Origin of the sequence: Mycobacterium barrassiae, assembly GCF_025822765.1 — a bacterium.
GTDB lineage: Bacteria > Actinomycetota > Actinomycetes > Mycobacteriales > Mycobacteriaceae > Mycobacterium > Mycobacterium barrassiae.
Genome location: NZ_JACKUK010000044.1, coordinates 112185 through 168010, shown reverse-complemented (window position 1 = coordinate 168010; position 55826 = coordinate 112185). Strand labels below are relative to the sequence as shown.

At 66.5% G+C, this 55826-nt stretch carries 60 protein-coding genes (2 of these 60 cut by a window edge); 33 read left to right on the top strand and 27 right to left on the bottom strand.

The window, feature by feature from the left end:
- A protein-coding gene (locus H7J93_RS28300) for an AAA family ATPase (RefSeq protein ID WP_267309591.1) crosses the window boundary here: on the bottom strand, positions 1–1802 show its 5' portion. The gene continues 160 nt to the left of window position 1, outside the view; 1802 of the gene's 1962 nt are visible here — the first part of the coding sequence; its start codon is at positions 1800–1802; its stop codon lies beyond the left edge, outside the window.
- A 6-nt stretch (positions 1803–1808) separates the two neighbouring features.
- Here H7J93_RS28300 and H7J93_RS28295 point away from each other — a divergent pair, with 6 nt between their 5' ends.
- A complete protein-coding gene (locus tag H7J93_RS28295; RefSeq protein ID WP_308204976.1) occupies positions 1809–2711 on the top strand; it encodes a lecithin retinol acyltransferase family protein in 903 nt (300 codons plus the stop codon).
- 83 nt (positions 2712–2794) lie between these two features.
- Positions 2795–3523, top strand: coding sequence for a hypothetical protein (locus tag H7J93_RS28290; protein WP_267309589.1), 729 nt, complete (start codon positions 2795–2797; stop codon positions 3521–3523).
- 221 nt (positions 3524–3744) lie between these two features.
- Here the strand turns inward: H7J93_RS28290 and H7J93_RS28285 are convergent, their stop codons facing one another.
- Positions 3745–3891: a hypothetical protein gene (locus tag H7J93_RS28285; protein WP_267309588.1), complete on the bottom strand. Its 147-nt coding sequence runs from the start codon at positions 3889–3891 to the stop codon at positions 3745–3747.
- 58 nt (positions 3892–3949) lie between these two features.
- The gene (locus H7J93_RS28280; protein WP_267309587.1) at positions 3950–4822 is read right to left on the bottom strand and encodes a hypothetical protein; all 873 of its coding nucleotides are present in this window, start codon (positions 4820–4822) and stop codon (positions 3950–3952) included.
- Between the two features lie 423 nt (positions 4823–5245).
- On the opposite strand from H7J93_RS28280, the gene H7J93_RS28275 reads away from it, so the two are divergent.
- Positions 5246–6148, top strand: a complete 903-nt coding sequence (locus H7J93_RS28275) for an SDR family NAD(P)-dependent oxidoreductase (protein WP_267309586.1) — start codon at positions 5246–5248, stop codon at positions 6146–6148.
- 58 nt (positions 6149–6206) lie between these two features.
- Positions 6207–7226 carry an iron-containing redox enzyme family protein gene (locus H7J93_RS28270; protein ID WP_267309585.1) on the top strand — a complete coding sequence of 340 codons (1020 nt, stop codon included), beginning with the start codon at positions 6207–6209 and terminating at the stop codon, positions 7224–7226.
- Here H7J93_RS28270 and H7J93_RS28265 read toward each other — a convergent pair.
- Both H7J93_RS28265 and H7J93_RS28260 read right to left on the bottom strand, forming a co-directional pair.
- Positions 7206–7424, bottom strand: a complete 219-nt coding sequence (locus tag H7J93_RS28265) for a CDGSH iron-sulfur domain-containing protein (protein ID WP_267309584.1) — start codon at positions 7422–7424, stop codon at positions 7206–7208. The genes H7J93_RS28270 and H7J93_RS28265 overlap by 21 nt on opposite strands.
- On the bottom strand, positions 7421–8113 hold the full coding sequence (locus H7J93_RS28260; RefSeq protein WP_267309583.1) for a HemK2/MTQ2 family protein methyltransferase: 693 nt from the start codon (positions 8111–8113) through the stop codon (positions 7421–7423). The genes H7J93_RS28265 and H7J93_RS28260 overlap by 4 nt, the downstream gene beginning before the upstream one ends.
- A 53-nt stretch (positions 8114–8166) precedes the next feature.
- On the opposite strand from H7J93_RS28260, the gene H7J93_RS28255 reads away from it, so the two are divergent.
- On the top strand, positions 8167–8910 hold the full coding sequence (locus tag H7J93_RS28255; RefSeq protein WP_276022528.1) for a phosphodiesterase: 744 nt from the start codon (positions 8167–8169) through the stop codon (positions 8908–8910).
- A gap of 3 nt (positions 8911–8913) precedes the next feature.
- Here H7J93_RS28255 and H7J93_RS28250 read toward each other — a convergent pair whose 3' ends face one another.
- Genes H7J93_RS28250 through H7J93_RS28235 form a run of 4 tightly spaced genes read right to left on the bottom strand, consistent with a single transcriptional unit; the run spans position 8914 to position 11266 of the window.
- Positions 8914–9072 carry a hypothetical protein gene (locus tag H7J93_RS28250; RefSeq protein ID WP_267309581.1) on the bottom strand — a complete coding sequence of 53 codons (159 nt, stop codon included), beginning with the start codon at positions 9070–9072 and terminating at the stop codon, positions 8914–8916.
- A gap of 10 nt (positions 9073–9082) precedes the next feature.
- Positions 9083–10069 (bottom strand): LLM class F420-dependent oxidoreductase, encoded by a 987-nt coding sequence (locus H7J93_RS28245; RefSeq protein ID WP_267309580.1) that lies wholly within the window; start codon positions 10067–10069, stop codon positions 9083–9085.
- 36 nt (positions 10070–10105) lie between these two features.
- Positions 10106–10579 carry a GatB/YqeY domain-containing protein gene (locus H7J93_RS28240; RefSeq protein ID WP_267309579.1) on the bottom strand — a complete coding sequence of 158 codons (474 nt, stop codon included), beginning with the start codon at positions 10577–10579 and terminating at the stop codon, positions 10106–10108.
- Positions 10580–10588: 9 nt separating this feature from the next.
- Complete coding sequence (locus H7J93_RS28235; protein ID WP_267309578.1) at positions 10589–11266, bottom strand: SIMPL domain-containing protein; 678 nt, start codon at positions 11264–11266, stop codon at positions 10589–10591.
- Between the two features lie 85 nt (positions 11267–11351).
- Between H7J93_RS28235 and H7J93_RS28230 the strand changes: the two genes are divergently transcribed.
- Genes H7J93_RS28230 through H7J93_RS28210 form a run of 5 tightly spaced genes read left to right on the top strand, consistent with a single transcriptional unit; the run spans position 11352 to position 16668 of the window.
- Positions 11352–12575, top strand: coding sequence for a glycerophosphoryl diester phosphodiesterase membrane domain-containing protein (locus H7J93_RS28230; protein ID WP_267309577.1), 1224 nt, complete (start codon positions 11352–11354; stop codon positions 12573–12575).
- A 1-nt stretch (position 12576) separates the two neighbouring features.
- Positions 12577–13230 (top strand): DUF4129 domain-containing protein, encoded by a 654-nt coding sequence (locus H7J93_RS28225; RefSeq protein ID WP_267309576.1) that lies wholly within the window; start codon positions 12577–12579, stop codon positions 13228–13230.
- Entirely contained in the window at positions 13227–14366 is a 1140-nt protein-coding gene (locus tag H7J93_RS28220; protein WP_267309575.1) for a DUF4350 domain-containing protein, read from the top strand. The genes H7J93_RS28225 and H7J93_RS28220 overlap by 4 nt, the downstream gene beginning before the upstream one ends.
- Positions 14363–15346 carry an AAA family ATPase gene (locus H7J93_RS28215; RefSeq protein ID WP_267309574.1) on the top strand — a complete coding sequence of 328 codons (984 nt, stop codon included), beginning with the start codon at positions 14363–14365 and terminating at the stop codon, positions 15344–15346. The genes H7J93_RS28220 and H7J93_RS28215 overlap by 4 nt, the downstream gene beginning before the upstream one ends.
- A complete protein-coding gene (locus H7J93_RS28210) occupies positions 15346–16668 on the top strand; it encodes a DUF58 domain-containing protein (RefSeq protein ID WP_267309573.1) in 1323 nt (440 codons plus the stop codon). Before H7J93_RS28215 ends, H7J93_RS28210 begins: the two co-directional genes overlap by 1 nt.
- Here the strand turns inward: H7J93_RS28210 and H7J93_RS28205 are convergent.
- Positions 16665–17657: a stage II sporulation protein M gene (locus H7J93_RS28205; protein ID WP_267309572.1), complete on the bottom strand. Its 993-nt coding sequence runs from the start codon at positions 17655–17657 to the stop codon at positions 16665–16667. The genes H7J93_RS28210 and H7J93_RS28205 overlap by 4 nt on opposite strands.
- Before the next feature lie 27 nt (positions 17658–17684).
- Between H7J93_RS28205 and H7J93_RS28200 the strand changes: the two genes are divergently transcribed.
- Both H7J93_RS28200 and H7J93_RS28195 read left to right on the top strand, forming a co-directional pair.
- Positions 17685–18569: an RDD family protein gene (locus tag H7J93_RS28200; protein ID WP_267309571.1), complete on the top strand. Its 885-nt coding sequence runs from the start codon at positions 17685–17687 to the stop codon at positions 18567–18569.
- A gap of 25 nt (positions 18570–18594) precedes the next feature.
- Positions 18595–19551 (top strand): YncE family protein, encoded by a 957-nt coding sequence (locus H7J93_RS28195; RefSeq protein ID WP_267309608.1) that lies wholly within the window; start codon positions 18595–18597, stop codon positions 19549–19551.
- Between the two features lie 6 nt (positions 19552–19557).
- On the opposite strand, the gene H7J93_RS28190 is transcribed toward H7J93_RS28195, so the two are convergent.
- On the bottom strand, positions 19558–20052 hold the full coding sequence (locus H7J93_RS28190; protein WP_267309570.1) for an anthrone oxygenase family protein: 495 nt from the start codon (positions 20050–20052) through the stop codon (positions 19558–19560).
- A gap of 75 nt (positions 20053–20127) precedes the next feature.
- On the bottom strand, positions 20128–20787 hold the full coding sequence (locus H7J93_RS28185; protein WP_267309569.1) for a DUF998 domain-containing protein: 660 nt from the start codon (positions 20785–20787) through the stop codon (positions 20128–20130).
- An 87-nt stretch (positions 20788–20874) separates the two neighbouring features.
- Here H7J93_RS28185 and H7J93_RS28180 point away from each other — a divergent pair, with 87 nt between their 5' ends.
- The 5 genes from H7J93_RS28180 to H7J93_RS28160 all read left to right on the top strand — a co-directional run bounded on the left by H7J93_RS28180 (position 20875) and on the right by H7J93_RS28160 (position 24506).
- Positions 20875–21498, top strand: a complete 624-nt coding sequence (locus H7J93_RS28180) for a TetR/AcrR family transcriptional regulator (RefSeq protein WP_267309568.1) — start codon at positions 20875–20877, stop codon at positions 21496–21498.
- A gap of 30 nt (positions 21499–21528) precedes the next feature.
- A complete protein-coding gene (locus H7J93_RS28175; RefSeq protein WP_267309567.1) occupies positions 21529–22494 on the top strand; it encodes an AraC family transcriptional regulator in 966 nt (321 codons plus the stop codon).
- Positions 22495–22535: 41 nt separating this feature from the next.
- The gene (locus H7J93_RS28170) at positions 22536–22760 is read left to right on the top strand and encodes an Rv2628 protein family (protein ID WP_267309566.1); all 225 of its coding nucleotides are present in this window, start codon (positions 22536–22538) and stop codon (positions 22758–22760) included.
- A 90-nt stretch (positions 22761–22850) separates the two neighbouring features.
- Positions 22851–23570 carry a PadR family transcriptional regulator gene (locus H7J93_RS28165; protein WP_267309565.1) on the top strand — a complete coding sequence of 240 codons (720 nt, stop codon included), beginning with the start codon at positions 22851–22853 and terminating at the stop codon, positions 23568–23570.
- Between the two features lie 57 nt (positions 23571–23627).
- Positions 23628–24506 (top strand): oxidoreductase, encoded by an 879-nt coding sequence (locus tag H7J93_RS28160; RefSeq protein WP_267309564.1) that lies wholly within the window; start codon positions 23628–23630, stop codon positions 24504–24506.
- A 54-nt stretch (positions 24507–24560) separates the two neighbouring features.
- Here the strand turns inward: H7J93_RS28160 and glpK are convergent, their stop codons facing one another.
- Positions 24561–26087, bottom strand: coding sequence for a glycerol kinase GlpK (glpK, locus tag H7J93_RS28155; protein WP_372508060.1), 1527 nt, complete (start codon positions 26085–26087; stop codon positions 24561–24563).
- A gap of 78 nt (positions 26088–26165) precedes the next feature.
- Between glpK and H7J93_RS28150 the strand changes: the two genes are divergently transcribed.
- Genes H7J93_RS28150 through H7J93_RS28135 form a run of 4 tightly spaced genes read left to right on the top strand, consistent with a single transcriptional unit; the run spans position 26166 to position 29546 of the window.
- A complete protein-coding gene (locus H7J93_RS28150) occupies positions 26166–26888 on the top strand; it encodes a class I SAM-dependent methyltransferase (RefSeq protein ID WP_443677678.1) in 723 nt (240 codons plus the stop codon).
- Between the two features lie 9 nt (positions 26889–26897).
- Positions 26898–28385, top strand: coding sequence for a glutamate-cysteine ligase family protein (locus H7J93_RS28145; protein WP_267309562.1), 1488 nt, complete (start codon positions 26898–26900; stop codon positions 28383–28385).
- Complete coding sequence (locus H7J93_RS28140; protein WP_267309561.1) at positions 28382–28819, top strand: YajG family lipoprotein; 438 nt, start codon at positions 28382–28384, stop codon at positions 28817–28819. Before H7J93_RS28145 ends, H7J93_RS28140 begins: the two co-directional genes overlap by 4 nt.
- 46 nt (positions 28820–28865) lie before the next feature.
- Positions 28866–29546 (top strand): class I SAM-dependent methyltransferase, encoded by a 681-nt coding sequence (locus H7J93_RS28135; RefSeq protein WP_276022526.1) that lies wholly within the window; start codon positions 28866–28868, stop codon positions 29544–29546.
- Here H7J93_RS28135 and egtE read toward each other — a convergent pair.
- From egtE to H7J93_RS28085, 10 genes are all read right to left on the bottom strand, one after another.
- Positions 29543–30673 carry an ergothioneine biosynthesis PLP-dependent enzyme EgtE gene (egtE, locus tag H7J93_RS28130; protein ID WP_267309560.1) on the bottom strand — a complete coding sequence of 377 codons (1131 nt, stop codon included), beginning with the start codon at positions 30671–30673 and terminating at the stop codon, positions 29543–29545. The two genes, H7J93_RS28135 and egtE, sit on opposite strands and share 4 nt — an antisense overlap.
- Positions 30670–31635 carry an L-histidine N(alpha)-methyltransferase gene (gene egtD, locus H7J93_RS28125; RefSeq protein ID WP_267309559.1) on the bottom strand — a complete coding sequence of 322 codons (966 nt, stop codon included), beginning with the start codon at positions 31633–31635 and terminating at the stop codon, positions 30670–30672. The genes egtE and egtD overlap by 4 nt, the downstream gene beginning before the upstream one ends.
- Entirely contained in the window at positions 31635–32324 is a 690-nt protein-coding gene (gene egtC, locus H7J93_RS28120; protein WP_267309558.1) for an ergothioneine biosynthesis protein EgtC, read from the bottom strand. The genes egtD and egtC overlap by 1 nt, the downstream gene beginning before the upstream one ends.
- On the bottom strand, positions 32324–33625 hold the full coding sequence (gene egtB / locus H7J93_RS28115) for an ergothioneine biosynthesis protein EgtB (protein ID WP_267309557.1): 1302 nt from the start codon (positions 33623–33625) through the stop codon (positions 32324–32326). The genes egtC and egtB overlap by 1 nt, the downstream gene beginning before the upstream one ends.
- Positions 33622–34911, bottom strand: a complete 1290-nt coding sequence (gene egtA / locus H7J93_RS28110) for an ergothioneine biosynthesis glutamate--cysteine ligase EgtA (RefSeq protein ID WP_267309556.1) — start codon at positions 34909–34911, stop codon at positions 33622–33624. The genes egtB and egtA overlap by 4 nt, the downstream gene beginning before the upstream one ends.
- A 126-nt stretch (positions 34912–35037) precedes the next feature.
- The gene (locus H7J93_RS28105) at positions 35038–35673 is read right to left on the bottom strand and encodes a sensor domain-containing protein (protein WP_267309605.1); all 636 of its coding nucleotides are present in this window, start codon (positions 35671–35673) and stop codon (positions 35038–35040) included.
- Between the two features lie 50 nt (positions 35674–35723).
- Entirely contained in the window at positions 35724–36152 is a 429-nt protein-coding gene (locus H7J93_RS28100; RefSeq protein ID WP_197745402.1) for an organic hydroperoxide resistance protein, read from the bottom strand.
- 127 nt (positions 36153–36279) lie between these two features.
- A complete protein-coding gene (locus H7J93_RS28095) occupies positions 36280–37731 on the bottom strand; it encodes a catalase (protein ID WP_267309555.1) in 1452 nt (483 codons plus the stop codon).
- Positions 37732–37815: 84 nt separating this feature from the next.
- Entirely contained in the window at positions 37816–38199 is a 384-nt protein-coding gene (locus H7J93_RS28090; RefSeq protein ID WP_267309554.1) for a hypothetical protein, read from the bottom strand.
- Between the two features lie 124 nt (positions 38200–38323).
- Positions 38324–38704 (bottom strand): hypothetical protein, encoded by a 381-nt coding sequence (locus tag H7J93_RS28085; protein ID WP_267309553.1) that lies wholly within the window; start codon positions 38702–38704, stop codon positions 38324–38326.
- A 254-nt stretch (positions 38705–38958) separates the two neighbouring features.
- On the opposite strand from H7J93_RS28085, the gene H7J93_RS28080 reads away from it, so the two are divergent.
- Genes H7J93_RS28080 through H7J93_RS28065 form a run of 4 tightly spaced genes read left to right on the top strand, consistent with a single transcriptional unit; the run spans position 38959 to position 42585 of the window.
- On the top strand, positions 38959–40476 hold the full coding sequence (locus H7J93_RS28080; RefSeq protein ID WP_267309552.1) for an FAD-dependent oxidoreductase: 1518 nt from the start codon (positions 38959–38961) through the stop codon (positions 40474–40476).
- Positions 40473–40754, top strand: coding sequence for a DUF7218 family protein (locus H7J93_RS28075; RefSeq protein WP_267309551.1), 282 nt, complete (start codon positions 40473–40475; stop codon positions 40752–40754). Before H7J93_RS28080 ends, H7J93_RS28075 begins: the two co-directional genes overlap by 4 nt.
- Positions 40754–41845, top strand: coding sequence for a M42 family metallopeptidase (locus tag H7J93_RS28070; protein ID WP_267309550.1), 1092 nt, complete (start codon positions 40754–40756; stop codon positions 41843–41845). Before H7J93_RS28075 ends, H7J93_RS28070 begins: the two co-directional genes overlap by 1 nt.
- Positions 41846–41886: 41 nt before the next feature.
- Complete coding sequence (locus tag H7J93_RS28065; RefSeq protein ID WP_267309549.1) at positions 41887–42585, top strand: GAF and ANTAR domain-containing protein; 699 nt, start codon at positions 41887–41889, stop codon at positions 42583–42585.
- Here the strand turns inward: H7J93_RS28065 and H7J93_RS28060 are convergent.
- The 4 genes from H7J93_RS28060 to H7J93_RS28045 form a co-directional block, all read right to left on the bottom strand.
- On the bottom strand, positions 42582–43700 hold the full coding sequence (locus H7J93_RS28060) for a glycoside hydrolase family 183 protein (protein ID WP_372508058.1): 1119 nt from the start codon (positions 43698–43700) through the stop codon (positions 42582–42584). The two genes, H7J93_RS28065 and H7J93_RS28060, sit on opposite strands and share 4 nt — an antisense overlap.
- Positions 43701–43705: 5 nt before the next feature.
- The gene (locus H7J93_RS28055) at positions 43706–44740 is read right to left on the bottom strand and encodes an aspartate-semialdehyde dehydrogenase (RefSeq protein ID WP_267309548.1); all 1035 of its coding nucleotides are present in this window, start codon (positions 44738–44740) and stop codon (positions 43706–43708) included.
- Complete coding sequence (locus H7J93_RS28050; protein WP_267309547.1) at positions 44740–46005, bottom strand: aspartate kinase; 1266 nt, start codon at positions 46003–46005, stop codon at positions 44740–44742. The genes H7J93_RS28055 and H7J93_RS28050 overlap by 1 nt, the downstream gene beginning before the upstream one ends.
- Before the next feature lie 126 nt (positions 46006–46131).
- The gene (locus H7J93_RS28045; RefSeq protein WP_267309546.1) at positions 46132–46587 is read right to left on the bottom strand and encodes a hypothetical protein; all 456 of its coding nucleotides are present in this window, start codon (positions 46585–46587) and stop codon (positions 46132–46134) included.
- A 130-nt stretch (positions 46588–46717) separates the two neighbouring features.
- Between H7J93_RS28045 and H7J93_RS28040 the strand changes: the two genes are divergently transcribed.
- The 8 genes from H7J93_RS28040 to leuA form a co-directional block, all read left to right on the top strand.
- On the top strand, positions 46718–47974 hold the full coding sequence (locus H7J93_RS28040; RefSeq protein WP_267309545.1) for an ammonium transporter: 1257 nt from the start codon (positions 46718–46720) through the stop codon (positions 47972–47974).
- 87 nt (positions 47975–48061) lie between these two features.
- Complete coding sequence (glnT, locus tag H7J93_RS28035) at positions 48062–49375, top strand: type III glutamate--ammonia ligase (RefSeq protein ID WP_267309544.1); 1314 nt, start codon at positions 48062–48064, stop codon at positions 49373–49375.
- Between the two features lie 15 nt (positions 49376–49390).
- Entirely contained in the window at positions 49391–50269 is an 879-nt protein-coding gene (locus tag H7J93_RS28030) for a class II glutamine amidotransferase domain-containing protein (protein WP_267309543.1), read from the top strand.
- Positions 50257–50946 carry a GltB/FmdC/FwdC-like GXGXG domain-containing protein gene (locus H7J93_RS28025; RefSeq protein WP_267309542.1) on the top strand — a complete coding sequence of 230 codons (690 nt, stop codon included), beginning with the start codon at positions 50257–50259 and terminating at the stop codon, positions 50944–50946. The genes H7J93_RS28030 and H7J93_RS28025 overlap by 13 nt, the downstream gene beginning before the upstream one ends.
- A complete protein-coding gene (locus H7J93_RS28020; protein ID WP_267309541.1) occupies positions 50946–52304 on the top strand; it encodes an FMN-binding glutamate synthase family protein in 1359 nt (452 codons plus the stop codon). The genes H7J93_RS28025 and H7J93_RS28020 overlap by 1 nt, the downstream gene beginning before the upstream one ends.
- Positions 52301–53488 (top strand): NAD(P)/FAD-dependent oxidoreductase, encoded by a 1188-nt coding sequence (locus tag H7J93_RS28015; protein ID WP_267309540.1) that lies wholly within the window; start codon positions 52301–52303, stop codon positions 53486–53488. The genes H7J93_RS28020 and H7J93_RS28015 overlap by 4 nt, the downstream gene beginning before the upstream one ends.
- Positions 53489–53496: 8 nt before the next feature.
- Positions 53497–54144: a helix-turn-helix domain-containing protein gene (locus H7J93_RS28010; RefSeq protein ID WP_267309539.1), complete on the top strand. Its 648-nt coding sequence runs from the start codon at positions 53497–53499 to the stop codon at positions 54142–54144.
- A gap of 161 nt (positions 54145–54305) precedes the next feature.
- Positions 54306–55826 carry the 5' portion of a 2-isopropylmalate synthase gene (gene leuA / locus H7J93_RS28005; RefSeq protein WP_267309538.1) on the top strand. It continues 297 nt past the right edge of the window, so the window shows 1521 of its 1818 coding nt (coding positions 1–1521); the start codon lies at positions 54306–54308; the stop codon falls past the right edge of the window.

Genomic DNA, 55826 nt, shown 5'->3' with positions numbered 1-55826 from the left:
TTGTCCTGCTCTGTTATGCCGACCAGCATCTTGAACATGCGCGGTCTGACTTCGTTCGTTCCACGGTCGACCAGCTCGTTAACCACGTCTAGGTTCACCGCGCGCTCCCACGCCTGCGACAACCTCCCACCCCACTCTTGGGCACGCCTTGTGTACTCGTCGGAGTCAAGTTCGCTTCGGTCGTTTCGTATCCGATTCAGTTCCGCCGTCAGCCAATCGATCCGTGACGGAATATCTTTCACGTTCCACGGATGCTTGTCCGAGACCAGGCCGGGGCGCTCACCGTGCCGAAGAATCGCGCGCTCAGTCACCTCGATGCCGAGGTCACGTGCTTCCCTATTGAGCGCGTTGACGAAGGTCGCCTCATGCGTAAACACGATGACTTGGCGATCCTGCGCAAGTTCGACCAACCGTTTGGCAACCCGAGACCGTCGACCGGCGTCGAGTGAGGAGACGGGATCGTCAAGGACCACTCCAGACCTAGATTCATCAAACTCGACTTCAGTCAGGAAACCAGCGAGTCCGAGAGCGGTCTGCTCTCCCTCGCTCAGGACGTGGCCGATGTTTGCGTCGACCGTTGCGCCCAGCAGCTTAGGGCGATGCTCCAACGTCGTTTCTCGCCGTCCGCGTGTCGGGTCGAGCGTGACCTTGCGAAGGTGGAGCCGCTCAGTCTCGCGGGTGAACTGGTCTCTGACCACACTGGTTACATGCTCCGTCGTGAGCGCGGTTGACTTGCGAGTGATCCCAGTGGTGTCCGCGAGACGCTTCGCCTCATCGATCTTGGCACGCGCCTTCAAGCGCTCCACCTCGACGGCGAGGTTCTGCTTGGCGGCGTATAGCTGTGCTCTCGCTTGGAGATCAGCGACTTCGGTCTTCAGGTCGCGAAGGTGGTCATTGAAGGTCGTCGCATCGATTGCCTCGCTGGCGATCAGGAGCGCTTGTCGGCGCTCATCAATCGCGGCGCGCGGCGCCGGGGAGGGTGGACTCGGGAGAACTGCCCTCGTCCCATCGATCCATTCGACGATCTGCCCTGCGACCGTTGCTGCAGCAGCTATCCACGCCTCCGCAGTCGACACATCCTGACCACCAGCCTGAAGGTGGGTGACAGCACTTGTCACCGAGACGGGTTGGGTCTGATGCCCTGCGGCTTGATCCCGACGCGTAGCAAGTTGCCTCTCGGCCCGTTCGGCATCCCGTGAGGTGGTGTCCTCGATGAAGTCTTCAAATCGTGTCAGTCGGGCGGCAGCGTCGTCCGACAGCGACTGCTGGCAGAGAACGCACACGCTGCCGTCTCCAACGAACGGGAACTCATGCCCGTGATACGCCTCGCTGACCGAGTACTGGCGTGCCGCCTCCCACAATGCGCGCCAGGTCGCCGATCCAACGCCCGTCACCGGTTCGGCGTCGAAGTTTCTCGCCGACGCGATCTCTGCCGCCTGTCGGAGTTCTCCTGCCCGGTTCTTCTCCTCGGCGATCTGGCTAAGAGCCTCGGCATCGACCATGGTCGCAACTCGATTGACGTGCGCCTGCACGGTGTTCCACTGAGCGGCCAGTTGCGATAGCCGAGCCTTCTCCTTGTTCGGATCGCTGCTCTGGAGCCGCGCCACCTCCTGGAGCTTTTCGGGTAGGACGACATCGTGGTCGGCGGCAAGTAATGTCGCCGCGTCGATCTCCGCTTGAGTGGTGCGTGCATTGAGCGCGTTGAGGAATGCCCCCGCCTTGGTGCCTTCGTCGAGTAACGGCAACTCCGGGCGCTGCTGCCCATTGTCGGCAAGGCGCTTTGACAACTCTTGCTGGGACAAGGTCGCATGCGCTCGACAGGCGGTCGAGCAAGGTCAAAGCGGATGGCCGGTAAGCGATCTCGGATGCCGAGGTTATATAGGCATTGCCACACTCTTCGTCGTAGAAACGAATCGACGACAGTGGCCCGCACCTCGATGGGTGATTTCGCGCTGGACTCCATCGTTCATGTCCGGGAGTACAGCGACAAGGACGACCCAAACACCGTCGTCGGCAGAGCGGAATCCAAGCTGGGCAGCAAGGAGTACAACCTGGTCACCAACAATTGCGAGCATTTCGCAACGTGGTGCTGCACGGGCCGAATCGCGAGCCAGCAGGTGCGGATGGTGAGTTCGCTGACCTCGTCGGGGGCGGCCGCGACGACCTCACTCGGCACGACGGCAGCGGTCGTGTCGGCGGTCGGATCCGTGGCCGGAGTGAGCGGTGCGGGGGTTATGTCGGGCCTGGCAAGCGCGGGCTCACTGGTCGGTGCGGGCGCCGCGGCCGGACCGCTCGTCCTGGCGCTCGCGCCAGCGGTCGTATCGGTGGGCGCGGTGCAGGTTGGCCTGCGCGGCGACAAGACGCTGCCCAAGGACGAGAACGACGCCCGTCGAGACGGACGCCTCGCATCCATAGCGGGCGCCGGCGCAGCCGGCGCGGGCGGAATGGCGGCGATCGCGACGGCGGGGGTCACCGGCATGAGCGCCGCAGGCATTACCAGCGGTCTGGCCGCCATTGGCGGTGTCGTCGGCGGCGGGATGGTCGCCGGAACCGTTGCGGTGGCGGCCGCGCCCGCGGTGGTGGCGGGTGTCGCCGGTTTGGGCGCGTACTTGGTGTCGCGGAAGATTCGCGGCATCCGACCCAAGAAGTGGACGCCACCACCGCCCGACTCCGAGGAGCCGTCGGCGCTGGAGTCATCGCCCCACGGGTGAATCATCGCGACCATGCGCCGCCTCCATACGAACTCGTCACACCGCCGTCCTACGATGGCGAGACCTAGGCGGGTGGCACTGACTTGAAGCTCATTCTGGTACTCATCGCGGTCGCAGTGGTCTTGCTCTTCCTCACGGCCGTGGCGATCGCGTGGATCGTCGACGCCGTACGTACGAGCATCCAGCAACGGGCTGTGGCGCAGGAGGAGCCCCGGAAACTTGAGGACCTGCAACGCCGCCACGCCCCAGTGGTACCGGTCAAAGGCCCCGGCACACCATCAACCGCGAAACCGCCCGCACGCACCGCACGGGCGGCGACACGTACCAACGGAACCAAACCGCAAGGGGCCCAGGCAACTTCGCCGCAGAAGCTGGCGAATCCCGCAAAGCAGAGGCGTCCCAAACAGATCGGTTTCGCGACGCTGCCGCCCACTCACGGCTTCGAGCTGGTGTGCGCGTGTCCGCACTGCGGGGCGTACGACACCCACGACCTGCGCGCCCCAGTTCGGCCCGCCCCGCCCGAGCCCGCGGTGGGGAAAGCGATCCGCACCGACGACAAGTCGTGGTGGGACTCGGTCGTCGGCTGGTTTGCAGACGCGGACAGTGACGCTGCGGACCGACCTGGCCAAACCGAGGGGTTGAAGACGTCGGACACGTCCTGGTGGGACGTGTCGAGCTGGTTTAAGTCCGAGCCGCAGGACTCCGCGGGGGGTGCCGCGGACACCGAACCCGCGATCGACCATCCCGAGGCGGGCGTGGTGCGGATCTGCCGAAGCTGCGAACACGTCTGGGCCCAAAATGAACCAGCGTGAACCGCTGCCCTAAACGGCCACGATCGCGCGTCCGATCAATGAGCCGCCGCACAGTCGGAAGCGGAGAATCATGAGTGACCTCATCGACCTGGCTGGCTCAGGCGCCGCGCGGCCTCATCAGCGAGGCAACGCCGCCTGCGCGGGTGGTTGGAGGCACCAAGGCGCCAGAGGAAGATCTCGCTTGTGTGCGCCACACGAGCCGCTATGCGGAGAGCGTAGATCTACGCCTCGTCGTGCTCATCTTGTGTCGTGAACCCAAAGGGAAGACGCTGCTTTGTCTGTGCGAAATACTTGTCGGGGTCAGTCTTCAGCAGCTTGATCGCCTCGGCGTCCCGGGCGTCAAACACCTGCTCAGTACTATCCTTCATGACTGCCTCCCCTCTTTGCTGCGAACTCCCGCAAATATCAGCGTACTCAGCCCACCGACTATTCCGGCGCATCCTGGTACTTCTCGCATTCGTATGTCGCGGCGATGAGTGCCGATATTACTGCCATCACAGGCTGGTCACGCTTCTTCTCGAGATCACCGGTATGAAGACTGTCTACCGTGAGTACCCCGTGGAGGCGTTCTCGACCAACTGATACCGGATAGGTGATGAACGTTTCATAGGGGACATCGCGTTCCGCACCCACCAATTCATCCTTTGCTGAGTGAACGAACCGTCCTTGCTCGACCAGGGCGAGGTCGAATGTCTTGTCGCCAGCTTGAAAGACGCGACTGGATCGCGTGCCGCGCCCAGCGAACCCGCCGGGTGCAAGACGCATCTCCGTCCCATCGTCGGAGAGTCGGAAGAGGTTCGCGCGGGTGCCGGCTGCACTCTGCCCCACAAGGTTGGCAGCAGCGGAGATCAAGGCCGCTCGCGAGGCTTGCGCGAGTGCACAGCGTGCTTGGCGATTTTCCGTGGCGATCGCTTCAGCGACCAGCTGTATCAAGCTGTGCAGCTGGTTGCCCAGAAGGTTCTCGAGATGCGCGCGGTGCCTTCCACTTACCTTCTCGATGATGGCGCGTGTGCTTCGCCGCTGGATGTCGCGCGCCGCGGCGAGCAGGATCGCCCAGAATGCCATAACGGCCGTGCCGATGATCCAGATGACACGCGCCGTGCCGGAGCTGAGGCCGGTGAAGATGCCGGTGAAGCCGGTCCCGATCGTGAGCGCACCTGCGACCCAGTCGGGGCATTCCCTCATCCATGTCGGAAATCGCGCCCCCAGGAGAATCCGCCGCGACTTGACCGCGACGCTCCACACCCAGCGACCGGTCTTGCGGATCCAACCGCCTTCGGTGTTCCCCCCGGTCGTCATCAGCCTTCCTGAGTGTCCTTGCTCATTGGTAGAGACGTACAGAGCGCACAGATCGGTCCGCAGTTGGTCCGCAGTAGGAGTATCACCAATCAGCGTCGGCCAACACCGCCAACACGCTTGAGCTTGGGAATCTCACGCAGCCAACAGAACTGCCTCCATCAAACGCCCTGGTGGCATGGTTCGGGACGAAGAGGTCGTGGGTTCGAATCCCGCCACCCCGACTCCGCAGCTGGAAAGCCCTTACCGGTTCGACCGGTGAGGGCTTTCTGCGATTTCGGCACACTTGACCACACCAGCCGGTGACCCGCGGTGCTCTGGATACCGATGGACGAAGTTGGCCAGACCCGCGGGCGCAGCGACCAGTTACGCTGTCAAGAATCCATCGGACCCCCGCTACCACACGTAAGGCCAGGAACAGCAAGTATGAGCAAGTCCAAGCGCACGATCAGCGGCCGTACCGTCGTCATCACCGGAGCGGCATCCGGTATCGGCCGCGCTCTGGCGCGACGTCTGTCCTCACACGGCTGCGCCGTCGCCATCGCCGACATCGATGAGGCCGGCCTGAAGGAGACCGCCGACTTGCTGAACGGGCCCACCCTGCTGCGCGTGCTCGACGTCCGTGACGCCCAAGCGCAGCGCGAGTTCGCCGCCGAGGTCCGCGAATGGGCGCCGACCCCGATCGCTGCCGTGTTCAACAACGCCGGCGTGGCGGTCGCCGGCACCGTGCTCGACGGGGCGCCGGAGGACGACCAGTGGCTGTGGGACATCAACTTCGGTGGTGTCATCAACGGAACCCGGGCCTTTCTGCCCATCCTCGTCGAGCAGGGCGACGGCGCTATCGTCAACACCTCCAGCGTCTACGGCCTGATGGCGGTGCCAAACCAAAGTGCTTACTGCTCAGCGAAGTTCGCGGTACGCGGCTACACCGATTCGCTGCGTCACGAGTTGCGGGGCACCGGCGTCACGGCCATCACCGTGCATCCCGGCGGGGTCAACACCAACATCGTCCGGAACTCGCGGGTCAAGGTGGACCCCAACGGTCCCAGCAAGGACGAGATGGCCGAACAGTTCGCGGCGATCACGATGACCGAACCGGACAAGGCCGCCGAGGTCATCCACCGCGGTGTGGAGCAGGGTAAGGCGCGGATCCTGATCGGACCCGATGCCTTCATGTTCGACAAACTCTCGCGTATCGCACCGGCCAGTGCTTACCCCATCGTCGAGTCGGTCTCCCGAATCGGGATGACTCGCTTGGAGATCCTCCTCACCAAGGTCGGATCGGCCGTCAGACGGCGGCGCACGACGAAGGAAGTCACCGCCAAATAAGCGGGCGAAATTCTCGCTGACTAGTTTGACGCGCTATCAGGTCGGGCATTTATGACCTGTGACTTTGCCGTCGACTTTGATCGAACCCGCCCTGCCGCACGCCGTCGGTCCCGTGTCAGCGATGATCCTGGACACCCTCGCGCGTCAGCGGCCAGGCCTGCATTCGCGCCCTATCGACGTTCCCATCTCCGAGGCGGATCCCTACGGACTGGACCTGCAACTCGCGCTGTACGTCTGCTACGAGTTGCACTACCGCGGATTTGCCTCGGTCAATCCCCGCTGGGAATGGAATCCGTCGCTCCTGCATTTGCGCGGACGCCTCGAGGACACGTTCCTGGCTGCCGTGCAGCGCGACCTCGGCGACATCACCCCAGATGACACCGCAGAAGCGGAAATGGACGCCATCTCGCGCGAGCCCGCAGACGGGACAGGTCCCTCCTACTTCCTGCGCGATCACGGCTCCTGGGAACAGATGCAGGAGTACTTCGTGCACCGCTCGCTCTATCACCTCAAGGAAGGTGACCCGCACGCGTGGGCGATTCCCCGCCTCAACGGGCCGGCGAAGGCGGCATTCGTTGCGGTCGAGTTCGACGAGTTCGGCGGCGGGCGCAGCGATCAGGTCCACCAGCACTTGTACGCCGAGCTGATGGACGCCGCCGGTTTGGATGCCTCCTACCTGGGCTATCTCGACTACGTTCCGGCCGAGGCGTTGGCGTCGGTCAACCTGATGTCGTTGTTCGGGCTGCACCGCGAGCTGCGCGGTGCAGCGATCGGTCATTTCGCGTCGACGGAGATCACGTCCTCGCCTGGCTCACGGAGGCTGGTGGACGCGCTGCGCCGGATGAACGCCCCCGACCCGTGTGTGACGTTCTACGCGGAGCACGTCGTGGCGGATGCCGTGCACGAACAAGTGGTGCGCACCGACGTCGTCGGCGAGCTCGTCGCCCGCGAACCGCATCTGGAGGCGGACGTCGTGTTCGGAATCAGGGCGCGCGACCTCGTCGAGGAGCGCTTGGCGGATCGTCTGATGGAGTGCTGGACGGCGGACCGCTCGTCGTTACGTCGCCCGCTGAGCTGACGACTTGCTGCGCGGACGGCAGCGGTGGCTGGTGTCGCACATCGGATAGTCCTTGCTGCGACGACACGTGCAGATGGCGACCATGAACCGGTCGGATTCCACGGTGCTGCCGTCGGGCATTTCGATGCGCACCGGGCCTTCCACCATCAAAGGCCCGGCGGGGACGATCCGCACGGTGCGCATCTGCGTATCGGTCATGGCCTCTCCGCCCTGATCACCACGAGTTCTTCCTCGCGTCGGCCAGGCTCGAGCCTGCCGGTCTCCTCCAGCCACCCTGCTCGCGACGTCAACACGGGGCCGAACGGAATCCATTGGTATGCCACGATTTCCGCGTCCAGACCGGCCTCGGCCAACGCAGCCAGCGTCTGACGCGGGACCGCGAATTCGGAGTGCACCACTAGAAAGGTGCCACCGGGAGCCAGTAGATCAGGTACCTCGGCGCACATCGGATCCAGGACGAGACGGCCGTCACGGCCCGCATCCCATGCCCGCGCCGGTCCAACGTCCGCCGACAGCGGGGCACATCCGGCGTCGGGATCGTGCGGGACATAGGGCGGATTACTGACAATGAGGTCGAACGGGCCGAACTCCGCAGCGCGGGCCCACGAGCCGAGGCGAACATCCAAGTCAACGCCAGCGCGCAAGGCGTTCATTCGCGCACACCGGACGGAGCGCGGACACACGTCGAATGCCGTGACCTGTAACGCTCCCTGCTCCGCCGCGGCGATCGCGACCGCACCACTACCGGTGCACAAATCTGCGACCCGGCGGCCGACGGCCAGCCCGGTCTTCTCAATCACATCGACGAGGAATTGGGTGTCTTCCTGCGGGGCGTAGACGCCCGCCGACGCGATCACATTATCTGCGTCGGTGTAAGCGGTTGTCACACATAGACCTTTCGACAAGTGCTGCTGCCACTTCGCAGCAGTGCCGTGGATTAATGCCCCGTATTCGGCTGGTTAAACTCCCGCACGCGGTTTTACGGCGCGTTCGTATTGGGCACTCCGGATCTGTGCAGGTTTCCGATGTAACAGCGTTGCCCGTGAGGCTCGGCGCCGCGGTGCGCGGCAGTCGCCTCTTCCATCCCGCCGGCGTGCTCGCAAACGGTGTTCTGGAACGCACCGCAGTCGACAGCGACGGTCTGCCGATGAGGTCTTGCGACGTCATCGCGCGGGTGTCCAAGGGCGTCGGAGTGCCCGGCGGTGGGCCCGACGTCCTAGGGTTGGCGTTCCGCATCCCGCCGCCGCAGGATCTGAGCTCATGCGGACCCTGGGATGTACTGCTGGCATCCACCTTCGGTGGTAGCCGCGTCATCCTTGCGCCGGCCACATCATGGTGCGGTGCCACGCTTTCCAGCCTGATGCCGTTGCGATACCGCGGCCGCGTGTGGTGGGTGCGGGCACGGCTCTCGTCCGACATCGGCGCCGACGGCCTCGCGCTCGACACCATTGAGACTGAAATCGATTCCCGAGGAATCCAATTCGACATCGAGCAGGCACCAGGACGCGGCGAGTTCCGTCCGCTGGCCCGGCTGACGCTACGGCACGTCGATCCCAGCCGCGACGACATCGCGTTCGACCCTGCACTGCACAGTGATTGCGACGTGCAACTGGTCCCCCGCTGGCTTGCCGATTTTCGACGTGCCGCCTACCGGCGCAGCCGGGAAGGACGTGACGCGCAGTAGCGGTCAGGCCGTGGGTTCGCTCCCGGTCTCGGCGACGTCCGGCGCGTTCTCCCGAGTCGCCATACCGCCTTCCTTGCCTTGGTCGGTCGGGCCGGGCCGGCCACCCTTCTTGTCCGAGTCCTTGTTCGGCTCGTCGTCGTAAATTCCCTTGCCTTTGGGCATGATTCGCCTTTCAGTGCGATTCGCTTCTCAGCTTTTCCAACAGTGGTCCCGCCGCTTCTTTGAGGAACAGATCCTGGCCCTCGTCGCCGACCTGCACGAGGGCGATGTCGGTGAATCCGGCCTCCCAGTACTCGCGCACCGCATCGACGATCGCGTCGAGATCCGGTCCGCACGGGATGGATTCGGCAACGTCCTCGGACCGCACGAACTGTGTCGCACCGTCGAAACCGGCTGTCGTGGGCAGATCGGCGTTGACCGCCCAGCCCCCTGCGAACCAGCGGAACTGGTCATGTGCCCTGGCGACGGCGGCATCGCGGTCGGGATCCCAGCAGATGGGGATCTGACCGATGACTCGGACCTCACCCGGTAGCCCCGTCGCACGCCTGGCGTCGTGCCATGCGTCGACGAGATCCTTGTTCGGCTCCACGGCGATCAAATGGTCCGACAGCGGTGCGAACGTCTCCACCGACCGCTCACCCGAAACCGCGGTGGCGATGGCGACCGGCGTCTCCGGAAGGTCCCAGAGGCGGGCGGAGTCGACTTCGAAATGCTCGCCCTTCCAGTCGACCAGTTCGCCGGTGAACAACTCGCGGATGATCTGGATGGCCTCGCGCAACATCTCCTGGCGTCGGGCCACCGTCGGCCATCTCTTGCCGACGACGTGCTCGTTCAGGTTCTCGCCGCTGCCCAGCCCCAGAGTGAAGCGGCCGTCCGCGAGGATCTGCATGGTGGCGGCCTTCTGCGCCACGACCGCAGGGTGATAGCGCATCGTCGGGCAGGTGACGTAGGTGAGCAGCTCGACATGTTCGGTCGCGTGCGCGACCGCCCCGAGCACCGACCACGCGTACGGGGCGTGCCCTTGTGACGACAGCCAGGGAAAGTAGTGATCGGACGAGACTTCGAAGTCGAAACCCACGTGCTCCGCCGAAACGGCATAACGGACAAGTTCTTTAGGACCGCTCTGCTCGGTCATGAGGGTGTAGCCGAAACGCGTCATGGCGCTCGGGTACCCGGGTACCAGTTGCCGAAACGGCTACAGCCTGGCTTTGACGGCCGCAGACAGCCGGGCTCCGTCGGCCTTACCTGCGGCGATCGCGGTGGCGACCTTCATCACCTGCCCCATCTGCTTCATGCCCGGCCGCTCGCCGATTTCCTCGGCCACCTGGGCGATCGCGGTGTCGACCACATCGGCGACTTCGGCCTCGCTCAGCGGGGCGGGCAGGTATTCATCGATGACGCGTGCCTCGGCGTGCTCGTTGGCGGCCAGCTCACCGCGGCCGTTCTGCGTGTAGATCTCCGCCGCCTCCGCCCGCTTTCTGGCTTCCCTGGACAGCACTTTGATCACGTCGGCGTCGGACAGCTCTCGCTGACCCTTGCCTGCCACTTCCTCGGTCTGGATCGCTGCGAGCAGCATCCGCAGCGTTGCCGTCCGCAGCTTGTCCTGCGACTTCATCGCCGCGGTGAGGTCTGCGCGCAGCCGATCCTTGAGTTCTGGCTTTTCAGGCATGCCGCAAACCTACGCCGCACCGCCTGCTGTCGGACCCGCGATGAATCGCCCGTCGACCGTCGCCGACACCTCGATGTGCTCGGGCACGAATTCAGCGACCGGGGCCGCGGCAGGCGCCGCCATCAGCCGCATGTGCTCGCCCTGGGCTCCGGCCTCCGGGCGGGTGTTCAGCATCCCCGCGTCGGCGATGGCTACCGGAGCGACCGTGCCGAGGCCGAGCGCATCGGCGTACTGCTGTGCTCGGGTCACCGCATCCTGAACCGCGCGGGTGCGCACCTCGGCGAGCAGCGACTTCCGTTGCTCATCGGTCAGCGCCCACCTGACCTGCGACACCCGAAAACCTTCCATGTCGGCGATTCGTTGACCGACCCACTCCGAGAGCGCGGCGAAGTCCCGAAACTTCACCTCGACGCCGACGGCCGCGTGGTGCACCAGCGGAAGCTGCTTGCCTTTGTCGTTCCACGGCCGGTTCGACCAGGTGCGCAGTTGATCCGCCGACCACCAGGTCACAGCGCCCTGTTCCTTGAGGGCGGCGATCGAGTCCTTCAGCACCGCCAAGTCACTGGCCACAGCGGCGTAGACCGCCTCCATCCCCGGACCCTCATAGGAGACGCTCGCGTGGACGGTGCCGCGTTCGGCGGGACGAAACGCGGAGAACGAACCGCGCACTGTGATCTCGGTCGACATACCGCCACCGTAACGGGGATGTCGCGGCTGGCAGGGTGGTGCGAGAACGTTGTCAATTCTCATCATGATCGACAGGATGGTGGCCATGAGCACCGAGGCCGGCAAACCCGGTATGGCCGGGCCGCCGCCCCCGGGCTATCCGCCACCTGGCTATGCACCGCCGGGGTACACACTTCCGCCCGGCTATCCGCCCCCTGGTTACGGACCACCGCCCGGTTACGGACCACCCCCTGGTTACGGACCACCGCCCGGCTATCCTCCGCCACCGGGCTACGGGCCCCCGCCGGGATACCCGCCGCCCGGCTACGGATACGGCCCACCGCCGATGCCGCCCGCGCTCAAGCCCGGCGTCATCCCGCTGCGACCGCTGACTCTGTCGGACATCTTCAACGGCGCGGTCGCCTACATACGCGCCAACCCGAAAGCGACGCTGGGCTTCACCACCATCGTCGTCGTCGCGACGCAGCTCCTGGCGCTGGTGCTCTCGGTCGGCCCGCTCGCAGCGACCGGAGCGCTCGCCCAGTCGTTCTCCGGGGAAGAGGTGTCGACCGGCGCCCTGATCGGCTCGTCGCTGTCGAGCATCGCCGGCGGCGTGGCGACCTGGTTCACCGCGATCCTGCTGAGCGGGATGCTCACCGTCGTCGTCGGACGATCCGTGTTCGGCGCAGGCATCACCATCGGTGAAGCGTGGCAACGGCTCAAAGGGCGGATCTGGGCACTGATCGGCCTGGCCGTTCTCGAGGGTCTTGGTATCGCCGTCGCGATCGTCGTGGTGGTCGGCCTCGTCTTCGCCATCGGAGCCGCGGTCAACGGCACCGCTGCCGTCATCGTCGGGCTCCCGCTGGGTCTGGCCCTGGTGGCCGGGCTCATCTACGTGTGGGTGAACCTGGCTTTCGCACCTCCGCTCATCGTGCTGGAGCGCCTCGGCGTCTTCGCCGCGATCGCCCGCTCGTTCCGGTTGGTGAAGAACGACTTCTGGCGGGTCTTCGGCATCCTGCTTCTCGCGACGATCGCGGTTCAGTTCGTCGCAGGCGCGGTGACGATGCCGTTCAGCCTGAGCGGTCAGCTCCTGCTGATGGCGGCCTCGTCCACGGCGATGACGTTGTTGGCATTCGTCCTGCTGTCGGTGGGCGGTGTCATCGCGCAGATCATCACCGCCCCGTTCAGCGCAGGTGTCGCCGTCCTGCTCTATACCGACCGCCGGATCCGTTCCGAGGCATTCGATCTCGTGCTGCAGACCGGTGCCGCATACGGTCCCGCCTCACCGTCCGACTCCACTGACCATCTGTGGCTGACCCGCCAAGCCTGACGTGCCGACGATAGACATCGACAGCGATGCCGCTCACGAAGCCGCGCAACGCGAACTGCAGAAACCCATCTACCCCAAGCCTTCCCTGACCGAACGTCTCGTCGAGTGGATCAACGAGCTGGTGTACCGGCTGGCCAGCGCGGGCTCGACATTTCCCGGCGGCTGGTTCACGCTCTCGATCCTGCTGATCCTGCTCGTGGTCGCGGTCGTCGTCGCGATTCGGATAGCGCGGCGCACGATGCGGACCAATCGGGGCACCACGTACGCACTGTTCGGCGACAACGACCTCAGCGCCGACGAGCACCGGGCCACCGCCGAACAACTTGCCGCCGTGGGCAATTGGGCCGCGGCCATCCGGCACCGGCTGCGAGCCGTCGCTCGCCAGCTGGAGGACACCGGCGTGCTCGACGCCGTCCCCGGCCGCACGGCCACCGAACTCGCACGCGACGCCGGAAAGGCACTGCCGGCCCTTTCCGCCGAACTGACCCAGGCGGCAACCGCTTTCAACGACGTGACGTATGGCGAGAGGCCGGGGACGGAGTCCGCCTACCGGATGATCGCCGACCTCGACGATCACCTGCGCTTCCGGACGCAGGCAACGGCGGATGCCACCGCAGCCACCGCGTCACCTGCCGGTTGGGCGGAGGTGCGATGACCGATACGGCTGTCGGCACCCCGTTGCGGCAACGGTGGAGCGTGGTGCGATGGGTGCTGTTGGCGCTCGTCGTCGTCGTCGGCATCGCCGCCCTGAGCACCTATCTCACCGCGCCTCGGCCCGGCGGCCCCATGGATCCGACGTCCACCTCTCCGGACGGCGCCCGCGCCCTGGTGACCCTGCTCCGCGAGGGCGGCGTCGAGGTCATCGAGGCACCGGACATCGCCACCGCCGAACGTGCCGCTCGGCCGGACACACTCATCGCGGTGCTGCAGACGTTCCAGCTGCTCGACGAAGACGTGTTACACAGGCTGACCGACCTGCCCGGCGACCGCCTCCTGGTGTCACCGACATCGGCGACGCGTGAGGCGCTGGCACCTCGCGTTCGTCTCGCCGGAGCGGTGCCCTTCGGCGGTGCCGACCCCGGCTGCGACCTGCGGGAGGCCATCCGGGCCGGCGACGTTCAGTTGGGCATGAGCGACAAGTTCATGTCCGCCGACGATTTTCCGATCACCAGCTGCTATGGCGGAGCGCTGGTTCGGTACTCCGACGACGGGCGCACGATCACGGTCGTCGGCAGCTCCGACTTCATGACGAACGGCGGACTCCTGGCGGCGGGCAACGCCGCATTGGCCTTGAACCTTGCGGGCACTCACCCGCGAGTGATCTGGTACGCGCCGCAGCAGCGCGAAGGCTATTCCGACTCCGGCGTCGAGATCGGCGATCTGATTCCTCCTGCGGTGAAATGGATCATCTTCCAGCTGTGTGTGGCCATCGCGCTCGTCGCGCTGTGGAAGGGCAGGCGCCTCGGTCCCCTTGTCGCAGAACGAATGCCGGTCGTGGTGCGCGCATCGGAGACCGTCGAAGGCCGCGGCAGGCTGTACCGTTCGCGCCGAGCCCGGGACCGCGCCGCGGACGCGTTGCGCACCGCCGCGCTTCAGCGGATGTTGCCGCGCCTCGGCCTCGCCAACAACGCCGCACCGCCGGCGATCGTATCTGCGATCGCGCAGCGCGCTGGTACCAGCCCAGAGACGTTGGCGCACACGCTGTTCGGCCCACCGCCGCAAAGCGACGACGATTTGGTCAACCTCGCTCGTGAACTCGACAACATCGAAAGGCAGGTCGCACAATCGTGACGCAGCCATACCCAGGTCAAAGTGCCACGGCGCCGGGCGATTCGGCACGACAAGCGCTGCTGTCGCTGCGCACCGAGATCGGCAAGGCGGTCGTCGGTCAGGACGCGGTGGTCAGCGGGCTGGTGATCGCACTGCTGTGCCGCGGCCACGTGCTGCTGGAGGGCGTGCCGGGTGTCGCCAAGACGCTGTTGGTGCGCACCCTCGCCGCCGCGCTGCAACTGGATTTCAAACGGGTCCAGTTCACCCCCGATCTGATGCCCGGCGACGTCACCGGTTCGCTCGTCTACGACGCCCGCACAGCCGAATTCGAGTTCCGCTCCGGGCCGGTGTTCACCAATCTGCTGCTGGCCGACGAGATCAACCGGACACCGCCCAAAACCCAGGCCGCGCTGCTGGAGGCCATGGAGGAACGGCAGGTGAGCGTCGAGGGTGAGGCGCGCAAGCTGCCTGACCCGTTCATCGTCGCCGCGACGCAGAACCCGATCGAATACGAGGGCACCTATCAGCTACCGGAAGCGCAGCTCGACCGGTTCCTGCTGAAGCTCAACGTTCCGCTGCCGCCGCGGGACCAGGAGATCGCGGTCCTTCATCGACACGCACACGGGTTCGACCCGCGCGACCTGTCCGCGGTGCGTCCCGTCGCCGGGCCCGCCGAACTGGCCGCAGGACGCGCCGCCGTGCAGCAGGTGCTCGTCGCCGATGAGGTCCTCGGTTACATCGTCGATATCGCCGGTGCCACAAGGCATTCCCCGTCGCTGCAGCTCGGCGTGTCACCGCGCGGAGCGACCGCACTGCTCGCCACGGCCCGATGCTGGGCCTGGCTGTCGGGCCGGAACTACGTCACCCCCGACGACGTCAAGGCGATGGCGCGGCCCACGTTGCGACACCGAATCCAGCTGCGGCCGGAGGCCGAACTCGAAGGCGCCAATCCCGACGGAGTGCTGGACGGCATCCTCTCGGCCGTGCCGGTGCCACGCTAGTGATCCTCACCGGCCGCGCCGGGCTGGTGGCGCTCCTCGGGGTGCTGCCGGTCGCGTTCTCGCCGTGGCCGGCGATCGCATTCGTGGTTCTGCTGAGCGCGCTCGCCGCCGCGGTGGCGCTCGACGTCGCCCTGGCCGCAAGCACGCGCCAGTTGGTCTTTACCCGCTCCGGCGACACCGCGGCCAGGCTGGGCCAGTCCGTCGACGCTGTGCTGGCGGTGACGAATCCCGGGCGGCGGCGCTTTCACGGTATGGTCCGCGACGCGTGGTCACCGAGCGCACGCGCCGAGCCCCGAATGCACACCGTGAATATCGCGCCGGGACAACAGGTTCAATTTGTCACCAGGCTGCGGCCGGTACGCAGGGGCGACCAGAGGTCGGCGTTGGTGACGGCCCGGTCGGTCGGCCCGTTGGGCCTGGCCGGACGACAGAGCTCACACCGGGTGCCGTGGGAGATCCGCATCCTGCCGCCGTTCCTGTCTCGCAAACACCTGCCCTCCCGACTCGCCAGACTTCGTGAGCTGGAAGGCAATACGCCGGTCCTGATCCGCGGTCAGGGCACCGAGTTCGATTCGTTGCGCGAGTACGTCATCGGCGACGACGTCCGATCGATCGACTGGCGTGCCACCGCCCGTCGCGCCGACGTTGTCGTGCGGACGTGGCGACCGGAGCGGGACCGCCGGGTGGTGATCGTCCTGGACACCGGTCGCACGTCGGCAGGCCGCGTCGGCGTCGATCCCACCGCCAACGACCCCGGTGGGTGGCCGCGGCTGGACTGGTCCATGGACGCTGCGCTTCTGTTGGCGGCGCTGGCGGCGCGTGCGGGCGACCACGTCGACTTCCTCGCCCACGACCGCGTCACCCGCGCGGGCGTGTTCAACGCCTCGCGCACCGAACTTCTCGCGCAGCTGGTCACCGCGATGGCGCCGCTGGAACCGGCCCTGATCGAATCCGACGCCAGGGCGATGGTCGCCGCGATCCAGCGTCGCGTCCGCCGACGCGCGCTGGTGGTGCTGCTCACCGACCTGAACGCGTCAGCACTCGACGAGGGTCTGATGGCGGTGCTGCCCCAACTGTCCGCCAAACATCAGGTGCTGCTTGCCGCCGTCGCCGATCCTCGGGTGCAGACGCTGGCGGCGGGCCGCGCCGACGCCGCGCAGGTCTACGACGCGGCGGCGGCCGAACGTGCGCGCAACGACAGGCGCTCGATGGCATCGCGGCTGCGGGCCGCAGGCGTCGACGTCGTCGACGCACCGCCGGATGAACTGGCGCCAGACCTGGCGGACCACTACCTCGCGATGAAGGCCACCGGCCGGCTCTAACGCGTCGGCACCACATCCGGCGCGTCGCTGACATCGCCGGTCTCACCCGCGGCCGCGGCCCTGCGGCCGAAATAGATCACGTATGTCAGGAAGGCGATCTCGGCAGCCACGCCGATCGCGATGCGCACGAACGTCGGCAGGGGCGACGGCGTCACCAGCGACTCGATCAATCCGGCCACCAGCAGCACCACCACCAGGCCGACGGCCACCGCGACCACGGCCCTGCCCTGCTCTGCGAGCACCTGGGTGCGGGGCCGGTGGCCCGGCGACACCACCGACCACCCGACCCGCATGCCCACCGCTGCGGCGAGAAACACCGCGGTCAGTTCGATGAGGCCGTGCGGTGTGAGTAGGCCGAGGAAGACGTCTGCCTTGTCCGCGTTGAACATGAAGCCGGCAATGACGCCGAGATTGAGTGCGTTCTGAAAGAGGATGTACGGGATGGGGATTCCGCCGAGGATGGCGAATGCGATGCATTGTGCGGCCACCCAGGAGTTGTTGACCCACACCTGAAGGCCGAACGATGCGGCGGGATTCTCGCTGTAGTACTCGGCGAACTCGTGGTTCACCAATTGCTCGATCTCGCTTGGGGTGTTGAGGGCCGACTGCACTTCCTGGTTGGTCGCCACCCACACGGCGATCAGCACGGCGACGAAGAAGAACGCGATCGCCGTCCCGAGCCACCAACGCCACGCGCGGTACGCCACCACCGGGAACGACACCGTCCAGAACCTGATGAACTCGCTCCACAGCGGTGAGTGCGCACCCGTCACGACCGACCGTGCCCGCGCCACCAGACCCGACAGTCGTCCGATGAGGACCGCGTCGGTGGACGAGCTGCGCACCATCGACAGATGGGTGGACACCCGCTGGTAAAGATCGACCAGCTCGTCGACCTCGGCGCCGGTCAGCTTCCGGCGCCGCTTGACCAGCTGCTCCAGCCGTTCCCACGTCGGGCGATGCGCCACCACGAACGCGTCGACATCCACCTGGAGAATCCTAGTAGCGTTGGCCCAATGGTCAGCCAGCAAGAACCGGTGGTGACCGGCGACGCGGTGGTCCTGGATATCCAGATCGCCCAGCTTCCGGTGCGCGCACTGTCGGCGATCATCGACGTCACCGTGGTGTTCATCCTCTACATCGCGGGCATCGTGCTGTGGGCGGCCACCCTCACGCAGTTCGATCCGGCGCTGTCGGGGGCCGTGGTGATCATCTTCACCGTCCTGACGATCGTCGGGTATCCGGTGATCTTCGAGACCGCCACGCGCGGCCGTTCGTTGGGCAAGATGGCGCTGGGGCTACGGGTCGTCTCCGACGACGGAGGCCCGGAACGCTTTCGTCAGGCGTTGTTTCGCGCGCTGGCCGGCGTGATCGAGATCTGGATGTTCACCGGCGGGCCCGCGGTCATCTGCAGCCTGGTGTCCTCGAAGGGAAAGCGGATCGGCGACGTCTTCGCAGGCACGTTGGTCATCAGCGAGCGCGCGCCGCGACTGTCACCACCACCGCCGATGCCACCGCAGCTCGCGTGGTGGGCGTCGACTCTGCAGCTGTCCGGACTACGTCCCGAGCAGGCCGAGCTGGCCCGCCAATTCCTCTCCCGCGCACCGCAACTGGATCCACAACTCCGCGACCAGATGGCCTACCGGGTCGCCGGCGAGATTGTCGCCCAGATATCGCCGCCACCGCCGCCCGGTGCACCCCCGCAATACGTACTCGCCGCGGTGCTGGCCGAACGTCACCGCAGGGAACTCGCGCGGCTGCAGCCCGTGCCTGCCCCCGTCGCGCCGCAGTGGCCGGTGAACCAACCCGCCGGGTATCCGCCTCCGCCACAGCAGGTTCCGCCACCACAGCAGCTTCCGCCACCCACACCCGACCCCGGCGGATTTACGCCGCCGAGCTGACACTCCAGGGGGAGCCTTGACCGTAGTGGACCGCGTTGGGCTGGCGGTGGGCGTACTTGTTCTCGGCTTGAGCGCGTGCGCAAGCGAATCGGGCGAAGGCCCCCTCGGCGCTCCCCGAGTCGCGACCACATTCGACGTCGGCGCCGGTCCGTTGCCCGATGTCGCGTCGGATCAGACCACCAACAGGGCCTACGTGACCAGCAGCGGCGACGACTCGCTGTATGTCCTCGATGCCGAAAGCCGGATCTCCACAATCAAAGTCGCGCCGTCACCCGGATTCGTCGCCGTCGATCCGGGCACTCAGACCGCATACGTCACGAGTGGCAACACCGTGTCGGTCGTGGACATCTCGTCGGGCGCGATCGCCGGCACGATAGAGGTCGGCCACGGTCCCGACGGCATCGAGGTCGATTCCGACACCCAGACCGTCTATGTCGCGAACTCCCAAGATGATTCGGTCTCGGTGATCGATGCCAGGACCCGGAAAGTCACCACAACGATCGCGGTCGGCGCTTCTCCGGACAAGATGGGCGTCGATCCCGAAACTCACCTGCTCTATGTGGCCAACCGGGGCGGCGGATCGATCTCCGTGGTCGATCCCACGAAATCCGCTGTGGTCGCGACCATTCCCGTCGGCAAGGGGCCAGGGGATGCGGCGATCGATCCGCCGACCCATACCGCGTTCGTGCCCAACGCCGACGATGATTCGGTATCCGTGGTCGACCTCGACAAGGGCGCGGTGGTCGAGACGATCGCCGTGGGTGACCGACCCACCGCAGCGACCGTCGACTCCGATTCGCACACCGTCTACGTCACCAACAACGGCAGTGGCTCGGTATCGGTCATCGACACACAGACACAGACCGTCACCGACACCGTCGATGTGGGCGAAGGACCGCAGACCGTCGCCGCCGACCCGTCCACCCATACCGCCTGGGTCGTCAACTATCAGGACAACTCGGTCTCGGTGATCCAAAGGTAGTCGGCCTCAACGGTATCGGAGGCCGACGAGCATCAAGGCCGCCGCGATGATGCTCGTCGCGGCGCGAACGTGGTTCCACCCCGTCCACGTGGACAGGTACGCCTGCCACTCCCGGGCCGCGTCGGCAACCGAGATTCCGGCCGGGTCCACGGAGTCGAGGTGGTTGTTGAGCGGCACGTTGAACACCATCGTGATGATCGCCGCGAGGATTCCGAATACCGCGCCCACGAGGATCCACCCGCTGCCCGGCTGCCCCAGCTGCACCACCGCCATGATGCCGACGACCAGCGCCAGGACCGCCGCACCGAAATACGCCAGCAGGAATGCCGGACTGGAATTCGCGACGGCGTTGATTCCGCGCATCGCCGTGATCGCCTCGACGGGACCGGTGCGGTCCAGACCCCGCATCACGAATGTCGAGAAGACATACATCATTCCGCCGGCGGCAGCCGCGGCCAGCGCGGCCAGTGAGGTGAGAACCACGAAGGGGCTGATGTTCATGATTCGGAGTCAACCGCCACCGACATCGACGGTCCATCGTCGGCCGTCCTGACCGCATACGCATGCGTCTGCGGTTTATTCGATCGTTCTGTAGAGCTTCACCGACACCGCCGACAACCACACCCACACCGCGACGACCGCCGCAGTGAACACCAAAATCGCGGCGGCTCCGCCGGATCCGGAGGACAGCGCCAGAAAGCTCGCCAAGAACACGAGTCCGGTGATCCGCGAGTACCACGCCCAACCGGCCTCGCTACGCCGTCCGAACCAGGTGCCCATCACCAGGCAGGCCGCCACGAGGCAGAGGAAGCCAAGACCTGCGATTGCAAAGTGGGCCAGCCCATGCCAGCTGACCTCGCCCATACCCGGTGGCGTGCCGGGAGGGAATCCATCAGACGGGTCGGCACGGAAGATTCCCGCGCAGAACACGCCGAGGCCGTACGCACCGAGCAGACCGGACGCCCACGCGGACACGCGCCCCGGCCCGAGCGCACGTCGCACTCCGACCGCCGCCGCAATCGTCATCGCGCCGGTGAGCAGGAAGTTGACGATCTGAACCCAACCCAAGTCGCCGTTCGACAGTTGGCTGACGGCGTGCCTCGTTGGGTCATATCCGTCCCTGGTGAACATCTGAGCTGCGGCGATGACGATGTAGATCGGACCCGCGATGACGCCGTAGCCGAGTAGGGACTTGGTGATCCGCACAGGTAACGGGGGGCGTTCCGTCGTGGTCATGGCATCTCTTCCGCCGATCAAAACTAGACTGTCCAGTACTCTAGTTTCTGTAGAACTAGACTGTCCAGTACTGAAGTAAGGGGCGGTATGACTCAGGCGCTCGGCCGTTCTGCCCGGAAACGCGCGACCATCCTGTCTGCGGGTCAGGCGCTCTTCCTCGCCAATGGCTATCAGGGCACCAGCGTCGACCAGGTTGCCGCGTCGGCTGAGGTGTCCAAGCAGACGGTGTACAAACACTTCGGCGACAAACACGAACTGCTGCTGGCGATCGTGGACGAGGCCTTGAGCAGCACCGTGACACCGTTCCTCGGTCGGATCGCGCAACTGGCCGACACCGACAATCTGGAAGCGGACCTCACCGCGTTGGCCGGCGAGTATCTGCGCGCGGTGTTGGCGGAGCCTGTCGTGCAATTGCGCAGGCTCGTGGTCGGCGAAGCGAATCGAGTGCCCGAGCTGGCACAGCTGTATTACGACCAGGCTCCGGCGAGGGTGCTCGCCGCCTTCGCCGATTGCATCGGTCGTCTGCACGATCGCGGTCTGTTGTCGGCCCCTGAACCCGCTGTTGCCGCAGAGCATTTCGCATTCCTCGTCGTGGGCCGCTGCATCGACCAAGCGCTGTTCTGCGGAGGACCGCAAGTGCTTGAAGGGATGGATGTCGACCGTCACGTCCGTGCCGGGGTTGCGCTTTTTCTCGCCGGTTACCGACCTTGATCGAGCTGCGCACGACGATAGGCTCAAGTCGTGGACGCCCTGGTCGGCCTGCTCGACGGTGTGCGAGCACGCGGCGCCTTCGTCTTGCGAATGATGATGGATCCACCCTGGTCGTTGAGCATCCGCGACGATGCGCCGCTGACGTTGATCTGCCAGACGCACGGCAGCGCCGTCATCGTCGGCGAGAGTGCGGGAGCCACCTGGCTGCACCCCGGTGACGTCGCCTTGACGCGGGGCACCGAGCACTACGTGTTCGCCGACGACCCGGCGACCGCACCGACGGCCGTCATCCATCCCGGGAACCGCTGCACGACGCTGGCGGGTGAGACACTGAAATTCGAGTTGTCGCTTGGCGTGCGAACGTGGGGCAACAGCCGGTCGGGAGCGATGCGATCGGTGATCTGCGCATATGAGGGCCGCAGTGAGGTGAGCGCGCGGCTTCTGGACGTACTGCCGACAGTGCTGGTGGTGTGCGCTGAGGAATTGGACCCGACCTTGGTGGACCTGCTGGCTCGTGAGGCCGGCTGCGACGGCGCCGGCCAGGAGGCATACCTGGACCGGATGCTCGATGTGCTGCTGATCGCGGTGCTGCGGGTCTGGTTCGGCCGAGACGGCAACGCTCCCGCGTGGTGGACCGCCGAACAGGACCCGGTGGTCGGCCCGGCGTTGACGCTGATCTACAACGATCCGGCGCACCCCTGGACAGTGGCGAATCTGGCTGCGGCAGTTGGCTGTTCCCGCGCGGTCTTCGCGCGTAGGTTCACCGAGCAGGTGGGCGAACCGCCGATCGCGTTCCTGACGAGCTGGCGACTCGCGGTCGCCGCCGATCTGTTGCGGTCGAGCGACGTGACCATCGGGGCGGTCGCCCGCCAGGTCGGGTACAGCACACCATTCGCGTTGAGCAGTGCATTCAAGCGGGCATACGGGGTCAGCCCGAACACCCACCGCGCCAACGCCGCTCGACTGGCGGACGAGTTGGATTCGTCAGCGCTCTAGTCCGAACGCATCCACGGGCCCGTCGGCTCCGAATCCCGTGTATGCAGCGCCCGACCATCTACCGCGTCTCCCAACGCCTGCGCGGTGGGCTGACGGTCGAGGTGCCTGCCCACGCGATCGCCGCGACCGTCGCGGCTTGGCTCGCCGAACTCGGTGCCGACAGTCCGCTGGCCGACGATCTCGAGAAGGCTGTCCACGCCGGCGACTGGCCCGCGGCACGCGCCCTCGGCGAGTACCTGTCCGTCGACGTCACCGTGGCCAACTGATAATCGGCGTTGCATCGCGATAGTTTCCGATATATCGTCAACGTATCGGAAGCGCAGATCGCGCCTCCTGTCGAAAACAAGGACACGACCATGGACACCCCATTCACACCCCCACCCGGCGGCCCGTTCCAGGGCTTCGGCTTCGGCGCCGGATTCGGCCCGCAAAACCGCCGTGCGCTGCACGAACACCGTCGCCAAGCCCGTCGCGAGTTCCGTGACCACATCCGCGAGCACCGCGGCGACGCCGGCTTCAGTGGCTTCGGACCTGGCGGCTTCGGCCCAGGTTTCGGACCCGGTTTCGGCCCCGGCTTCGGGTTCGGACCCGGCTTCGCCCGTGGCGGGCGTCGCGGCGGACCCCGTGGCGGCGGACGCGGCAGGCGCGGCGACGTGCGGGCCGCGATCCTCAAGCTGCTCACCGATCGGCCGATGCACGGCTACGAGATGATCCAGGAGATCAACGAACGCAGTCAGCAATTGTGGAAGCCCAGCCCCGGCTCGGTGTACCCGACGCTGCAACTGCTGGTCGACGAGGGCCTCCTCGTCTCCACCGAATCCGAGGGCAGCAAGAAACTCTTCGAGCTCACCGAGGAGGGCCGCGCCGCCGCCGAGAAGATCGAGACGGCGCCGTGGGACGAGATCACCGAGGGGGCCGATCCAGGTGCCATCAGCCTGCGCAGTGCCGTCGGGCAATTGATGGGCGCCGTCGCGCAGTCCGCGCACGCCGCATCGGCTGACCAACAGCAGCGCATCGTCGACATCATCAACAACGCCCGCCGCGAGATCTACCACATCCTCGGAGAGGCCGAATAGCCGATCATCCGGAATAAGCCCAGCGGGAAGCGTGTACGGACAGGTATGGGTAAACCTATGCAAACCTTCCCGCTGGGCTCGTTCAATGTCGGCCGCGTCGGCTTCGGCGCCATGCAACTCCCTGGACCGGGTGTGTTTGGTCCGCCGCGCGATCACGACCAGGTGATCGCGGTGCTGCGGCGCGTAATCGAGTTGGGCATCAACCACATCGACACGTCTCAGTTCTATGGACCGAATGTGGCCAACGAGCTGATCCGCGAAGCTCTGCACCCCTACCCCGCCGACTTGGCGTTGGTGAGCAAGGTCGGCGGCAAGCGCGGCGACGCCGGAGAGTGGCTGCCCGCCCAGCAGCCCGACGAACTGCGCGCCGGGATCGAGGAGAACCTCGCGACGCTGCAGACCGATCGCCTCGCGGCGGTGAACCTGCGGATACACGACGAGGACGGCGATCCCAGTCGTCCGGGTCCCGTGAACCGCGAACTGTTCGACCGTCAGCTCACCGCGATGATCAAGGCCCGCGACGAAGGGCTGATCGACGGCATCGGGTTGAGCAGCGTTACGCTCGAGCATCTGCGAATCGCGTTGGACCGCACCGAGATCGTGTGCGTGCAGAACGCCTACAACCTCGTCGACCGAACGTCGCAGCCGGTACTGGACGCCTGCATCGAACACGGCATCGCGTTCGTGCCGTTCTTTCCGCTCGGTTCGGCGTTCACGTCCGACAACCCGGTGCTCGGTCATCCCGCCGTCAAGAGCGAGGCGGAGAAGCTGGGCCGCACACCGGCGCAGATCGCGCTCGCGTGGACGCTGTCCGTCGCGCCCAACGTACTGCTGATCCCCGGCACGTCGTCGGTGGCGCATCTCGAGGAGAACACCGCGGTGCGCGACATCGAGCTCGACGAGGACGTCAAACGCCAGCTCGACGCGGCCGCATAATTGCGATTTGTGTGCGTTCGCGAGCGCTGAGCGCGCGAAAACGCACACAAATCGCTATGAAACGTCGACCCAGTCGAGGGTGCGCTGCACCGCCTTCTGCCAACCGGCGTATCCGGCGGCGCGCTGCTCGTCGGTCCACGCCGGCGTCCAGCGCTTGTCCTCCTGCCAGTTGGCCCGCAGGTCGTCGGGGTTCTCCCAGAATCCGACCGCGAGGCCCGCGGCGTAGGCGGCGCCGAGCGCGGTGGTCTCGGCGACGACGGGCTTGATCACGTCGACGCCGAGGACGTCGGCCTGGATCTGCATGCACAGATCGTTGGCCGTGATACCGCCGTCGACCTTGAGCACCTCCATGTGCACACCGGAGTCCGCCTCCATCGCGTCGACGACGTCGCGGCTCTGGTAGCAGATCGCCTCGAGCGTCGCGCGCGCCAGGTGCGCGTTGGTGTTGAACCGGGACAGCCCGACGATCGCGCCCCGCGCGTCCGAACGCCAGTATGGCGCAAAGAGTCCCGAGAACGCGGGGACGAAGTAGACGCCGCCGTTGTCCTCGACCTGACGCGCCAACGCCTCGCTCTCCGACGCACCGCTGATGATGCCGAGCTGATCACGGAGCCACTGCACGGCCGATCCGGTGACCGCGATCGAACCCTCAAGGGCGTAAACGGGTTTCGAGTCACCGAACTGATAGCACACCGTCGTGAGCAATCCGTTCTCCGAGCGGACGATCTTCTCTCCGGTGTTGAGCAGCAGGAAATTGCCTGTGCCGTAGGTGTTCTTGGCCTCGCCCGCGTCGAGGCAGACCTGCCCCACCATCGCGGCTTGCTGGTCGCCGAGGATGCCCGTGATCGGCACCTGGCCGCCGACCGGACCGTCGTCACGCGTCACGCCGAACGACTCCGGGTACGACGACGGCTTGATCTCCGGGAGCATCTTTCGCGGAATGCCGAAGAACGACAGCAGTTCGTCGTCCCAGTCCAGCGTTTCGAGATTCATCAGCATGGTGCGACTGGCATTGGTCACATCGATGGCGTGCACACCGCCGCGTGCACCGCCGGTGAGGTTCCACAGCACCCAGGTGTCGGCGGTGCCGAAGATCGCGTCGCCCTTTTCGGCGTCGGCGCGCACCCCGTCGACGTTCTCCAGAATCCACTGCAGCTTGCCGCCGGAGAAATACGTCGCGGGCGGCAGTCCGGCCTTGCGCCGGATCACATCACCGCGGTCGTCGCGGTCCAGCGCCGAGGCGATGCGGTCGGTGCGGGTGTCCTGCCAGACGATCGCGTTGTAGTACGGCCGTCCGGTCTTACGGTTCCACACCAGCGACGTCTCGCGCTGGTTGGTGATGCCCAGCGCCGCCAGGTCCGTGGCCGACAGGTTGGTCTTGTTCAGCGCCGACTGGATGACCGACGCGGTGCGTTCGGTGATCTCGACCGGGTTGTGCTCCACCCACCCGGCCTTGGGCAGGATCTGTTCGTGTTCGAGCTGGTGACGCCCGACCTCGGCGCCGTCGTGGTCGAAGATCATGCACCTGGTGCTGGTGGTGCCCTGGTCGATGGCGGCTATGAACTCACCAAGATCTGCCAACCTACGTGCTCCCTCCGGACGGCCCTGCAATCGTCCATCATGGTCCACGTGGCTCCCGAAGCAGTCGACATTGACCGCATGCCCCGCGGCGGGCCCAAGGCGTCGTGCCTTGACCGGCTGTTGGAGACCGACCGGCTGGAATACCTGGACCGGGACGACGTGGCGGACGACGTCAAGCGCAGCGTGATCAGGGCACTCGAGCGGACCGGCGAGTTCTTCGGCAACACCGAGCGCTTCGCCCAGATCGTGATGGACGAGGTCGCCGACGTCGCCGACCCCAAGATCCTCGAGCTCGGCGCCGGACACGGCGGTCTGTCCCGAAAACTGCTGGAGTGGCACCCCACCGCCGATGTGACGGTGACCGACATCGACGCGTCATCGGTGGCGGCGATGGCCGCAAGCGATCTGGGTGAGCACCCGCGCGCCACGATTCGGGAGATGGACGCCGTCGCCATCGACACACCCGACGGGCACTTCGATGTGGCGGTCTTCGTCCTGTCGTTTCACCATCTGCCGCCGGCAACGGCAGCGCGGGTGTTCGCGGAGGGCACGCGCGCGGCCGACAAGCTGGTGATCATCGATCTGCCCCGACCGCCGGCGCCGCTGCATCTCGTCCGGCTCGCGACGATGCTGCCATTCGCCCCGTTCATTCCGTTCATTCACGACGGGGTCATCAGCTCGCTGCGCACCTACAGTCCGTCGGCGCTGCGCGCGCTGGCCGAATACGCCGACCCGACGATCGAGGTGGAGTTACGCGGCGGACTGTTGAATCCGCAGGTCGTGGTGGCCACCCGCCGATAGGCTTCGACCGTGGGCGAAGAAGTGCAGGACACCGAGTACTCCCGCGCGCACCGCCGCGAGTATCGGCGCAAGGTTCAGCAGTGCCTCGACGTCTTCGAAACCATGCTGAAGGAGTCCAGTTTCGAGTTCGAGCGGCCGCTGACCGGCATGGAGATCGAGTGCAATCTCGTCGACTCCGCCTATCAGCCCGCCATGACCAATTCCGAAGTGCTGCAGGCGATCGCCGACCCGGCGTACCAGACCGAACTAGGTGCCTACAACATCGAATTCAACGTCCCGCCACGCCGGTTGCCCGGTCGAGCGGCGCTCGAACTCGAGTCCGATGTGCGAGCCAGCCTCAACGCGGCCGAAGCCAAGGCCCACGAGCACGATGCGCACATCGTGATGATCGGCATCCTGCCGACCCTGATGCCCGAGCATCTCACGGGCCGCTGGATGAGCGAGTCGACGCGCTATCGGGCACTCAACGATTCGATCTTCACCGCCCGCGGGGAAGACATCCTGATCGACATCAGCGGGCCGGAACGGCTGAGCCTGCAGACCGAGTCGATCGCTCCGGAGTCCGCGTGCACCAGCATGCAATTGCACCTGCAGGTGTCCCCCGCTGACTTCGCCCACAATTGGAACGCCGCCCAGGTGCTGGCCGGGCCGCAGCTGGCGCTCGGCGCCAATTCGCCGTACTTCTACGGCCACCAGCTGTGGGCGGAGACCCGTATCGAACTGTTCACCCAGGCCACCGACACCCGCCCCGACGAGCTCAAGACGCAGGGCGTCCGCCCGCGGGTCTGGTTCGGCGAGCGATGGATCACCTCGATCTTCGACCTGTTCGAGGAGAACGTCCGCTACTTCCCGTCGCTGCTGCCCGAGATGTCCGACGAGGACCCCGTGCGCGAACTCGCCGAAGGCCGCACGCCTCGGCTTTCCGAGCTGCGGCTGCACAACGGCACCATCTACCGGTGGAACCGTCCGGTCTACGACATCGTCGAGCAGGACGGTGTCCTCCGCCCCCACCTGCGCGTGGAGAACCGTGTGCTGCCCGCGGGACCGACGGTCGTCGACATGATGGCCAACGCCGCGTTCTATTACGGCGTACTGCGGACACTGGCCGAGGATGACCGGCCGCTGTGGACGAAGATGAGTTTCGCTGCGGCACAACATAATTTCACCGAATCCGCGCAGCACGGAATGAGTGCGCGACTGTACTGGCCCGGCCTCGGCGAGGTGACGCCGGACGAGTTGGTGCTGCGGCAGTTGCTGCCAATGGCCGACGAGGGACTGCGGCGGTGGGAGGTCGCCGGCGAGGTACGTGACCGCTACCTCGGCGTCATCGAGGGCCGCGCGAAGACCGGACGCAACGGATCCGCATGGCAGGTCGCCACCGTGCAGGCGCTGCAGAACCGCGGGCTGTCCCGGCCGAACGCACTGGCCGAGATGCTGCGAATTTACTGTGAACGCATGCACAGCAACGAGCCCGTGCACACCTGGGACGGACCGTGACCAGATTCTGGGTCGTGTTCGCGGCATTGGTATTCGCCCTGGCGGGGTGTCAGAGCCACCCGGCGCAGGCGGACCCCATCGAGGCCGGCCTCGATCAGGAGTTCGTTCTGCACGGTGGTCAGGCCGCCACGGTTCGCGGCACTGACCTGCGACTGCGCTTCACTGACGTGCTGGAGGATTCGCGCTGCCCCACGCAGGTCGAATGCTTCTGGACCGGCCAGGCGCGCATCGCCGTCGTCGCGGAGCAGGCCCAGGGCCCATCGACGACCGTCGAGTTCAACACCAACCCGGCACCCGGGCAGAACAAGCAGACGGTGCAGGTAGGCGACTACATCGTCGAGCTGAAATCGCTGGACCCATATCCGCAGACGCCCGACGATGCACCGGCCCTCACCGCCTACAACGCCACGCTGCTGGTGCGAAAGTCGGCCTAGAGCAGGCTCTTTCGTCGCTCACAGGAACCCGGCGTAGGTTGGGGCCATGGCAGCAGAAGACGTGATGGAGTGGGACGACGCCTACCAGGAACACGGCCCCTTCGAAGGGCCGCCGCCGTGGAACATCGGCGAGCCGCAGCCCGAACTGGCCGCAGTGGTCGAGAGTGGCAAGGTCCGCAGCGACGTGCTCGACGCCGGCTGCGGATACGCCGAGTTGTCGCTGGCGCTGGCGGCGGCTGGTCACACCGTCGTCGGCATCGACCTGTCACCGACCGCCGTCGCGGCCGCCACCAAGGCCGCGACCGAGCGCGGCTTGACCAACGCCACGTTCGTCCAGGACGACATCACGTCGTTCACCGGATTCGACGGGCGGTTCAACACCATCATCGACAGCACCTTGTTCCACTCGTTGCCGGTCGAAGGGCGCGACGCCTACCTGCGTGCCGTGCACCGGGCGGCGGCACCGGGGTCGGTCCTCTACATCCTGGTGTTCGAAAAGGGTGCTTTCCCTGAAGGGTTCGGCCCGCACACCGTGACGGAGGACGAGTTGCGCGACGCGGTGTCGAAGTACTGGACCATCGACGAGATTCGTCCCGCATTCATCCACGCGAAGATGGCGGTGGCGATTCCGGCCGAGGCACCCTTCACGATGCCGGCCTTTGACAAGGACGACAAGGACCGGGACAAGATGCCTGGCTTCCTTCTCGCCGCGCACAAAGAGGGTTAGGTGACCGCGGCCAGCGCCTTGGCGAACTGGCCGAGTTCCTCGGCGGTGACGTCGACATGCGGCGACGCCCGCAGCACTGGCGACGCCATCTCGAAAGGGGCCCGCAGAGTTTCGGCATAGGTGGTGACGATGGCGTGCTCGGCGATCAGTTGCGCGCGCACCTGTTGCGGGTCCGCACCGTCGACGGGCACCAGCGTGGTGATCGCCGTCGGTTCCTCCACCGCCTCGACGACCCGCCAACCCTTGACGTCGCTCAGCGCCTCGCGTGTCATCCTGCCCACCTCGGCCAGCCGTTCACCGATCCGCTTGGGCCCGGCGGCCAGATACTCGCCGAGCGCAACCGAATAGCCAACGCGCGCAGCGACATTGGCTTCGCCTTGTTCCAGCCTTTCCATCACTGTCAACGGCAAGCCCCACTCCGGCGGTGGTAGCCGCGGCCGCAGCGTATCGGCCAGATCGCCGCGCACCGCCAGAAACCCGACTCCGCGCGGGCCGGCGACCCATTTACGCGACGAGCTGTAGATCGCCGAAGGTGTCACCGCGCAATCGAGGTGTCCCAGCGCCTGCGCCGCATCGATCACCAATGGCAGGTTCAGATCCCGGCAGACCTCTGCAAGCCCAGCCATCGGTTGAGCGACACCTCGGTGGCTGGCCAGTGCCGTCAGGTGTACCAGCGCGGGAAGGTCGTCGGCGAGGGCGCGGCCCGCGGCGTCGACGTCGAGCCGGCCATCGCCGTCCACAGGCAATGCGCGCACCGTAAAACCGTTGGCCGCCATGACTGCAAGGTTGGGTCCGTACTCGCCGGGCAGGCACGCGACGGTGCGCTCACCGGGCCAGCTGGACAGCAGGAGGTCCAGCGCGTTGTTGGCGCCGGTGGTGAAGACGACACCACTGCTCTCCAAGCCGGTGAGCGCCGCAATCGCTGCGCGGCCCGCGTCGAGCACCGGAGCGGCGGCTGCGGCGGCGACGTATCCGCCGACCTCGGCTTCATGGCGGGCGTGCTGCGCCGCGGCGTCGATGACCGCGAAGCTCTGCCGGGAGCACGCCGCGCTGTCGAGGTGCAGGCCGGCGACGGCAGGCCTGGCTGCCCGCCACTGCTCGCCGAGGCTTCCCGCTTCGGACGTCACAGCGTCGCCAGTGACAGGGCGAAGTCACCCGCGTCGTCGGTCCACCAATGCGTGCGGCGCAGGCCGGCGTCGGCCAGTTCGGCGGCCACCCCCTCGGGGCGGAACTTGCACGAGACCTCAGTCAGCATCTCCTCGCCGTCTTCGAAGTCGACGGTCAACTCGAGTGCCTTCACGTGGACGCGCTGTGCGTGGTTGGCGCGCAACCACATCTCGATGCGTTCCTCGTCGGTGTTCCACTTGGCGACGTGGTCGAAGGCGTCCAGCACGAAATCGGCGTCCAGTTCGCGGTTGACCACGGCCAACACGTTGCGGTTGAACTGGGCGGTGACGCCCGCGCTGTCGTCGTAGGCCGCCACCAATCGATCGGCGTCCTTGACGAGATCCGTGCCCAGCAGCAGGCTGTCGCCTGGCTGCAGGGTCTGCGCCAGCGTGGTCAGAAACTCACCACGCGGCCCCGGCGTGAGATTGCCGATCGTGGAGCCGAGGAAGGCGACCAGTCGGCGGCCGACGCGGGGAATCTTGCCGAGATGCTCCTCGAAATCACCGCACACCGCATCAATCTCGATGCCCGGATACTCCTGCTCGATTGCGGCTCCGGCCGCCCTGAGCACCGACGCGTCGACGTCGAACGGGATGAACCGGCGAAGGGATCCGCTGTCGCGCAGGGCGTCGAGCAGCATGCGGGTCTTCTCCGACGTGCCGCTGCCCAGCTCCACGAGGGTGTCCGCGCCCGACGCCGCGGCGATCTCGGCCGACCGCTCCCGCAGGATCTGCGCCTCGGTGCGGGTGGGGTAGTACTCGGGCAGGCGGGTGATCTGATCGAACAGATCGCTGCCGACGGAATCGTAGAACCATTTGGGCGGCAACGTCTTCGGTGTCTGCGTCAACCCTTCGAGGACGTCACGGCGCAGGGCGTCGCCCGCCGAGTTCGCAGACAGGTAGTTCGACAGTGCGAACGTCATCACGATCCTTTCAGCGGGACCAGCTCGATATCTCGGCCGAGGACGGAGACCAGATGGCGATCGGGAATCTCCCGCCAGTCGGGGTTGTCGTCATACGGTTCGCTGGCGAGCACAACGCCGTCGTGGCATCGCAGCGCAAAGAGGGTGTCGCCCCACGTGGTGGCGAGCAGCCGAGAGGTGTTGGCCGCCAGGATGTTCAGCCGAGCGTCCGGATCCGCGGCGGCGACCTCGACGATGGTGTCCCCAAGCGCGTCCAACCCTCGGTCGAAGATCAGCGCAGCCAACAACGCGCTGTCACAGGTCGATTCGGCCTTCGCGGAGAGCGGAAGGGCGCCGCGGTCGACGAGGCCGTTGTGCGACAGCAGCCAGTGACCGTCGGTGAAGGGTGCGGACGCCGATGCTTCGATCGGCATCCCGACGCTTGCCGACCGCACGGCCGCGACGATGCACCCACTGCGCAACACCGGTGCCACCGATGCGAACGACGTATCCCCCCACAGCGGGGCGGCGCTGCGCCAGCGTCGCGGGGTGGCGCCGTCGAAGAATCCGACGCCCCAACCGTCGGCATTCATCAAGCCGTGCTTCTGCTTGCGCGGTGAATACGATTGCACCAGAAGACCATTGGCCGGTTCCAGTACCAGCGATGCGACGGAGACCGGTTTACCGAGCCAGCCGAGATGTCGGCACATCAGTCGACATCCCACGCCAGCCGCACACCCGAGAAGATCTGCCTCCTGATCGGGTGGTCCCAGTTGCGGAAGCTCGGCCGCAGGATGTTCGACGCGACCGCCCACGAGCCGCCGCGCAGCACCTTGTAGTCACCAGCTCCGGTGCCTTCGAAGAACGGCGCCGAGTACTGCTCGTAGAGCATCGGCGTGAACCCCGGCCACGGCCGCAGCGGCGACGTGGTCCACTCCCAAACGTCGCCGAGCATCTGTTCGGCGCCGTAGGCCGACGCGCCTGCCGGGTAGGCGCCCACCGGGGCGGGGCGCAGGGCGTCACCGCCGAGGTTGGCCAGATGCGCCGTCGGCTCCGATGAACCCCATGGATAACGGCGTCGCGCATTGGCGGCGGGATCCCAGGCGCAGGCCTTCTCCCATTCCTGCTCGGTGGGCAATCGGGCACCCGCCCACTTCGCGTAGGCCTCGGCCTCGAAGAACGTCACATGCTGTACGGGTTCGTCGTCCGGGATGTCCTCGACATGGCCGAACCGGGTCCGGGTGCCGGCCAGGTCGCCGTCGTTCCAGAACTGCGGTGCTGTCAGTCCCGCCGCTTGCTTGTGGGACCAGCCGGCATCGGACCACCAGCGGCGCTCGTCGTACCCGCCGTCGTCGATGAACTGCCGCCACTCACCGTTGGTCACCGGCACCGTGCCGATGCGGAAGGCCGGCAGGTCGACCACGTGCGGCCCGCGCTCGTTGTCCAGCGAGTGCGGTTCGGTCACCGCGTCCACGCCGAGGACGAACTCACCTGCCGGGACGAGCACCGACGTGCCCGCGACTCCCGGCCTGCCGGACGGTAGCGGCGCTCCGCGGTTCAACAACGCGGGACCGGCGCGCAGATTCAGCGCCTGCAGCATCGTCTCGTCGTGCTGGTTCTCGTGGCTGATCACCAGCCCGAATGTGAACTCGTCACCGTGGTCGGCGGGCAGGGCGTCGAGACGGTCGAGTGCCTTGTTGCGCACGGTCGCGCAGTAGGACCTGGCTTCAATCGGCGACAGCAATGGGAGTTCGACGCGGCTGGCGCGAGGGTTGAGGAATGCGTCGTAACACCGCTCGACCTGCGGTTCGAGGAGTCCGGGGCGGGCCGGGTCGTTGCCGCGCAGCAGCCACAGCTCTTCCTGCCAGCCGATGTGCGCGAGGTCCCACACCAGCGGGCTCATCAGTGAGTCGTACTGGCGGTGCAGTTCGGCGTCGTCGAAGTCGACCAGCCGCAGGGTTCGGTCACGGGCGGTCGTCAGTTCGCGGGCGAGTGTCTCGCGTTGGCTCACAGCTCCCCTTGCGCCAGTTGGGTGACCGCCGGTGCGATTCCAAGCTCGACGACCCGATCGGAGAAGTCGTCGGCCGGGCACCGACCCTGTTCGACCGAACGCACCAACTGCCGCATGGATTCCTCGAGTTCGGCGGGAGCCCGTTCGGCGGTGGCCGTCACGCATCGTGTCGCGGCGTCGGCCAGCCTGCGGTCGCCGAGTCCGATCTGGGCGGCACGGTCCCACGCGGTGGCGACCGATTCGGTGGCCTCGGCGGCGATATCGGCGGCGATCGGGTCGTCGAGCAGGGTGACAAGCGTGAACGCGATCGCCGGCCACACCGCGTCGGGGACGCTGTCGAGGTACCGGATCTCCAGCCAGCGGCGTGGTCGCACCGGCGGGAACAGCGTGGTGAGGTGGTAGTCGAGGTCGGCCGCCGTCGGCCTGCGGTTGCCGAGCATCACGCGGCCGTCGGCCCAGTCGGCGAACGGCACCCACGAGGTCACCGGGGTGACCTGATTTTTGGCGGGAGTGTTGACCAGCATCACGGGTGCCTTCAACGCGTACCGCGCCCAGTCACTGGCGGGGTCGTCACCGTTGACGCCGAGGACAGGTCCGCAGCGCGCCGAATCGAGCTGGCTCCAAACGTGTTGGCGCGCGGAACGCCAGCCCGCGAACTTGCCGCCGAGTAGTGGCGAGTTCGCCGCGACCGCGATCATGGTCGGCCCGAGCGCATGCGCGAGCCGCACCCGGTCGGCCCAGCCTTCCTGTGGCCCGGCGTCGAGGTTGATCTGGATCGAGGCCGTCGACGTCATCATCGCCGCACCGGCAGCGCCGGTCTGGCTGGCGGTGAAGAACGTCTCCATCGCCTGGTAACGGGCGCCAGGGTTGACGCGTTTGGCGGGCCGCAGTGGATCGGCGCCGAGCAGCACCAACCCGAGGCCCGCCTGCGCGAAGGCCGCTCGTAGCGCGGCGCGGTCGGCCTGCATGGCGGCGATGGCCGGCACCGGTCCGTCCAGCGGGGGCCCCGACAACTCGACGGCTCCGCCGGGTTCGACCGTGATGGCGCTGCCGCCGGGCAACGGCGGCACCGCTGCGGTGATCGCGTTGATCTCATCCCAGCCGGGCCGCCGCATCGGGTCGGTCAGATCGAAGCAGTGCGCCTCGACCTCGAGGCCCACCCGGCCGACCGGGCCGTCGTCCAGACACGTCTCGCCGACGTAGCCGGCAGCGTCGTTTGCGCTGGTGAACTCAAGCTCAGTGGTTGAATACGCGTCGTCCACAGCGGACGTCATGGCGAAGGTCATGTCTTTCCGGCCCCTTCCGGGTAGGGAATGATCGCGTCCTCCCCTACATCTTCCAGACCACACCGACAAAGTCCCATGGTTTTTTTCGTGACTTCGTCGGTTAGGTCTGCCGGAATGCGCCCGCCCTTACTGTCCCAAGGTGTTCTGCATGGCGCCGGCCAGCACGTTCACCGCCGGACCGCCATTGCCGGATTGACAGACTTTCGCCTGCAGCAGAACATTCTCGCGTTTCCGGGTCGTGTTGAAGCATCGGCGGTCGGTGCCCGCCTCCTGCTTTACCCAGTCGAGGTCGGTCGCGGTGGCCGGTCCACCGGTGAACGTCCACACCTGGGTCGCCATGTTGTCCAGGTGCATCGCGGTGGTCTGGCCGTTGCAGCCGAGCGTGCGGTCGACGACGCGATGGAAGGCCCGGTCGGCGGCGTCGCTGGTGGCGAAGACGCCGACCGCCTGCTTGACGAATGTTCTCTGGTCGTTCGGCCCCGTCTGCGCCACCGCACCGTTGAACGACGCCAGATCCGGGTCGGCATAGACGTCGGGCAACCCGATGTCAGCCCAGTTGTTGCACGACGGGTTGTCGACCCAGAACGACTGGAATGGAGAGTTGTACGTCCACTCGAACCGAATCGGCGCGCCGACGATGTTGCTCACCGAACCCTTCGGCAGCACGGCGTAATTCACCACGCCCGGATCAGAGGGCCTGGCTGAGACGTCGGCGGCCGGCGCCGCCAGTGACAGGCCCGTGCCGACACCGACGCCGGCCAGGACTGCGAGAGTTCTGCCGAGACCGCTGTGCGCCCGCCGGGCCGTCACGGTCACACCTTCGCCGACAGCTTGACGTCGATGTTGCCGCGCGTGGCCTTGGAGTACGGGCACACCTGGTGGGCCTTCTCCATCAATTCGTCCGCTGCGCTCTGCTCGAGGCCGGGCAGGTACCCGATCAGGTGCGCGTTGATCGCGAATCCGCCCGCGGGGTCCTTACCGAAGCCGATCTGTGCGGTGATCCCGGTGGCGTCGTCGAGGTCGATCTTCTCGTTGCGGGCGACCAGCCGAAGTGCGCCGAGGAAGCACGCGGAGTAGCCGGCCGAGAACAGCTCCTCGGGGTTGGTGCCCTCGCCGCTGCCACCCATCTCCTTCGGGTGGTTGGTGTTCAGATCGATCCTGCCGGTCGAGGACTTGACGTGGCCCTCACGGCCGCCTCCGGTTGCGGTGGACTCTGACGTGAATACGACTTCGATGCTCATGGGCTCGATCATGCCAGCCGTGGTTCAGAGGGCAAGACGCCCGTGCTCGCCGAACGCACGCTTGTTATACGCAAATCGCGCGAAGACCCGAAAACAAGCGTGCACTCGGCGAGCCTGTCGAGCGCCCCTAGCCGCCTTGTTTGGCGCGCACCCCTTCCTCGACCTTCTTGCCGAGGTCGGGGTCGACATTGGTCCAGTACTGGAACACCCGCGAGAGCACCGGCTCACGGACACCATCGAGCACATGGCCGATGATGTTGTGGGCCAGTCGATTCCGTTGGTCGTCATCGAGCACCTCGCGCACCAGGGTGCCGGCCTGACCCCAGTCGTCGTCCTCGGCACGCAAGGCATAGGCCGTGCGGACCATGTCGCCGTCGGACGCCCAGTGCACCTCGGCGGCGCGCTTCGGGTCGGCCTCCGGACCACCCATCGAGTTCGGCGCATACACCGGATCCGTCGCGTGGCGGATCCGCATCGCTCCGTCCTTGGAGTATGCGCGGACCTCGACGTGCGGCTCGTTGACCGGAATCTGCTTGTAGTTGACCCCGAGCCGCGCACGGTGGGCGTCGGCGTAGGAGAACCCCCGGGCCAGCAGCATCTTGTCCGGGCTGAGTCCGGTGCCCGGCACGATGTTGTTCGGCTCGAACGCGGCCTGCTCGATCTGCGCGTGGTAGTCCTCCACGTTGCGATTGAGGGTCATCTTGCCGACCTCGCGCAACGGATAGTCGCCGTGCGGCCACACCTTGGTCAGGTCGAACGGATTGAATCGGTAGGTCTTCGCCTCCTCGAACGGCATGATCTGCACGAACAGCGTCCACGTCGGGAAGTTGCCCTCCTCGATCGACGTGAAGAGGTCACGCTGGTGGTAGTCACCGTCCTCACCGGCGATCCGGTCGGCGTCCTCCTGGGTCAGGAACTCGATGCCCTGGTCGGTCTTGAAGTGGTACTTCACCCAGAACAACTCGTCGGCCGCGTTGAGCCAGCTGTAGGTATGACTGGAGTAGCCGTTCATGTGCCGCCAGCTCTTGGGGATACCGCGGTCGCCCATCAGCCAGGTGACCTGATGTGCCGACTCCGGTGACAGCGTCCAGAAGTCCCACTGCATGTGGTGGTCGCGAAGATTGTTGGCGGCCATCCGCTTCTGCGAGCGGATGAAGTTCTGGAACTTCATCGGATCTCGGACGAAGAACACCGGGGTGTTGTTGCCCACCATGTCGAAATTGCCTTCGCTGGTGTAGAACTTCAGCGCGAAGCCGCGCGGATCACGCCAGGTGTCCGGGCTGCCGCGCTCACCGGCGACGGTCGAGAATCGCGCGACCATGTCGGTCTTCGTTCCGGGCTGCAGGAACGCCGCTCGGGTGAACGCGCTGACGTCGGCGGTCACCTCAAAGGTGCCGAACGCGCCACCACCCTTGGCGTGTGGTTGGCGTTCCGGGATGCGCTCCCTGTTGAAATTCGCCATCTGCTCCAGCAGGTAGTGGTCCTGCAGCAGAATCGGGCCGTCCGAGCCCACCGTCAGCGAATGTTCGAGACTGGGGATCGGATTGCCGGCGTCGTTGGTTGTGTAGTTGTCAGTCATCGGGTGTCATCTCCTCGACGAGGGCCGTGTGGGCCGGGCCTCGTCGAGAAGAATGACCCGAACTGGAGCCGATCAAAACATGACTCAGGACGGGCGGGGCGGGGGCGTCGTCTGGCCCGGGCCCTGCGGACCGCCGGGCTGCTGTGGCGGTGTGAACCTCGGTCCGCCAGGGCCGAAGCCCGGACCGCCGGGTGGCGGGAGCATGAACGGCGGCGGACCGCGGTGGAACTGCACGAACCCGTGGTCGCCCTTGTGCCCACCACCTCCGCGGTGGCCGCCGCTGTGCGCTCCGAGGATGAAGCCGGAGAAGAAGATCACGGCGACGATGAACACCACACCCGCGACGATGCCGACCCAGGCGGCGGCTGCGGTCAGCTTGCTGCGGCGCGGTTCGTCGCGAACGACGGGTGGCGGGGCGGCGACCGGGGCGGTCGCAGGTTCGGGAGAGGACGTCGGTGTTTCACTCATGGCCAAGATCATGCAGACCGTATTGATGTGCGAGTCATGTATCACCTATGAATCCGCTGTGTAAGCCCTGCGACATGAGTTCGGCCCGCCACCGTGCAGATGGCGGGCCGAACATATGGGGGTGTCAGGGCGTGGCGATCAGGATCGGCGCCTTGTCGAACAGCGGACGCTTCGGAGTCACCGGCCTGGAGGGCTCCGAAGGTCCGGCTTCGGTCAGCACCGGCAGGTTGCCGCCTGCCAGCGGGCCGCGCACGTCCGAATCCCGCGCGGGGGCCGTGGTGACGACGACCGAGCCGTTACGGCACGAGACGATCTTGCCGTCAACGAAGACGTCCTCACCGTTGTGGATCGGGATGTTGTAGCCGTCGGCGTCGGTGTAGTTGCAGCCGCCGGGGCCGGAATCGTCATTGTCTGTGGCGAAGGCGGTCGCCGGCGCGATGGCGAGCACGGCCAGCGCACCGACGAGCGTCGCAGCGTACTTGAAGCTCTTTATCGACTTGGTCATTGGAGTTCCTGTCGGGAGTGGGATTCGGTGCGTCGTTGCTGAAGAAATAGTCCCGAGATGGCGGGCCGACCGTAATCGCTCGCAAGACAGACTTCGCTTCTGTCGGGGAAGGTTTTGCTATCCGTCGGGCAAGGCGGCGATCCGCACACCGCGGCGTGCGTAACGCCATGGTGCGATCGCGGCCGAATTCCCGCCGTGCGGTTACAACCGGCGTCTCGCGTTTGAGCGGACGTACGCCGGGTAGGTGTGGCCTCATGTCCTCGCTATGGCTCGACGATCAGACCGAACCCGTCACGACCCCGCCCGATGTCGACGGAGCATCCTCGGACGTGGTGGTCGTCGGCGCCGGAATCACCGGCCTGACAACAGCTGTGCTGCTCGCCAAGGCGGGAAAGCGGGTGACCGTCGTCGAAGCCCGCCACGTCGGGGCAGGCGCGACCGGCAACACCACCGGGAAAGTCAGCCTGCTGCAAGGGACCAAGTTGTCGCGGATCGCCTCCAAACACGGGCAGGAGATTCTGCGCGACTACGTCACCGGCAACACCGAAGGCCGCGACTGGCTGCTCCGCTACTACGACGACCACGGCCTGCATGTGCAGCGCGAAGACGACTACGCGTACGCGCAGAACGCGGACGGCCTGGACACCGCCAAGTCGGTGCTGCAGGCGTGCCGCGAGGCGGGCCTCGACGGCGCCGAGTGGGTAGAGCACGCCGACGTGCCCTTTCCGTTCCGCGGCGGCGTGCGACTGCGCGACCAGGCGCAGCTCGACCCCATGCCGTATCTGAACAGCCTCGTGACCGAACTCGAATCCCACGGCGGCACGCTGCTACAAGGTGTGCGCGTCGCGTCGGTTTCCGGCACAGGGCCACTACGGATCTCGGTCCGCGTGCCAGCATCGGCCGAAGGTCCACAGCAACAACAGATTTCGCTATCCGCCGCGCAGTGTGTGTTGGCCACCGGGATTCCGATTCTGGACCGCGGCGGATTCTTCGCGCGGGTGAAACCGCAGCGGTCCTACTGTTTGGCCTTCGACGTACCCGGGGACATCACGCGGCCGATGTTCATCTCCGTCGACTCCCCGACCCGGTCGGTGCGCTACGCGCCGACCGCCGAAGGAGAGAAGCTCGTCGTCGGCGGCGCGGGGCACACCGTCGGCCGTGCCGATTCGCCCGCTTCGGATATCGAGGACCTCGCGAAATGGGCTGCCCTGCATTATCCCGGCGCGGTTCAGACTCACTTCTGGTCCGCGCAGGACTACCACCCGGTGGATGAACTCCCCTATGTCGGGCCGCTGTTGCCCAGGTTCGACAAGATCTTCGTTGCCACAGGGTTCGACAAGTGGGGCATGTCGAATGGTGTCGCTGCGGCACTGGCGCTTTCGTCTCAGATACTCGGCGGCAGGATGGACTGGCGGCGCGCGTTCGCGAGTTGGAGCCCACACGAAGCCGCAGGCATCAGCACCGCGCTGATGGCGAACCTCGAGGTCGGTTTCAACCTGGCGAAGGGATGGGTCTCGCCGATCACCGCGTCCGGCGTGACTCCGAGTGAGGGACAAGGCCTGGTCAGCGGGCCGCCGTGGCACCTGCAGGCCAAGAGCGTGGTCGACGGCACGACCCGCATCGTCTCGCCGGTGTGTCCGCATCTCGGCGGCATCGTGAAGTGGAACGACGCCGACTGCTCGTGGGACTGCCCGCTGCACGGCTCCCGCTTCGCGCCCGACGGAACCCTCATCGAGGGGCCTGCCACAAAGGGGCTCACAGCACGACCGTGACCGCCGAGCGTGTGCCCACGTCGAAATCGGGTATCCGTCCCTCGTTCGGAAGGAGCGGGATGATGGCCAAAGACCACGGATCCAGCGTCAAGAACGACAAGCAATACGAGGGACTGCGCAAGCAGGGCATGAGCAAGTCGCGCGCAGCGGCGATCTCGAACTCACCGGGCGCCTCGAGTAGGGGCGGCAAGAGTTCTGGAAGCAGCGGTAGCGGCAGCGGCGGCAACCAGTCGCAGAAGAAGGCAGCCGGGCGCAAAGGCGGCAAGAAGTCCAGCTAGTGACCGGTCAAACCGAGCTGGACCGCGACCTGTTGCAAGAGCTCCTGTGGGCGTACGGGCCATCCGGCCAGGAGGACGCGGTACGCGAGGTGTGCTTGCGCGAACTGGCCTCCACCGTCGATGAGTCGTGGATCGACGAGGCCGGCAACGTGGTCGGCCTCGTCCGCGGCAGTGGGGGTGCCTCAGCACTGAGGGTCATGGCGCACATGGACGAACTTTCGATGCTCGTCAAACGCGTGGAGCCCGATGGCACGCTGCACATGAGCCAACTGGGCACCATGTACCCCGCCAACTTCGGTCTCGGCCCCGTCGCGATCCTCGGCGATCGTCAAACCCTTTGTGGTGTCCTGTCTTTGGGCTCGGAACACACTACGAAGGAAAGCCAACGGATCTGGGAGACCAAACCCGATCAGGGCGATAAGGCATTGGACTGGTCCCACGTCTACGTCTTCACCGGCCGCACCACCGACGAGCTGTCGGAGGCGGGCGTGCGGCCCGGGACCCGGGTGTGCATCGAAAGCAGCAGGCGCACACTGGTGGAGGTCGGCGAGTACCTCGGTTCGTACTTCATGGACGATCGCGCGCCCGCAACCGCATTGCTGCAGACGGTACGAGAGCTGCGCGCCGGTGGCCGGCGACCGAACGCCGATGTGTACGTCGTTTTCACCACCGGCGAGGAGATCGGCGGTGTCGGCGGCTCTTATGCCAGCAGTTCGCTGCCCGGCGACTTGACGCTGGCGCTGGAGGTCGGTCCGACCGAGGCGGAGTACGGCACGAGTGTCACCGGTGGCCCGATCATCGCCTACAGCGACGCCGAGTGCGTGTACGACAAGAACGTCGCGGACCGGCTGATGCAGATCGCCGCCGAGCGTGGCCTCGCACCGCAGCCGGCAGTACTGGGGGCGTTCGAGTCGGACGCCTCTCATGCGAAAGCTTCCGGCCTCTCGCCGAAGGCCGGTCTGCTGTGTCTGCCCACGTTGAGCACACACGGCTACGAGGTCATCGCACGCGATGCGATCCCTGCAATGGTCACAGTCCTCACCGAGTTCATGGTCTCCTACCAGCAGGAACGACGCAGACCTGCGCAGTGAGGTTTGACTAGACGACCCCGGTTCGGGGTATACCTGAACTCATGCCGGAAGAAGCCGGTCACCGACTCGCCCAGACGCTGGGCGATCTCGCGGTGGAAATGCAGGGCCAGCGGGATACCACCGACACCTTGCGCGCGATCGTCGACGCGGCCGCAAAGATCGTGCCCGGGGCCCAGTGGGCCGGCATCTCGCTCATCGAAGGCAACCGGGTAGTGCCCGAGGTACCGACCGATCCAGTTGTGGCAAAACTCGACGACCTGCAAACGGAGCTGGGCGACGGGCCTTCGCTCTCGGCGCTCAAAGAGCAAACCACAGTGCACATCACCGACATGAGCACCGACACCCGCTGGCCTCAGTTCGCCACTGCGGCATTGCAATTGGGTGTCCGCAGCCTGTTGTCGTTTCAACTGTTCGTGCGTCGCAACAATCTTGGCGCCCTCAACCTGTACGGCGCCGAAACCGGCGGGTTCACCGAGGATTCATTGGATATCGGCTTGATCCTGGCTCAGCACGCCGCGGTCGCAATGGCGGGTGCGGCCGCCGAGCACCAGTTCCAGGCCGGCCTGGCCAGTCGCGACATCATTGGTCAGGCCAAAGGGCTGCTGATGCAGCGCAATAACCTCACGGGTGTGCAGGCGTTCGCCATGCTGACCCGCGCCTCACAGGACGTCAACATGAAGCTCGCCGATGTGGCCCGCTGGCTGGTCGAAGAACACGAACGCGGCGTGGGTGCCGACTAGGGCTTGAACGGGTTCACCGCGAATTGGATGACGCGGTACGGCGCCCCGCCGCGGGGAGCGGTGTTCCACTGGCTGATGAAAACCCGTAGCTCGTCGAGTGTGGAGCCGGGCGAGATGTATCCGCCATAGGGCTGCGCCAGCCGGTTGTGCTCCGGTGGCCCAAGGTCTTCCACGGGGTCCGGCCATTCCGTGGCGACGACGACGGTGGTCACCGGTGCGGTCCCCAGACCCGTCGGATCGTGGGCCACACGTACTTCCATGTTTCCGGTGGTGGCGTTGAAGTACGACAGCACGGTCTTACCGTCGATCTGTCGGATGCTCATCTCGCCGGTCATGTCCGGCCACAACGGCGTCGGCGCATGCCCCCAGCCCAGTTCCTGCGACCAGCCCTGCCAACTGGAGCGGTCGGTGAAGGTCTCGGGCCGGGCGCGGTACAGCACCATCGGTCCGGTGCGGTCGAAGTTGTTGGCGACGATGTACACCCAGCCGGTCTTGGAATCCGACCTGGGGATGGGGTCGTAATATCCGCTGATCTGCGACTGCCGCGAGTCCGCGTAGGAGGCATCGCGCTCGGAACCCGGTAGCGTCGGCCAATTGCCCCGCGCCGGATCGGCTTTCACCAATCGAGAAGTCAATGGATTGAGGTCGCGGACCGTGGTGACCATCAGGTAGTTCTCACGGTTGATCTGCACGACGCCGGCAGGCAACTGCGACGTACCGGGCTCGGTGGGGTCCGCCAGCAGTGGCCGGTCTGTTCCCGTGACGCCGTCGTACCGCACCCCGCTCGGGTCGTCGATCGAATCCGTCTCGACATGCAACGCGATGGGTGAGTGCCAGCCGCCGAAGCCGACGGCCTGGCCGGCGAAGCTGTCGCCGCAGACCTGCAGGATGCCACTCGGGAACTCCATGAACTCGCAGAGGTCCGTCGCACCGATGCCGTAATCCCTTGTAGGGGTGCCTGTTCCGGCTGTGGGAGCGATCCGCACAACCTGGCCAGGGGCGAGGGGATGCAGGATCGGGTCAGGCGCGGGCACCGGCGGGTCGGCGTTGGCGACTGTCGCCGTGACCAGACTGCAGCAGAGAACAACCGAGAGGAGACCTGCTGACCGGCGCAAGGGCGTTAGAGCTCCGCGGCCAGCAGCTCGGCGATCTGAATCGTGTTCAGCGCCGCGCCTTTTCGTAAGTTGTCACCCGATAGGAAGAGCGCGAGCCCGCGACCATCCGGCACACCCGGGTCCTGGCGGATGCGACCCACCAGCGTCTCGTCGATACCGGCGGCCGCCAGCGGCGTCGGCACGTCGACCAGCTTCACCCCTGGCGCATCGGCAAGCAGCTCGGTGGCACGCGCCACCGACAGCGGCTCGGCGAACTCGGCGTTGATCGACAGCGAGTGGCCCGTGTACACCGGCACCCGGACACACGTCCCGCTGACGAGGAGGTCGGGAATGCCGAGGATCTTGCGGCTCTCGTTGCGCAGCTTCTGGTCCTCGTCGGTCTCACCGGAGCCGTCGTCCACATAGGAGCCGGCCAGCGGCACCACGTTGAACGCAATCGGCGCAACGTATTTCGCGGGCGCAGGGAAGTCGAGCGCGCTTCCGTCGGCCACCAACTCCTTGCTGTTGGCGACGACGGCGCTGGCCTGGGCGTGCAGTTCGTCAACGCCCGCGATCCCGCTGCCCGACACCGCCTGGTAGGTCGACGCGATCATGCGGACCAGGGAAGCCTCGTCGTGCAGGACCTTGAGTACTGGCATCGCGGCCATGGTGGTGCAGTTGGGGTTGGCGATGATGCCCTTGGGCCGATGCCCGGCGTCCCGCTTGAAGTTGACCTCGCTGACCACCAGCGGCACATCCGGGTCCTTGCGCCATGCCGACGAGTTGTCGATGACCACGGCACCCGCCTCGGCGAACCGCGGTGCCTGAACCCGTGACATCGTGGCGCCCGCGGAGAACAGCGCGATGTCCAGGCCGGTGGGGTCGGCGGTCTCGGCGTCCTCGACCTCGATCTCCTGGCCACGGAACGGCAGCTTCTTACCCTGCGAACGCGACGATGCGAAGAACCGCACGCTGGTGGCAGGGAATTCGCGCTCTTCCAACAGCGTGCGCATGACCTGGCCGACCTGCCCGGTCGCGCCGACCACACCGATGTTGACCATTAGCGTCCCGTCCCCGCGTAGACAACCGCTTCCTCGTCACCGCCGAGGCCGAACGCCTCGTGCAGCGCGACGACCGCCTTGTCCAGCTCAGTGTCCTTGACCAGCACCGAGATTCGAATCTCGGAGGTGGAGATCAGGTCGATGTTCACCCCGACCTCCGCGAGCGCCTCGCAGAACCTCGCGGTGACTCCTGGATGACTGCGCATACCCGCGCCGACGAGCGACACCTTGCCGATGTGGTCGTCGTAAAGCACCTTGGAGAAACCGATCTCGCCTTGCAGGGACGTGAGCTTCTCCACGGCACCCGGTCCACTCTCCCGCGAGCAGGTGAACGTGATGTCGGTCTTGCCGTCCTCGATCTTGGAGATGTTCTGCAGCACCATGTCGATGTTCACGTCGGCGTCGGCGACCGCGCGGAACACCTTGGCGGCGTACCCCGGAACGTCGGGCAGACCGACGACGGTGACCTTCGCCTCGCTACGGTCGTGCGCTACGCCGGTGAGGATGGCGTCTTCCATGGGGATGTCCTCCATCGATCCTTTGACAAGAGTTCCCGGCTTGTCGGTGTACGACGAGCGGACGTGAATCGGAACGTCGTAGCGACGGGCGTATTCCACGCATCGCAGCATCAGCACCTTGGCGCCACACGCGGCCAGCTCGAGCATCTCCTCGAAACTCACGGTGTCGAGGTGGCGGGCGTTGCTCACGATCCGCGGATCGGCGGTGAAGATGCCGTCCACGTCGGTGTAGATCTCACACACGTCGGCGTTCAGCGCCGCGGCCAGTGCCACCGCGGTGGTGTCCGAACCGCCGCGGCCCAGCGTGGTGACGTCCTTGCTGTCCTGGCTGACGCCCTGGAACCCGGCAACCAGCACGATCAGTCCTTCGGCGAGCGCGTCCTGCAGGCGGCTGGGGGTGACGTCGATGATCTTGGCGTTGCCGTGCGTGCTGGTGGTGATCACGCCGGCCTGCGAACCGGTGAACGAGCGTGCCTGGGCGCCCAGCGAGTCGATGGCCATCGCGACCAGCGCGTTGGAGATGCGCTCACCCGAGGTCAGCAGCATGTCCATCTCGCGGGCCGGCGGCGCGGGCGACACCTGACGGGCCAGATCCAGCAGGTCGTCGGTGGTGTCGCCCATCGCCGACACCACCACGACCACGTCATGGCCGGCCTTCTTCGTCTCGACGATGCGCTCGGCGACGCGGCGGATCCGCTCGGCGTCGGAAACCGAGGATCCGCCGTACTTCTGCACGACGAGCGCCACTGTTGATGCCTTTCAAATGGTCGGGACCGCGCCTATCGGTCCAGCACAGTCCCATCAAGGATAAGGGCTTGGTGCATCCCATTTACTCCGCCGGTCGTCCCGGCGAATCTCGGGCGTCCGCGACCGTCAGTCGCAGGCGTCAGCCAGCTCGGTGAGCCCGTCGGTGATGCGCTTGTTGAGCATCGTCATCTCGAAGTAGACCGGCGGTGCGGGCGTGCCCTGTTTGTGGTGTTCGGCTTCGACCCGCATCCGCGGCAGCATCGCGACGAACTGTGAGGCCGAGTGGGCGACCTGGATCGCCGTGGCCGCCAGGTCGAGGTCACTGATCTCCTGGGCGCGCTGCGCCAGGCCATCGGCCCACTGTTGGTAGACGGCGTCCTCGGCGACGGTCGGCACGGCCGGGTCGCTGTCGCTGGCCTTCGAGTCGATCAAGTCACCCTGCGACTTGTTGAATTCGAGGAAGGCCTGGACGGGCTTGCACTCCTCGGGCGTCCGGTTGAAGAACGTATTGGACGCCACGACCGCGATGGCGACGACGACCACGACGCCGATGGCGACCCACCACCGTCGATCAAGTCTCATCGCAGAAACTCTAGCGACCCGTCAGTTTTTAACCTGCAGGCAACATCGCACGTGAGTCTACGTAACAGAAACATTGGTTACTGACAGTGAACGGCCCGTCTGGCGGGCCGCCTCACTCCAGGAGACGTACATGGACGTAGACACAGGCACCACGGCATTCATGCTGTGTTGCATCATCGGCCTCACGCTGATGATTCCCGGGCTCGCGTTGTTCTACGGCGGCATGGTGTCCGTGAAGAGCTCGACCAACATGATGATGATGACCTTCGGCGCGGTCGCGATCGTGGGCCTGCTGTGGGTGCTCTTCGGGTTCTCGATGGTGTTCGGCACCTCGTACGGCGGGTTCGTCGGTAATCCGACCGAGTTCGCGGGCCTGACCGACCTACTCGAAGCGCAGACCACCGTCCTCGGATTGCCGATCAGCCTTTTCGCAGTGTTCCAAGCGCTGTTCGCGGGCATCACTGTCGCGCTCATCTCGGGTGCGGTGGCCGACCGGATGAAGTTCGGCGCCTGGATGGGGTTCGCCACGCTGTGGGCGGTGCTGGTCTACTTCCCCGTCGCGCACTGGGTGTTCTCGTTCGACGGCGTGGTGACCGAGAACTCGGTCGGCGGCTGGATCGCCAACAAGCTGGGCGCCGTCGACTTCGCCGGTGGCACCGCGGTGCACATCAACGCAGGCGCTGCGGCGCTGGCCGTCGCGATCGTGCTCGGCGAGTCCGCGATGTTCGGTAAGCGCAAGCCGCACAACGTGCCGTTGACACTGCTGGGCGCGGGTCTGCTGTGGGCCGGTTGGTACGCCTTCAACGGTGGCTCGGCCCTGTCGGCCGGCGATTCGGCGGCCATGGTCATGGTCACGACGTTCGTCGCCACCTGCGCAGCGGTTTTGGCCTGGATCGCCGTCGAGAAGATCAAGGACGGCCACGTCACGGGTGTCGGCGCAGCGTCGGGTGCAATCACCGGCCTGGTCGCGATCACCCCGGCCTGCGGCGCGGTCACCCCGATCGGGGCGATCTTCGTCGGTGGCATCGCCGGTGCGGTCTGCGTGTACGCCGTCGGCCTCAAAGAGCGCTTCGGCTACGACGACTCGCTTGACGTCGTCGGCGTCCACCTGGTGGGCGGCCTGATCGGCACGCTGTTGATCGGCTTCTTCGCCAGCGAGGGCATGCCGAACGGTGTCAACGGTCTGTTCTACGGCGGCGGCGTCGACCAGCTGTGGAAGCAGGCGGTGGCCGCGGGCGCGGTCATGGTGTACTCGTTCGCCATCGCGTTCGCGATCGCCTTCGTCATGAAGAAGACGGTGGGCATTCGCATCTCGCCCGAGGAAGAAGAAGAGGGCATCGACGCCAAGTTCCATCGCGAATCGTCGTACGAACTGCAGCCTGCCTGACCCGTAGCCGACCGGCGCGGTCTACCTGACCGCGCCGGCCGGCCCACCTGTATCGTGTTTCCTGATAAGAGACAAGGTTTCCGCACAATGTCCAACGATCTCGCAGCTCTGGCCGAAGAGTCCGGGACGAAGTTCATCCTCGCGCTGTTCATCGACCTGCGCGGCAAGCCGTGCGCCAAGCTGGTGCCGGTCGAGGCCGTCGACCTGCTCGCCACCGAGGGCGTCGGGTTCGCGGGGTACGCCGTCGGCGCCATGGGCCAGGAGCCCAAGGACCCCGACCTGATGGCCATCCCGGACCCCGGCTCCTTCACGCCGATCCCGTTCCTCAAGGAGGGACTGGCGATCGTGCACTGCGACCCACACGTCAACGGCGAACCGTGGCCCTACGCACCCCGGGTCATCCTCAAGGCGATCATCGAGCAGGCATCCGATGCCGGTTTCGAACCATGGGTCGGCGCGGAGGTCGAGTACTTCCTGCTGCATCGCGGTGCCGACGGCACACTGTCCACCGCAGATGCGGCCGACACCGCCGCGCAGCCGTGCTACGACGCCCGCGGCGTCACCCGGATGTACGACCACCTCACCGCGGTCTCGACGGCGATGAACCGGCTCGGCTGGTCCAACTACGCCAACGACCACGAGGACGGCAACGGCCAGTTCGAGCAGAACTTCCAGTTCGCCGACGCGCTGACCACCGCCGACCGAGTCGTCACGCTGCGCTATCTGCTGTCGATGATCGCCGCCGAGCGCGGCATGATCGCCACCTTCATGCCCAAGCCGTTCGCCGACCGCACGGGAAGCGGTCTGCACCTTCATCTTTCGCTGACGAGCGGCGGGTCGCCGGTGTTTCCCGCCGGAGCGGATGTGCCCGACGAGCGCGGCCTGGGACTGTCAGAGACCGCGTACGCGTTCATCGGCGGCATCCTCGATCACGCCTGCGCGTTGCAGGCCGTCGTCGCGCCAACGGTCAACTCCTACAAGCGGACCCGCGCGACCGGCACGGCGTCGGGCGCCTCGTGGTCGCCCAACACCCCGAGCTACGGCGGCAACGACCGCACCCACTACATCCGGGTGCCCGACGATCAGCGCGTCGAACTGCGCGGTGGCGACGGGTCGGCGAACCCGTACCTGGCGATCGCTGCGGCACTCGGTGCCGGCATCGACGGCATCAAGCGAAGCAGCGATCCCGGAGATGTTGGCTCCCTGGGCCGTTCAGCGCTACCGCCGACGCTGCTGCACGCCGTCGACGAGCTCGAGGCCGACCCCGTCGTCATCGGGGTGCTCGACGCCGCGGGTGAGGGCGTGGCCAGCTACTTCGCGAGCATCAAGCGCGACGAGTTCTTCGCCTACCACAGCGCCGTCACGCCGTGGGAAATCGACCACTACCTGACCGCCTTCTAGACGAGAGGATTCGCGATGTGCGGCATTGTGGGCCTGCACCTGCGCAACCCCGACCTGCACCCGCAGCTCGGGGAGCTGGTGACCGGCATGTTGTGCGAGATGGGCGATCGCGGCAGCGACTCGTCCGGTGTCGCGATCTACGGTGATCCGACGTGGTCGCCGCCGGGACACGGTTGCGTTTCGCTGCTCGAGGTCGACGCGACTCCGGACGAGGTGGCCGCGACGCTCGGCGTCTCGGTCACCCAGCTCGACGCCACGTATCTCCTTACCGCGCAGGCTCCTTCGGAGGAGATCCTGGCCGCCGCCCGAGTCGCCTATCCGGACGCACTCGTCGCGGGTTTCGGCGCCGACCTCGCCGTCCTCAAGGGGGTCGGCCATCCGCGACTGCTCACCGAACGGTGGGGACTGGCGAAGGCACAGGGCTGGCAGGGCGTCGGTCACACCAGGATGGCGACGGAGTCGGCGGTGACGCCCGCGGGTTGCCACCCGTATGCCGTCGGGCCCGAGCAGTGCATGGTGCACAACGGGTCCTTCGCCAACCACGCCACCATTCGCCGCGAATTGCGCGCGGCGGGAGTGACATTCGACAGCGAGAACGACACCGAGGTCGGCGCCCGCTTCATCGCCAAGCAGCTTGCCGACGGTCGGGACGTCGAGTCCGCACTCAAGGAGCTGTGCGCGGTGTTCGACGGCTTCTACACGCTGCTGGTGTCGAACCGGGATTCGTTCGCCGTGGTCCGCGACGCCATCGCATGCAAGCCCGCGGTCATCGCCGAAACCGACGACTGGGTGGCGATGGGCAGCGAATACCGCGCCCTGGCAGGGCTTCCCGGTGTGGAGACGGCCAGGATCTGGGAGCCCGAACCGGAGGTGATCTACGCGTGGCGACGGTGACAGCGACCGCGTTCGACCTGGCGACCACTCCGCTGCGCGAGGTGAACGCCGCACTGCATGCACCCGGCCTCTCGGGCGACTTCGTCATCGCGCATCCCGACGGCGCACACAACGTCGCCGTCGGACTCAATGCGCCGATCCGGGTGCGCATCGACGGCCACGTCGGCTACTACGCCGCCGGGATGAACCAGCAGGCCCACGTCACGATCGACGGCAATGCGGGCACCGGCGTCGCGGAGAACATGATGAGCGGGACCGTCTGGGTCAAGGGCAGCGCATCCCAGTCCGCAGGCGCCACAGCGCACGGCGGACTGCTGGTGATCGAGGGCAGAGCCGCTGCACGGTGCGGCATTTCGATGAAGGGAGTCGACATCGTGGTGGGCGGTGACGTCGGGCACATGAGTGCCTTCATGGCGCAGGCGGGCCGACTCGTCGTGCGTGGCGACGCCGGCGAGGCGCTCGGTGACTCGATCTACGAGGCCCGCCTCTACGTCCGCGGCGACGTCGCATCGCTGGGTGCCGACTGTGTTCCCAAGGAGATGCGCCCAGAGCACCACGCCGAACTCGAGTCTCTCCTGACGGCAGCGGGTTTCGACGACGACACCAACGACTACACCCGCTATGGTTCGGCCCGTTCGCTCTACCACTTCCACGTCGACAACGCGGCGGCGTACTGATGAGCTACACCGCAGACGATCGCGCCCGCCTGGGCCTGCGCGAATCAGCCACGTTCGACAGGTCGACGATTGCGGCCATCCACCGCGCCGCCGACACCGGCATCTACGATATCCGCGGCTGGGGCGCCAAGCGGTCACTGCCCCACTTCGACGACCTGTTGTTCCTCGGGGCGTCGATGTCGCGGTATCCGCTGGAGGGGTACCGCGAACGGTGTGACACCGACGTGGTGCTCGGTGATCGCTACGCCAAACATCCACTGCACCTTGATATCCCGGTGACGATCGCGGGCATGTCCTTCGGGGCGCTGTCCGGCCCGGCGAAGGAGGCGCTCGGTCGCGGCGCCAGCGAGGTCGGCACGTCCACGACGACGGGTGACGGCGGGATGACCCCTGAGGAGCGGGGTCAGAGCAAATACCTGGTCTACCAATATCTCCCGTCGCGGTACGGGATGAATCCCGACGATCTTCGCAAGGCCGACGCGATCGAGGTCGTTCTCGGCCAGGGTGCCAAGCCCGGCGGCGGCGGCATGCTGTTGGGGCAGAAGATCTCGCCACGCGTCGCGGACATGCGCACCCTGCCCGAGGGCATCGACCAGCGGTCGGCGTGCCGGCATCCCGACTGGACCGGTCCCGACGACCTGACCATCAAGATCAACGAGCTGCGGGAGATCACCGACTGGGAGAAGCCGATCTACGTCAAGGTCGGCGCCACCCGCACGTACTACGACGTCAAGCTCGCGGTGCACGCGGGCGCCGACGTGGTGGTGGTCGACGGCATGCAGGGCGGCACGGCGGCGACCCAGGAGGTGTTCATCGAGCACGTCGGCATACCGACACTCGCGGCGGTACCGCAGGCGGTGCAGGCGCTGCAGGAGCTCGGAGTACATCGCACCGGGGCGAGCGGAACGACGGGAAGAGCAGGAGTGCAGTTGATCGTGTCGGGCGGCATCCGGACGGGCGCCGACGTGGCCAAGGCCCTGGCGTTGGGAGCCGACGCGGTCGCCATTGGCACGGCCGCGCTGATCGCCCTTGGCGACAACCACCCGCGGTACGCGGCCGAATACGAGAAGCTCGGCAGCGCAGCCGGGTTCTTCGACGACTTCCAGGACGGCACCGACCCGGCGGGGATCAGTACGCAGGATCCCGAGCTGGCGTCAGGGTTCGACCCCGTCGAAGGCGGCAGGCGGTTGGCCAACTACCTGCGGGTCCTGACGATGGAGGCGCAGACGATCGCGCGGGCCTGCGGTAAGTCCCACGTATGCCATCTCGAGCCGGAGGACCTGGTCGCCGTCACCATCGAGGCGGCCGCGATGGCCCGCGTTCCGCTGGCCGGTACCGAATGGATTCCCGGCCGATGACGACAAATGCGGATGTGGTGATCGTCGGCGGCGGCATCGAGGGGGCCGCCGCGGCCTGGGCGCTGTCGCAACGTGGCGTCACCAATGTGATTGTGGCCGAACGCAATACCGTTGCGTCCGGCATGACCGGCAAGTCCAGCGGCATCGTGCGCTGCCACTACGGTGTCAGCTCACTGGCCGCGATGGCCACCGTCGGCCTCGAGGTGTTCGAGAAGGCTGAGGAGATCTTCGGCACCGACATCGGGTTCCGGCAGACCGGCTACGTGGTCGGGGTCGGCGAAGGTGACACCGACGCGCTGCGCAAGAGCCTCGCCGCCCAACGCGCTGTCGGCGTGCAGACCGAGGAGATCGACGCCGCCGAGGTCGCCAGGCTGTGGCCGCATGCGGACCTCACTCCGTTCGGGGCCTTCGCGTGGGAGGCGCGCGGCGGGTATGGCGATGCCTACCAGACGGCACAGGCCTTCGCGGTCTCCGCGCGGGCGGCCGGTGTGCGGATTCTTCAGGGCGCCAACGTGACTGACCTGCTGATCGAGCAGGACAAGGTCACCGGCGTGCGACTGGCCGACGGCACGAAGCTCTCGGCCGGCACGGTGGTTGTCGCGACAGGTGTCTGGACGTCGCCGTTCCTGGCGCCGTACGGCATCGACATGCCCATCCGGGTGGTTCGCGAACAGCTCGTGACGATCGCGCCTGGCGTCGAACTCGGCAGCGTGCCGGTATTCTCTGATCTGGTGTCACTGCAATACATCCGCCCGGAACTGGGCGGTGAGCTGCTGTTCGGGAACAGCGATCTGTCCGACGTCGAGGACGCCGACCCCGACGCCTATCTCAACCGCGCCACCGAGGCGTTCGTCGAGAACACCGTCGAACGCGTCGGCACCAGGTTCCCCGGCTTCACCGCGGCCGCGATCACCGGCAGCTACGCCGGCTGCTACGACGTCACACCCGACTGGAACCCCGTCATCAGCAGGACCGACGTCGACGGACTGGTGATCGCCGCCGGATTCAGTGGCCACGGATTCAAGATCGCACCGGCGGTCGGAAAGTTGATCGCCGACCTCGTCGTCGACGGCCGCAGCGGCGACCCGCGGATCCCCGAAACCGACTTCCGGCTGTCCCGATTCGCCGAGGGCGACCTGCTCACGAGTCCGTATCCGTATTCCGGTGCCGGACAGATGCGTTGACGTGAGCCATGTCTGACGTCCCGCTGCTCCGCAACCGATCCGGCACCGCACGCGACCGCGATCCGCAAGCCCCCGTCGAGGAACTCGAGTTGGAGGCCGCGATCGGGCGCAATGTCCGCCAGCTGCGGCTGCAGAACGGGCTGACGGTCGCCGAAATGGCTGCCCGGGTGGGCATTTCGAAGGCGATGATGTCCAAGATCGAGAACGCCCAGACCTCGTGCAGCCTGAGCACACTGGCCCTTCTGGCCAACGGTCTCGACGTCCCGGTCACCAGCCTGTTCCGCGGCGCCGATGTCGAGCGTCCCGCCGCGTTCGTCACCGCGGGCACGGGAGCTCGCATCGTGCGCAACGGCACCAAGGAGGGCCACGAGTACCAGCTGCTCGGCTCGTTGCGGGGCGAGCACAAACGCCTGGAATGTCTGCATGTCACGCTCTCGGCGAAGAGCCAGACCTATCCGCTGTTCCAGCATCCGGGGACGGAGTTCATCTACATGCTGGAGGGCGTCATGGACTACAGCCACAGCCGCTCGGTGTACAGGCTGAACCCGGGTGACTCGTTGCAGTTCGACGGTGAGGGCGCGCACGGGCCCGTCGATCTGGTGGAGGTCCCGATCCGGTTCCTCTCGGTGATCGCGTTCCCCGACTCCCAGCTCTGACGACCTCGGATTTCTGCCCTGAGCGCGGGCTTGATACAGTGGACGCGTGCAGCGGGTGCTCCTTCTCGGCAGCCGCGACGGGGTCTGATCAGACCGGCTTCCCGTCGCGGGTGTTCGCGATGCGCCGGTCGTGATTCCATCGACAACCCGGAGCAACCATCGTGACCACCTTCTCTCGACCCGCACCAGATTCACCTGACGCCTTCTCGTCGGTCCGCACTCTGACCAAACCCGCAGGTCCGCCCAACCCTGGCCAGCCCGCCTGGAACACCCAGCGCGGCTCGTCGATGCCCATCAGCAGGTACCGCCCGTTCGCCCAGGAGGTCGAGCCTGTCACGCTGCCCGACCGCACGTGGCCGGACAAGGTCGTCGACCGCGCGCCCATGTGGTGCGCCGTCGACCTGCGCGACGGCAACCAGGCCCTGATCGACCCGATGAGCCCGCAGCGCAAGCGCCGCATGTTCGACCTGCTGGTACGCATGGGCTACAAGGAGATCGAGGTCGGCTTCCCCTCGGCCAGCCAGACCGACTTCGACTTCGTCCGCGAGATCATCACCGAGGGCGCCATCCCCGACGACGTCACCATCCAGGTGCTGACGCAGTGCCGCCCGGAACTGATCGAGCGCACGTTCCAGGCCTGCGAGGGCGCGCCGCGCGCGATCGTGCACTTCTACAACTCGACCTCGATCCTGCAGCGGCGCGTGGTGTTCCGCGCTGACCGCGAGGCGGTGAAGAAGATCGCCACCGACGGCGCGCGGATGTGCGTCGAAGAGGCGAAGAAGTACCCCGGCACGCTGTGGCGCTACGAGTACTCGCCGGAGTCCTACACGGGCACCGAGCTCGAGTACGCCGTCGACGTCTGCAACGCGGTGGCGGAGATCATCAAGCCCACCCCCGAGGTGCCGCTGATCGTGAACCTGCCCGCCACCGTCGAGATGGCCACGCCGAACGTGTACGCCGATTCGATCGAGTGGATGAATCGGCATCTGACCCCCCGCGACTCCATCATCCTGAGTCTGCATCCGCACAACGACCGCGGAACCGCTGTCGCCGCAGCGGAATTGGGCTATCAGGCCGGCGCCGACCGGATTGAGGGCTGCCTGTTCGGCAACGGCGAGCGCACCGGCAACGTCTGCCTCGTCACGCTGGGCATGAACCTGTTCTCCCGCGGTGTCGACCCGCAGATCGACTTCTCCAACATCGACGAGATCCGCCGCACCGTCGAGTACTGCAACCAGCTGCCGGTGCACGAACGCCACCCGTACGGCGGCGATCTGGTGTACACCGCCTTCTCCGGCAGCCATCAGGACGCGATCAACAAGGGGCTGGACGCCATGAAGGTGTCCGCCGACGAGCAGGACGCCGACGTCGACGACATCCTGTGGCAGGTCCCCTATCTGCCGATCGACCCACGCGACGTCGGACGCACGTATGAGGCTGTGATCCGGGTGAATTCGCAGTCCGGTAAGGGCGGCGTGGCCTACATCATGAAGGCCGACCACGGCCTGGCCCTACCACGGCGACTGCAGATCGAGTTCTCCCAGGCGATCCAGAAGATCACCGACGGCGAGGGCGGCGAGGTGTCGCCCAAGGAGATGTGGGACGTCTTCGCCGAGGAGTACCTGGCACCGATTCGGCCGCTGGAGCGCATCCGCCAGAAGGTGGTCGCGTCCGAGGTGGAC

What these genes read in the sequence shown, in the direction of transcription:
- H7J93_RS28295 (WP_308204976.1), top strand. Translation starts at nt 1,809, where the DNA reads ATGCGCTCGACAGGCGGTCGAGCAAGGTCAAAGCGGATGGCCGGTAAG.
- H7J93_RS28285 (WP_267309588.1), bottom strand. Translation starts at nt 3,891, where the DNA reads ATGAAGGATAGTACTGAGCAGGTGTTTGACGCCCGGGACGCCGAGGCG.
- H7J93_RS28280 (WP_267309587.1), bottom strand. Translation starts at nt 4,822, where the DNA reads ATGACGACCGGGGGGAACACCGAAGGCGGTTGGATCCGCAAGACCGGT.
- H7J93_RS28275 (WP_267309586.1), top strand. Translation starts at nt 5,246, where the DNA reads ATGAGCAAGTCCAAGCGCACGATCAGCGGCCGTACCGTCGTCATCACC.
- H7J93_RS28265 (WP_267309584.1), bottom strand. Translation starts at nt 7,424, where the DNA reads ATGACCGATACGCAGATGCGCACCGTGCGGATCGTCCCCGCCGGGCCT.
- H7J93_RS28255 (WP_276022528.1), top strand. Translation starts at nt 8,167, where the DNA reads ATGCCCCGTATTCGGCTGGTTAAACTCCCGCACGCGGTTTTACGGCGC.
- H7J93_RS28250 (WP_267309581.1), bottom strand. Translation starts at nt 9,072, where the DNA reads ATGCCCAAAGGCAAGGGAATTTACGACGACGAGCCGAACAAGGACTCG.
- H7J93_RS28245 (WP_267309580.1), bottom strand. Translation starts at nt 10,069, where the DNA reads ATGACGCGTTTCGGCTACACCCTCATGACCGAGCAGAGCGGTCCTAAA.
- H7J93_RS28240 (WP_267309579.1), bottom strand. Translation starts at nt 10,579, where the DNA reads ATGCCTGAAAAGCCAGAACTCAAGGATCGGCTGCGCGCAGACCTCACC.
- H7J93_RS28235 (WP_267309578.1), bottom strand. Translation starts at nt 11,266, where the DNA reads ATGTCGACCGAGATCACAGTGCGCGGTTCGTTCTCCGCGTTTCGTCCC.
- H7J93_RS28230 (WP_267309577.1), top strand. Translation starts at nt 11,352, where the DNA reads ATGAGCACCGAGGCCGGCAAACCCGGTATGGCCGGGCCGCCGCCCCCG.
- H7J93_RS28220 (WP_267309575.1), top strand. Translation starts at nt 13,227, where the DNA reads ATGACCGATACGGCTGTCGGCACCCCGTTGCGGCAACGGTGGAGCGTG.
- H7J93_RS28200 (WP_267309571.1), top strand. Translation starts at nt 17,685, where the DNA reads ATGGTCAGCCAGCAAGAACCGGTGGTGACCGGCGACGCGGTGGTCCTG.
- H7J93_RS28190 (WP_267309570.1), bottom strand. Translation starts at nt 20,052, where the DNA reads ATGAACATCAGCCCCTTCGTGGTTCTCACCTCACTGGCCGCGCTGGCC.
- H7J93_RS28185 (WP_267309569.1), bottom strand. Translation starts at nt 20,787, where the DNA reads ATGACCACGACGGAACGCCCCCCGTTACCTGTGCGGATCACCAAGTCC.
- H7J93_RS28180 (WP_267309568.1), top strand. Translation starts at nt 20,875, where the DNA reads ATGACTCAGGCGCTCGGCCGTTCTGCCCGGAAACGCGCGACCATCCTG.
- H7J93_RS28170 (WP_267309566.1), top strand. Translation starts at nt 22,536, where the DNA reads ATGCAGCGCCCGACCATCTACCGCGTCTCCCAACGCCTGCGCGGTGGG.
- H7J93_RS28165 (WP_267309565.1), top strand. Translation starts at nt 22,851, where the DNA reads ATGGACACCCCATTCACACCCCCACCCGGCGGCCCGTTCCAGGGCTTC.
- H7J93_RS28160 (WP_267309564.1), top strand. Translation starts at nt 23,628, where the DNA reads ATGCAAACCTTCCCGCTGGGCTCGTTCAATGTCGGCCGCGTCGGCTTC.
- H7J93_RS28150 (WP_443677678.1), top strand. Translation starts at nt 26,166, where the DNA reads ATGCCCCGCGGCGGGCCCAAGGCGTCGTGCCTTGACCGGCTGTTGGAG.
- H7J93_RS28135 (WP_276022526.1), top strand. Translation starts at nt 28,866, where the DNA reads ATGGCAGCAGAAGACGTGATGGAGTGGGACGACGCCTACCAGGAACAC.
- egtD (WP_267309559.1), bottom strand. Translation starts at nt 31,635, where the DNA reads ATGACGTTCGCACTGTCGAACTACCTGTCTGCGAACTCGGCGGGCGAC.
- egtC (WP_267309558.1), bottom strand. Translation starts at nt 32,324, where the DNA reads ATGTGCCGACATCTCGGCTGGCTCGGTAAACCGGTCTCCGTCGCATCG.
- egtA (WP_267309556.1), bottom strand. Translation starts at nt 34,911, where the DNA reads ATGACCTTCGCCATGACGTCCGCTGTGGACGACGCGTATTCAACCACT.
- H7J93_RS28100 (WP_197745402.1), bottom strand. Translation starts at nt 36,152, where the DNA reads ATGAGCATCGAAGTCGTATTCACGTCAGAGTCCACCGCAACCGGAGGC.
- H7J93_RS28095 (WP_267309555.1), bottom strand. Translation starts at nt 37,731, where the DNA reads ATGACTGACAACTACACAACCAACGACGCCGGCAATCCGATCCCCAGT.
- H7J93_RS28090 (WP_267309554.1), bottom strand. Translation starts at nt 38,199, where the DNA reads ATGAGTGAAACACCGACGTCCTCTCCCGAACCTGCGACCGCCCCGGTC.
- H7J93_RS28085 (WP_267309553.1), bottom strand. Translation starts at nt 38,704, where the DNA reads ATGACCAAGTCGATAAAGAGCTTCAAGTACGCTGCGACGCTCGTCGGT.
- H7J93_RS28080 (WP_267309552.1), top strand. Translation starts at nt 38,959, where the DNA reads ATGTCCTCGCTATGGCTCGACGATCAGACCGAACCCGTCACGACCCCG.
- H7J93_RS28065 (WP_267309549.1), top strand. Translation starts at nt 41,887, where the DNA reads ATGCCGGAAGAAGCCGGTCACCGACTCGCCCAGACGCTGGGCGATCTC.
- H7J93_RS28055 (WP_267309548.1), bottom strand. Translation starts at nt 44,740, where the DNA reads ATGGTCAACATCGGTGTGGTCGGCGCGACCGGGCAGGTCGGCCAGGTC.
- H7J93_RS28045 (WP_267309546.1), bottom strand. Translation starts at nt 46,587, where the DNA reads ATGAGACTTGATCGACGGTGGTGGGTCGCCATCGGCGTCGTGGTCGTC.
- H7J93_RS28040 (WP_267309545.1), top strand. Translation starts at nt 46,718, where the DNA reads ATGGACGTAGACACAGGCACCACGGCATTCATGCTGTGTTGCATCATC.
- glnT (WP_267309544.1), top strand. Translation starts at nt 48,062, where the DNA reads ATGTCCAACGATCTCGCAGCTCTGGCCGAAGAGTCCGGGACGAAGTTC.
- H7J93_RS28030 (WP_267309543.1), top strand. Translation starts at nt 49,391, where the DNA reads ATGTGCGGCATTGTGGGCCTGCACCTGCGCAACCCCGACCTGCACCCG.
- H7J93_RS28020 (WP_267309541.1), top strand. Translation starts at nt 50,946, where the DNA reads ATGAGCTACACCGCAGACGATCGCGCCCGCCTGGGCCTGCGCGAATCA.
- H7J93_RS28015 (WP_267309540.1), top strand. Translation starts at nt 52,301, where the DNA reads ATGACGACAAATGCGGATGTGGTGATCGTCGGCGGCGGCATCGAGGGG.
- H7J93_RS28010 (WP_267309539.1), top strand. Translation starts at nt 53,497, where the DNA reads ATGTCTGACGTCCCGCTGCTCCGCAACCGATCCGGCACCGCACGCGAC.